This is a genomic window from Thermodesulfobacteriota bacterium (assembly GCA_026415035.1).
In the GTDB taxonomy this organism is placed as follows: Bacteria; Desulfobacterota; BSN033; order BSN033; family UBA1163; genus RBG-16-49-23.
This window is the reverse complement of the sequence record JAOAHX010000011.1, coordinates 1-56,942: the sequence shown is the minus strand read 5'-3', so window position 1 is coordinate 56,942 and position 56,942 is coordinate 1. Positions and strand designations below refer to the sequence as shown.

Annotated in this window: 57 protein-coding genes and 1 pseudogene (1 of these 58 running past the window's edge); 21 read left to right on the top strand and 37 right to left on the bottom strand. The window is 56.0% G+C overall.

The window, feature by feature from the left end; genetic code table 11:
- The 22 genes and pseudogenes from N3G78_08215 to N3G78_08110 form a co-directional block, all read right to left on the bottom strand.
- Positions 1-79, bottom strand: the start of a protein-coding gene (locus N3G78_08215; protein MCX8117897.1) for a rubredoxin. Its footprint begins 80 nt before the window's first position; only the first 79 of its 159 coding nucleotides appear in the window; it begins with the start codon at positions 77-79; its stop codon lies beyond the left edge, outside the window.
- Positions 80-344: 265 nt separating this feature from the next.
- Complete coding sequence (locus tag N3G78_08210; protein MCX8117896.1) at positions 345-791, bottom strand: ferritin family protein; 447 nt, start codon at positions 789-791, stop codon at positions 345-347.
- Between the two features lie 85 nt (positions 792-876).
- Positions 877-2,979 carry a cation-translocating P-type ATPase gene (locus N3G78_08205; protein ID MCX8117895.1) on the bottom strand — a complete coding sequence of 701 codons (2,103 nt, stop codon included), beginning with the start codon at positions 2,977-2,979 and terminating at the stop codon, positions 877-879.
- 76 nt (positions 2,980-3,055) lie between these two features.
- Entirely contained in the window at positions 3,056-3,814 is a 759-nt protein-coding gene (locus N3G78_08200) for a ferritin family protein (GenBank protein MCX8117894.1), read from the bottom strand.
- 32 nt (positions 3,815-3,846) lie between these two features.
- Entirely contained in the window at positions 3,847-4,368 is a 522-nt protein-coding gene (locus N3G78_08195; GenBank protein ID MCX8117893.1) for a type 1 glutamine amidotransferase, read from the bottom strand.
- Positions 4,369-4,622: 254 nt separating this feature from the next.
- Positions 4,623-4,808: a hypothetical protein gene (locus N3G78_08190; GenBank protein ID MCX8117892.1), complete on the bottom strand. Its 186-nt coding sequence runs from the start codon at positions 4,806-4,808 to the stop codon at positions 4,623-4,625.
- Between the two features lie 51 nt (positions 4,809-4,859).
- A complete protein-coding gene (locus N3G78_08185) occupies positions 4,860-5,342 on the bottom strand; it encodes a 2-oxoacid:acceptor oxidoreductase family protein (protein ID MCX8117891.1) in 483 nt (160 codons plus the stop codon).
- Positions 5,343-5,467: 125 nt separating this feature from the next.
- Entirely contained in the window at positions 5,468-6,517 is a 1,050-nt protein-coding gene (locus N3G78_08180) for a thiamine pyrophosphate-dependent enzyme (protein ID MCX8117890.1), read from the bottom strand.
- The gene (locus tag N3G78_08175) at positions 6,514-7,554 is read right to left on the bottom strand and encodes a 2-oxoacid:acceptor oxidoreductase subunit alpha (GenBank protein ID MCX8117889.1); all 1,041 of its coding nucleotides are present in this window, start codon (positions 7,552-7,554) and stop codon (positions 6,514-6,516) included. Before N3G78_08175 ends, N3G78_08180 begins: the two co-directional genes overlap by 4 nt.
- Positions 7,551-7,745, bottom strand: a complete 195-nt coding sequence (locus N3G78_08170) for a 4Fe-4S binding protein (protein MCX8117888.1) — start codon at positions 7,743-7,745, stop codon at positions 7,551-7,553. The genes N3G78_08175 and N3G78_08170 overlap by 4 nt, the downstream gene beginning before the upstream one ends.
- Positions 7,742-8,320 (bottom strand): flavodoxin family protein, encoded by a 579-nt coding sequence (locus N3G78_08165; protein ID MCX8117887.1) that lies wholly within the window; start codon positions 8,318-8,320, stop codon positions 7,742-7,744. The genes N3G78_08170 and N3G78_08165 overlap by 4 nt, the downstream gene beginning before the upstream one ends.
- Positions 8,317-9,519, bottom strand: a complete 1,203-nt coding sequence (locus tag N3G78_08160; protein ID MCX8117886.1) for an SAM-dependent methyltransferase — start codon at positions 9,517-9,519, stop codon at positions 8,317-8,319. Before N3G78_08160 ends, N3G78_08165 begins: the two co-directional genes overlap by 4 nt.
- Complete coding sequence (locus N3G78_08155; protein MCX8117885.1) at positions 9,516-9,770, bottom strand: hypothetical protein; 255 nt, start codon at positions 9,768-9,770, stop codon at positions 9,516-9,518. Before N3G78_08155 ends, N3G78_08160 begins: the two co-directional genes overlap by 4 nt.
- Before the next feature lie 137 nt (positions 9,771-9,907).
- Positions 9,908-10,117: a hypothetical protein gene (locus N3G78_08150; protein ID MCX8117884.1), complete on the bottom strand. Its 210-nt coding sequence runs from the start codon at positions 10,115-10,117 to the stop codon at positions 9,908-9,910.
- Between the two features lie 29 nt (positions 10,118-10,146).
- On the bottom strand, positions 10,147-11,094 hold the full coding sequence (locus N3G78_08145; protein ID MCX8117883.1) for a phosphatidylglycerol lysyltransferase domain-containing protein: 948 nt from the start codon (positions 11,092-11,094) through the stop codon (positions 10,147-10,149).
- A 15-nt stretch (positions 11,095-11,109) separates the two neighbouring features.
- Entirely contained in the window at positions 11,110-11,466 is a 357-nt protein-coding gene (locus tag N3G78_08140; GenBank protein ID MCX8117882.1) for a response regulator, read from the bottom strand.
- Positions 11,467-11,519: 53 nt separating this feature from the next.
- Positions 11,520-11,666 (bottom strand): hypothetical protein, encoded by a 147-nt coding sequence (locus N3G78_08135; GenBank protein MCX8117881.1) that lies wholly within the window; start codon positions 11,664-11,666, stop codon positions 11,520-11,522.
- A gap of 400 nt (positions 11,667-12,066) precedes the next feature.
- Positions 12,067-13,476, bottom strand: a complete 1,410-nt coding sequence (locus tag N3G78_08130) for a sigma-54 dependent transcriptional regulator (GenBank protein ID MCX8117880.1) — start codon at positions 13,474-13,476, stop codon at positions 12,067-12,069.
- Positions 13,477-13,651: 175 nt separating this feature from the next.
- Positions 13,652-14,047 (bottom strand): annotated as a pseudogene (locus tag N3G78_08125) (ATP-dependent DNA ligase).
- A complete protein-coding gene (locus N3G78_08120; GenBank protein ID MCX8117879.1) occupies positions 14,038-15,705 on the bottom strand; it encodes a PAS domain S-box protein in 1,668 nt (555 codons plus the stop codon). Before N3G78_08120 ends, N3G78_08125 begins: the two are co-directional and overlap by 10 nt.
- Positions 15,706-16,147: 442 nt before the next feature.
- The gene (locus N3G78_08115; protein ID MCX8117878.1) at positions 16,148-16,363 is read right to left on the bottom strand and encodes a hypothetical protein; all 216 of its coding nucleotides are present in this window, start codon (positions 16,361-16,363) and stop codon (positions 16,148-16,150) included.
- Positions 16,364-16,579: 216 nt separating this feature from the next.
- Positions 16,580-17,446 carry a DMT family transporter gene (locus N3G78_08110; GenBank protein ID MCX8117877.1) on the bottom strand — a complete coding sequence of 289 codons (867 nt, stop codon included), beginning with the start codon at positions 17,444-17,446 and terminating at the stop codon, positions 16,580-16,582.
- 431 nt (positions 17,447-17,877) lie between these two features.
- Here N3G78_08110 and N3G78_08105 point away from each other — a divergent pair, with 431 nt between their 5' ends.
- Entirely contained in the window at positions 17,878-18,543 is a 666-nt protein-coding gene (locus tag N3G78_08105; GenBank protein MCX8117876.1) for a phenylalanine--tRNA ligase beta subunit-related protein, read from the top strand.
- Positions 18,500-18,775 carry a 4-oxalocrotonate tautomerase family protein gene (locus N3G78_08100; protein ID MCX8117875.1) on the top strand — a complete coding sequence of 92 codons (276 nt, stop codon included), beginning with the start codon at positions 18,500-18,502 and terminating at the stop codon, positions 18,773-18,775. The genes N3G78_08105 and N3G78_08100 overlap by 44 nt, the downstream gene beginning before the upstream one ends.
- A 6-nt stretch (positions 18,776-18,781) precedes the next feature.
- Here N3G78_08100 and N3G78_08095 read toward each other — a convergent pair whose 3' ends face one another.
- On the bottom strand, positions 18,782-19,825 hold the full coding sequence (locus N3G78_08095; protein ID MCX8117874.1) for a methionine synthase: 1,044 nt from the start codon (positions 19,823-19,825) through the stop codon (positions 18,782-18,784).
- A gap of 158 nt (positions 19,826-19,983) precedes the next feature.
- Here N3G78_08095 and groES point away from each other — a divergent pair, with 158 nt between their 5' ends.
- The 3 genes from groES to N3G78_08080 all read left to right on the top strand — a co-directional run bounded on the left by groES (position 19,984) and on the right by N3G78_08080 (position 23,735).
- Positions 19,984-20,274: a co-chaperone GroES gene (groES, locus tag N3G78_08090; GenBank protein ID MCX8117873.1), complete on the top strand. Its 291-nt coding sequence runs from the start codon at positions 19,984-19,986 to the stop codon at positions 20,272-20,274.
- Between the two features lie 50 nt (positions 20,275-20,324).
- Positions 20,325-21,935, top strand: coding sequence for a chaperonin GroEL (gene groL, locus N3G78_08085; GenBank protein MCX8117872.1), 1,611 nt, complete (start codon positions 20,325-20,327; stop codon positions 21,933-21,935).
- 78 nt (positions 21,936-22,013) lie between these two features.
- A complete protein-coding gene (locus N3G78_08080) occupies positions 22,014-23,735 on the top strand; it encodes a DUF6178 family protein (protein ID MCX8117871.1) in 1,722 nt (573 codons plus the stop codon).
- 35 nt (positions 23,736-23,770) lie between these two features.
- Here N3G78_08080 and N3G78_08075 read toward each other — a convergent pair whose 3' ends face one another.
- The 3 genes from N3G78_08075 to N3G78_08065 form a co-directional block, all read right to left on the bottom strand.
- Entirely contained in the window at positions 23,771-24,259 is a 489-nt protein-coding gene (locus tag N3G78_08075) for a GNAT family N-acetyltransferase (protein MCX8117870.1), read from the bottom strand.
- A gap of 90 nt (positions 24,260-24,349) precedes the next feature.
- Entirely contained in the window at positions 24,350-26,323 is a 1,974-nt protein-coding gene (locus N3G78_08070; GenBank protein MCX8117869.1) for an ATP-binding cassette domain-containing protein, read from the bottom strand.
- Between the two features lie 69 nt (positions 26,324-26,392).
- Entirely contained in the window at positions 26,393-26,746 is a 354-nt protein-coding gene (locus N3G78_08065) for a zinc ribbon domain-containing protein (protein MCX8117868.1), read from the bottom strand.
- Positions 26,747-26,948: 202 nt separating this feature from the next.
- Between N3G78_08065 and N3G78_08060 the strand changes: the two genes are divergently transcribed.
- Positions 26,949-28,928, top strand: a complete 1,980-nt coding sequence (locus N3G78_08060; GenBank protein MCX8117867.1) for a cytochrome c3 family protein — start codon at positions 26,949-26,951, stop codon at positions 28,926-28,928.
- Between the two features lie 22 nt (positions 28,929-28,950).
- Here N3G78_08060 and N3G78_08055 read toward each other — a convergent pair whose 3' ends face one another.
- A complete protein-coding gene (locus N3G78_08055; GenBank protein ID MCX8117866.1) occupies positions 28,951-29,598 on the bottom strand; it encodes a DUF1684 domain-containing protein in 648 nt (215 codons plus the stop codon).
- Entirely contained in the window at positions 29,599-29,763 is a 165-nt protein-coding gene (locus tag N3G78_08050) for a hypothetical protein (GenBank protein ID MCX8117865.1), read from the bottom strand.
- Positions 29,764-29,953: 190 nt separating this feature from the next.
- Between N3G78_08050 and N3G78_08045 the strand changes: the two genes are divergently transcribed.
- From N3G78_08045 to N3G78_08035, 3 genes are all read left to right on the top strand, one after another.
- On the top strand, positions 29,954-32,158 hold the full coding sequence (locus tag N3G78_08045; GenBank protein ID MCX8117864.1) for a cytochrome c3 family protein: 2,205 nt from the start codon (positions 29,954-29,956) through the stop codon (positions 32,156-32,158).
- Positions 32,159-32,318: 160 nt separating this feature from the next.
- Positions 32,319-32,960: a redox-sensing transcriptional repressor Rex gene (locus tag N3G78_08040; GenBank protein MCX8117863.1), complete on the top strand. Its 642-nt coding sequence runs from the start codon at positions 32,319-32,321 to the stop codon at positions 32,958-32,960.
- A 160-nt stretch (positions 32,961-33,120) separates the two neighbouring features.
- Entirely contained in the window at positions 33,121-34,455 is a 1,335-nt protein-coding gene (locus tag N3G78_08035) for an acetyl ornithine aminotransferase family protein (protein MCX8117862.1), read from the top strand.
- A gap of 3 nt (positions 34,456-34,458) precedes the next feature.
- On the opposite strand, the gene N3G78_08030 is transcribed toward N3G78_08035, so the two are convergent.
- Positions 34,459-35,034: an isochorismatase family protein gene (locus N3G78_08030; GenBank protein MCX8117861.1), complete on the bottom strand. Its 576-nt coding sequence runs from the start codon at positions 35,032-35,034 to the stop codon at positions 34,459-34,461.
- Between the two features lie 74 nt (positions 35,035-35,108).
- Positions 35,109-36,308: a M20 family metallopeptidase gene (locus tag N3G78_08025; GenBank protein MCX8117860.1), complete on the bottom strand. Its 1,200-nt coding sequence runs from the start codon at positions 36,306-36,308 to the stop codon at positions 35,109-35,111.
- Positions 36,309-36,492: 184 nt separating this feature from the next.
- Here N3G78_08025 and N3G78_08020 point away from each other — a divergent pair, with 184 nt between their 5' ends.
- The 12 genes from N3G78_08020 (at position 36,493) to N3G78_07965 (ending at position 48,854) form a co-directional block, all read left to right on the top strand.
- Complete coding sequence (locus N3G78_08020; protein MCX8117859.1) at positions 36,493-37,803, top strand: ABC transporter substrate-binding protein; 1,311 nt, start codon at positions 36,493-36,495, stop codon at positions 37,801-37,803.
- Positions 37,804-37,878: 75 nt separating this feature from the next.
- The gene (locus tag N3G78_08015) at positions 37,879-38,736 is read left to right on the top strand and encodes a branched-chain amino acid ABC transporter permease (GenBank protein ID MCX8117858.1); all 858 of its coding nucleotides are present in this window, start codon (positions 37,879-37,881) and stop codon (positions 38,734-38,736) included.
- A gap of 1 nt (position 38,737) precedes the next feature.
- Positions 38,738-39,739: a branched-chain amino acid ABC transporter permease gene (locus N3G78_08010; protein MCX8117857.1), complete on the top strand. Its 1,002-nt coding sequence runs from the start codon at positions 38,738-38,740 to the stop codon at positions 39,737-39,739.
- A 7-nt stretch (positions 39,740-39,746) separates the two neighbouring features.
- Entirely contained in the window at positions 39,747-40,472 is a 726-nt protein-coding gene (locus tag N3G78_08005) for an ABC transporter ATP-binding protein (protein MCX8117856.1), read from the top strand.
- Entirely contained in the window at positions 40,456-41,160 is a 705-nt protein-coding gene (locus tag N3G78_08000) for an ABC transporter ATP-binding protein (GenBank protein ID MCX8117855.1), read from the top strand. The genes N3G78_08005 and N3G78_08000 overlap by 17 nt, the downstream gene beginning before the upstream one ends.
- A 199-nt stretch (positions 41,161-41,359) precedes the next feature.
- Positions 41,360-41,665, top strand: coding sequence for an antibiotic biosynthesis monooxygenase (locus N3G78_07995; GenBank protein ID MCX8117854.1), 306 nt, complete (start codon positions 41,360-41,362; stop codon positions 41,663-41,665).
- Positions 41,666-41,672: 7 nt separating this feature from the next.
- The gene (locus N3G78_07990; GenBank protein ID MCX8117853.1) at positions 41,673-42,476 is read left to right on the top strand and encodes a putative hydro-lyase; all 804 of its coding nucleotides are present in this window, start codon (positions 41,673-41,675) and stop codon (positions 42,474-42,476) included.
- 18 nt (positions 42,477-42,494) lie between these two features.
- Positions 42,495-43,790, top strand: coding sequence for an aspartate aminotransferase family protein (locus N3G78_07985; protein MCX8117852.1), 1,296 nt, complete (start codon positions 42,495-42,497; stop codon positions 43,788-43,790).
- A gap of 130 nt (positions 43,791-43,920) precedes the next feature.
- Entirely contained in the window at positions 43,921-45,447 is a 1,527-nt protein-coding gene (locus tag N3G78_07980) for an ABC transporter substrate-binding protein (protein ID MCX8117851.1), read from the top strand.
- Positions 45,448-45,539: 92 nt separating this feature from the next.
- The gene (locus N3G78_07975; GenBank protein ID MCX8117850.1) at positions 45,540-46,484 is read left to right on the top strand and encodes an ABC transporter permease; all 945 of its coding nucleotides are present in this window, start codon (positions 45,540-45,542) and stop codon (positions 46,482-46,484) included.
- A 15-nt stretch (positions 46,485-46,499) separates the two neighbouring features.
- Positions 46,500-47,348, top strand: a complete 849-nt coding sequence (locus tag N3G78_07970; protein MCX8117849.1) for an ABC transporter permease — start codon at positions 46,500-46,502, stop codon at positions 47,346-47,348.
- Positions 47,349-47,576: 228 nt separating this feature from the next.
- Positions 47,577-48,854 (top strand): M20 family metallopeptidase, encoded by a 1,278-nt coding sequence (locus N3G78_07965; GenBank protein MCX8117848.1) that lies wholly within the window; start codon positions 47,577-47,579, stop codon positions 48,852-48,854.
- A 506-nt stretch (positions 48,855-49,360) separates the two neighbouring features.
- Here the strand turns inward: N3G78_07965 and pgeF are convergent.
- The 7 genes from pgeF to N3G78_07930 form a co-directional block, all read right to left on the bottom strand.
- Positions 49,361-50,176 (bottom strand): peptidoglycan editing factor PgeF, encoded by an 816-nt coding sequence (pgeF, locus tag N3G78_07960; GenBank protein ID MCX8117847.1) that lies wholly within the window; start codon positions 50,174-50,176, stop codon positions 49,361-49,363.
- A 1-nt stretch (position 50,177) separates the two neighbouring features.
- Positions 50,178-51,194, bottom strand: a complete 1,017-nt coding sequence (locus tag N3G78_07955; protein ID MCX8117846.1) for an RluA family pseudouridine synthase — start codon at positions 51,192-51,194, stop codon at positions 50,178-50,180.
- Positions 51,195-51,208: 14 nt separating this feature from the next.
- The gene (gene selA / locus N3G78_07950; protein ID MCX8117845.1) at positions 51,209-52,642 is read right to left on the bottom strand and encodes an L-seryl-tRNA(Sec) selenium transferase; all 1,434 of its coding nucleotides are present in this window, start codon (positions 52,640-52,642) and stop codon (positions 51,209-51,211) included.
- A complete protein-coding gene (locus tag N3G78_07945; protein MCX8117844.1) occupies positions 52,608-54,374 on the bottom strand; it encodes a TIGR04190 family B12-binding domain/radical SAM domain protein in 1,767 nt (588 codons plus the stop codon). The genes selA and N3G78_07945 overlap by 35 nt, the downstream gene beginning before the upstream one ends.
- A 2-nt stretch (positions 54,375-54,376) precedes the next feature.
- Positions 54,377-55,489 (bottom strand): hypothetical protein, encoded by a 1,113-nt coding sequence (locus tag N3G78_07940; protein MCX8117843.1) that lies wholly within the window; start codon positions 55,487-55,489, stop codon positions 54,377-54,379.
- 54 nt (positions 55,490-55,543) lie between these two features.
- The gene (locus tag N3G78_07935; GenBank protein MCX8117842.1) at positions 55,544-55,693 is read right to left on the bottom strand and encodes a hypothetical protein; all 150 of its coding nucleotides are present in this window, start codon (positions 55,691-55,693) and stop codon (positions 55,544-55,546) included.
- A gap of 664 nt (positions 55,694-56,357) precedes the next feature.
- Positions 56,358-56,942, bottom strand: a 585-nt coding sequence (locus N3G78_07930; GenBank protein ID MCX8117841.1) for an OmpA family protein, incomplete at its 5' end; no start/stop codon positions are given.

The following is a 56,942-nucleotide window of genomic DNA, read 5'->3' as shown; positions in this document are numbered from 1 at the left end:
TGGGAGGAACGCCCCCGTCCTCATCGCCTTTGGCGGGATCGTAAACATAACCGCAGACCGAACACTTATATTTCTCCATGCCATCCTCCCATGCGTCGTTGGAATTTCAAATCCCAAATGCCAAGCTCCAACCCATCCCTCCTCCTCAAATCTCAATCTCTAAGACCAGGAGCACCGCGACGAAGCCATCTGGCCAAGACCCTCCGCTGAGTGACCGTGGGGTGATTTCGGGGGATTGCCCCGCCTCCCCCGCAAGGACGCTAACCCCCCTGATCTCGTTTGCCTTTGTCCTGGGGCATGAATGATCGGAATCTATTTGGGTAGAGGGGGGAAATGCTCGGGGATTACCTCAGGATCTCGTCATCGTAGATCTTCTCCAGCCTCAGTTTATGTTTGGCCTCCTCGCTTGCCAGAAACTCAAAGAGCTTCTTCAATGCCTCATCCGTGTGGGACTCCTTCATATCCGTATAGAGTTTGAGGGACTTCTCTTCCCGTTTCATGGCGATCCGAAGGATGTCCGCATAGGAGAGGTCCGGGGTCAGTGCCACCTCCACCATGTAATCGCTGATGTGAAGGTCTGGGACCTGCTCAATCCGTTTCTGGGCGATCTTCTCCATATTCAAATTTTCCAAGAGCTTTCGGTGCCCCTCCTCTTCCTTCGCCAGAGACATAAAAAGCTCCTTCCCGCCGGAGTATCTCGCCTGCTGGCTGGCCTGGGTGTAAAACTGGAAGGCCTCCACTTCCTTGTCGATCGCAAATTGCAGGATTTCCCTAAATCTCCCCTCTTCCATGGGAGGACCTCCTTTCCAGAGGGAAATTGCCCCCATTGTAATAGAAACGAGTCGCCCGGGTCAAATGCAAAAAAGGTTTCGCCCCTCATCGAGGTTTCCGGAGAAGCCTCATCGAATTCAGGATGACCACCAGGGAACTGGCCTGGTGAAAGAGCGCTCCAAGGATCATGCTCACCCATCCCTGGGCCGAGAGGAAGACCAGCAGGGTATTGAAGAGGAGGGCAAAGGCGATATTCTCCTTGATCACCCGGAGGGCCTTCCGGGAGAGGCGAACCGCGGTGGGGATCTTCTCCAGTTCGTCCGTCATGAGGGCGATGTCGGCCGTTTCAATGGCCACGTCCGTCCCCCCAGCCCCCATGGCGATGCCCACGTCCGCCGCCGCCAAAGCGGGCGCATCGTTCACCCCGTCACCGACCATGGCCACCCCTTTCCCCCTCTTCTTCCACGCCTTCACCTTCACGACCTTCTCCTCGGGCAGGAGGTTTGCTTCGAATCCGATCCCCAGCTCCTTCCCGATCCGTTCGGCTACCCGGGGGCTGTCCCCCGTGAGCATCCAGATCTCGGAGATCCCTTCCCTGCGAATCCACTCGATGGTTTCCTTAACGTTCTCCCTCAGGGTATCGGAGATGGCGATCAGGCCGATGAATCGGTGATCGAGCGATACCAGCAGGACCGTCGCCCCCTCCGATTCTCGTTGACCGATCATCTCGGCGGCTCGAGGAGGAAGGCTGACCTTCTCCTCTTGCAAGAACGGAGCACTGCCCACAAGGAGGCTCTTTTTACCGAAACTGGCCTTCACCCCCTTCCCCCTGAAATTTTCGAACGTATCGGGGTGGGGAATGGGGAGACCCATCTCCTGCGCTTTTCTTTCGATAGCCCGGGCCAGGGGATGTTCAGAACGTTTCTCCGCGACGGCAGCCCAGTAGAGGACCTCTCGCTCATCCAACCCCTCCCATCCGACGACCTCCACCACCCTCGGCTTCCCATAAGTGAGGGTGCCGGTCTTGTCCAGGAGGAGGGTCTTTATCCTGCCCATCTGCTCGAGGTAGGTCCCCCCCTTGATCAAGATGCCTTGTCTGGCCGCATGCCCGATGGCAGCCACCACAGCGGTCGGAGGGCCCAGGACTAAGGCACAGGGGCAGGCCACGATCAGAACCGTGATGGCCCGGACGATCTCCCCCGTCGCCAGAAACGTGACAAGGGCGATGCCCAGGATGGCTGGGATGAAGTATCGGGCAAACCGGTCCATCACCCTCTGGGTCGGGGACTTCTCCCTCTGGGCCTCGAGGATCAACCTTTTGATCTGGGCGAGCTTGGTATCTTCGGAGACCTGGCTCGCCTCGATCTCGCAAGAGCCCGCCTCGTTGATCGTCCCACAATAGACCCGATCGCCCACCCCTTTGTCAACAGGACTGGATTCTCCGGTGAGCATCGATTGGTTGACCGAGCCGCACCCTGAGATGATCGTGCCGTCTACGGGAATTCTCTCACCGGGCTTGACGATGACGATCTCCTTCGGTTTCACCTCCTCCACCGGCACCTGGACCTCCTCCCCTCCCCTCCTGACCCAGGCCGTCTTCGGTGTCAACTGGATCAGGGAGGTGATCGCCTTCCTCGTCCTTCCCACCGTGAGGTGCTCCAGGAATTCGCCGAGGAGCATGATGAAGAGGACCGTGGCCGCCTCCTGATAGGCCCCCACCGCGGTGGCGGCTATGGCGGCAATGGAGACGAGGGTATCGACGTTTAGGTCGGGGATCAGGAGGGCCTTGATGGCACTCTTCAAAATCGGATACCCACCCAGGATCGAGGCAGCGAGGGCGAGCAACGTGGGGAGATTGGCCGTTCCGAGATGGAGCCATCCGGAAAGATAGGAGGCCCCCAGCGTCGCGCCACAGGAGGCCATGAAGAAGAAAGGCCTCATCTCTTTCCAGAAGGCCTTCGTCCGCTGGGCGATCGAGTCCCTGACCACATAACCGGGCTTGGTGATCGCCCTTTTGATCTTCTCCTCCTCCACCCGGTGGGGATCGTAATAGATGGTGGCCGAGGAGAGGACATAACTCACCTCCGCGGAGAGAACCCCGGGCAGGTGTTCGATGGATCGTTCGATGTTGAGGGCGCAATCGGCGCAGTGAATGCCTTCGATGTCGATGGTAAGTTTCGTTGGACCTTCGATCTTCCTATCTTCCATCCCTGAAAAAGAAAGGCCCCTGGCTGTTTCCGCCGTTCCTTTCCCCTATGGGGGCGGGGGACCCTTGCGGGATCGGTCAGTCGCCCCAGCTCCAGATCCCCTTGTTGTGAAGGCTGTAGTATTGATCGTTGAGGACCTTCTCGTGCAGGGCCTCCTCTTCGGCCAGCCTTCGGTACATCTCTTTTCCCTTGGGGTCTCTCGTCAACTCCGCCAGGGTTCGATAATAGTGTTGCGCCTTTTTCTCCTCCTGGATGGCCATCTTCAGGGCATCCAATTCGGTGAGATCCTCTTTCTCTGGAAGGTCAGGTACCAAGGCGATCTTCCTGATCTTCAGGTGGGTTCCCTCATAAGGAATCCACTCCCCCTTCTCCTCCAGGGATTGGAGCAGGGCCTTCAGCTTCTGAAAGTGGTTCAGCTCGAACTCGGCCAGCTGCTGGAACATATCTCTCCCCTTGGGATCCCTCGTCCCCTTGGCCGCTTTGGCATAGGCCTGGTGGGCCTCCTTCTCCGCTTCCATGGCGACCTTGATCGCCTTCAAATCCTCCCGGTCGGTCCAGTGGACCTCCCTCCCGCAGGTCTGGCAGATGAGCCCCTTCTCCCTTTTGAGGACGTCCTCGACGCTGTCGAATCCTTCCAGCGTCATATCCGCTTCGGCCCCGCAATTCTGGCAGGCGAAGGTGCTTTCATCGTGAGGTTCGATCTCCACCTCCTTCCCGCAGGCCTTGCAGACCCCTCGTTTGGCCCTCCGGAGGACATCCTCCACCCGGTCAAACCCTTCGAGGGTGATGTCCGCCTCCGCACCACAGTGTTGACATGCATAACTCTCTTTCAACATCGCTCATGCCCCTTTCTTGCTTAAAAATGAACCTACCGAGACAGGGCCTCGATCATCTCCCGGCAGAAGGCGGGGAGATCGTCGGGCTTTCTCGAGGTGATGAGGTTTCCATCCCGGACGACCTCAGCATCCACATACTCTGCCCCTGCGTTGATGAGGTCATCCTTGATCGCAAAAAAACCCGTGGCCTTTTTCCCTTTTAAAATGCCGGCCGAGACGAGCATCCAGCCCGCATGGCAGATCGCCGCGACCACCTTTCCTTTCTCAAACGCCTCCCGGACGATCCGAACCATTTCGGGGTATCGCCTCATCAGATCCGGGGCATAGCCTCCCGGGACGACCACCCCGTCGATCTGCGAGACGTCGATCTCTCTTGCCTCCCGATCCACCTCCACCGGGTACCCATACTTGCTCGTGTAGGAGCGTGAACTACCGGAGCCCACGAGTATCACTTCGGCCCCCTCCTCTTTCAACCGATAATAGGGAACCCATAACTCAAGGTCCTGATAGAGATTTTCGGCCAGGATCACCACCTTTTTCCCTTTGAGCCTCATGGGGATCCTCCTCTCTAAAACGATCCTTTATCCCTTCGGCCCCCTCAAAAAGGAGGGCCTCTCTCGAGGTCGTTAGATTTCTCCTTGCGTGTCCTCTGGGGGCTGCCGTCAAGGGAAGAAAAGACTCCTTCCCAAAGGCCGGCTTCCCCTCTGCGGAAACCCATCGAGTAGCGTCTCAGGACAGACCCGTAGGGTTTGACCGCTTTTGCCGAAGCGCTCATCCTAAGGAAAAATCTCCCAAGGGAGCGGGAAGACTATTCCTTAACCGGTTTCTCCTGTTTGCCCATCAACCTGGGATCGATATTTCCAGGCCCCCCGCAGTCCGGAATATAACAGGTCACGTTGTTGAAGGTACAGGCCTGTTGACAGGATGGGCACCTTTCAGGCGTGGTCTCGGCTCCGAAGGTATAGCCGCAATTGGTACATTGCCATTGGGTCACGCGGATCACCTCCTTTCTTCCCCCTCACCCCTTTTTCTCCGGATGAGACAATCAATCTTCATACAGGTTGAGGTCATAACCCATTTGGATGGCCTTCAAGTTCTCCTTCACGTACGAACGAGGCAGAAGTTTCTCGAGTTCGATGTGGCTGATGTCGAGTTCGATCAACCGGAAGAGACGCCCCAGGGCGATCATGTTGCCGAAAATGGCCTGGCCGAATTTTTCGATCCCCATCATTCCGAAGGGGATTTCTTCATCCGAACAGAGTCCCGTGTCGCAGATCGTCTTCTGGGCGATGAGTTGGTCCCCCCTCTGGTGGAGGCGAATGAGGATGTCCGCCTCCTCGATCAACGGATTTTCGATCGGTTTCCGGTCATAGGTGAGGTAGGCCGAGATCCTCTGGTTCCGGATGGAGGAGTCGTAGTCGTAGAGGAGGGCCACCTCATAACCCAATTCCTTCAGGGCCATGGCCAAGACATGGGAGATGACCCTGACCGATTGACCGCCGATGCCTGCAAAAACGATCCGTTTCATTCCCGTCTTCCCTTCAACCTTCCTGAGACTTCGCTCTTCTTGTCTTCCAATACCCCAAAGATCACAACCTCCCGAGCCCCTCGTTATTGAAGAGGGAGAGCGGGGGGGTATTGTTTGGCCTCGACTTATCCCTCTTTCAGCCTCCCGACAACAGGAAATCTGAAAATCAGCTCCTCCCCATGGGGCGCAAGGTCGATCTCGTGGGTCAGGTCCTGACCCGCGAGGTGGCACCGCATCCTCTTCTCCCCCTGAAAAAGGGGACTCGATGAAAGATCGTAGACCTTTCCCTTATAACCGACATAGATGGGCCTTCCCTGGGTTCCATCGAACTCCCGGAGTTCCTCTAAGCTAAATCCCCTAAGGTCCTTTTCCGGAATCTCCTTTCTTTCCTCCACCTTTTCCTCGGGCTTTACCTCGGCCTCGACCTCCCTCGCCTTTTTGGCGATCCCGAGCTCGTCGTCTCCCAAGCGATCTCTCGCCCCTTCGACGATGTGGAACCGTTCTTCGAACCATTTAAACATCTGAAAGGCCGTTTTGAATCCCAGTCTCCTTCCGTTGAGTTCGATGCAGTCGCTGATGATGTCGACGAAGCTAAATCCCTCCCAGAGCAAGGCTTCCCGGATGCAGGTCTTGAAATGGTTGAGATGATAGACGGTGGTCCTGGCATAGAAATAGGGGGCCTGGCTTGTCAGGAGGCGATTCAGGCGGAGGGGGGAGAAGGGTTCTCCACGGGGGGAGGTGATGGTCTTCGTCCCTCTGGGGGTGGTGGGCCCGGCCTGGCCGCCCGTCAACCCATAGATCTCGTTGTCGTTGCAGAAGACGGTGATATTCGGATTTCTCCTTGACACATGGAGGAGATGATTTCCGCCGATGCTGGCAAGGTCACCATCTCCCGAAAGCACGATGACGTTCAGATCGGGCCGGACCCTTTTGATGGCCTCCGCAGCGATGAGGGCCCTTCCATGGGGCGTATGGACCGCATCGAGGTTCATATACCCGCCCATCCTCCCCGAACATCCGATCCCGGAGACCACCACCGTATTTCGATGGTCCCAGCCCAGCTCTTTCAAGCCCATCGCGACGTTCTTCAAAACCGCGCCGATCCCGCACCCCGGACACCAGGTATGGGGAAACCGTCTCAATTTCAGAAGCTCTTTATAAGACCGATCGATCATCTTCCCTTCAATCGCTCCTCGATCTGAGCGGTGATCCAACGAAGTCTGAACCCCCCTCCCAGGCACGCAACCCGCATCACCCTCCGACCGGTGGCCCATTCCACCCAGGAGGCATACTGTCCATCGTTGCCTTCGATGACGATGACGTGTCGGTAAGGTTCGGTCACCTCCCTCAATTCCTTTTCCAGGACGGGATAGATTCGAACCGGTCTGAAGAGGGAGAAGCGTTCTTTCAAGGGGGAGAGGATCCTCGAGGTGATCCCGAAGGCGATGAGCAAGGTATCCGAATCCTGACGGGGTAGGTATTCGAAGAGGGGATACTTTTCGGCGACCTTGAGATGTCTTGCCTTCAGATCACCCAGCCAATCCCGGTAGGCCTCTGGGTCGTTCGTCTTCACGTTTCCCATCCGGTCGTGAGCCGTTCCGGTAAAGAGCCTCTGGCCCCGGCCCAGGGGTTCTTTCCTACGGGAAGCCACTTCGATCTCGATGGCCTCCAGATCCACAACCTCATAAAGATGGGACAGGAAGGCATCGGAAAGAAGGACCACCGGAGAGAGGGACTCCTCTGCGGCATTGAAGGCGATGACCGTCAGTCTGAAGGCCTCTTCAACGGAATTGGGATAAAAGGCGATCGGGTAATAGTCTCCGGCGCTCCCCCCTTTGATCTGGAGCAGGTCGGACTGGGCCGGCTGGGTGGGCATTCCCGTCGACGGCCCCACCCTCATCGAATTGACAATGACGCAGGGCGCCTCCACTGCATGGCCCCATCCAATCGCCTCCTGCATGAGAGAAAATCCGGGTCCCGAGGTGGCCGTGAAGGACTTGGCGCCTGCAAGAGAGGCTGAGATGGTGGCAATGGCGGCGGCGATCTCGTCCTCTGCCTGAAAGAACTTAAATTCCGGATCCTCCTCGGCCCGAAGGGCCGCCTGTTGGAGGATCTCGGAGGTGGGCGTGATCGGGTAGCCCGCGAAGTAGGTCGCCCCTGCCCGGAGGGCTCCCCGGAAGATCCCGTCATTTCCTGAAAGGAGTTGTCTCATCTTGCCTCTTCCATCACCTCGATGGCGATGTCGGGACAATAGCGTTCGCACTGATAGCACCGGATACATCCCGGTTTCTCGACGATCTCATCCCGTTCCAGAGAGAGGACGCCGACAGGACAGACCTCCACGCAGAGGATACAGCGTTTGCAGTAATCTTCATTCCAAAGGACATTGAGACGAGGCTTCATCGATCTCGGACCAGACGCCTTCCGGCTTCAAAGGCCTGCTGAAGGGCTTCGGGGTATTTGAGGATCTCGCCTTTTCCGTCAACCCCTCGAAAGAGAAGCTCCCCTGCATACTCCGCATTGAAGGTATCGAAGAAATATTTAACTGTGAGGATGGCCCCCTCGAAAACCCTCTTCCCTTTGGTTGCACCCACGGAGATGAAAAACCCCTTCCTCCTCCTTCCCTCCTTCCCGAGGCCCGGATCTTGGGTGAGATACTTCCTCGCCCAGAGGGCCTGGGAGCGGTCGATCAGGGCCTTGACCCAGGCCGTCACCCCGTAAAAGAAGATGGGCGAAGCCAGGACGATGACATCCGAATCGATCAGTCTGGGATAGATCTTCTCCATGTCGTCCAGGATGACGCAATGGCCGGTTTCATCGCATCCGTGACACTCCGTACAGGGGGTGATGACATAGTCGACGATATAGAGACGATCCACCTCCGCCCCTTCTCCTTCCGCGGCCTTCAAGGTCTCCTCCAGCAGGAGCTCGGTATTCCCTCCCCTTCTCGGACTTCCGAAGATTCCCAGGACCTTCACGGGGAACCCCTTTCTGGCGTGATCGGCTTTGGGGAGCGAAGGGGGACATCTGGAGACAAATCCGGCCAGGGAATGGTCTCGAGGTCTCTCAATCCATCGAGGTGGGGTTGCCCCACCCCCTTCCCCTGGATCAACACCTGATAACTCTCCCCCATCCCTGCTTCAGGTTCGATCAAATGCATCAGGGAGAGCCTCATCTTCAATCCCTCCAGATTCGAGAGATCCTGTCCGAGGAAGTCGGCTTCCTGGAGTATGCCGAGGGCGATGAGAAACCGGTATTGCGGGACGAGGCCGAGGAAACGGAGGCCCACCTCCTCTCCCTTTCGGATGAGGTCGGTAAAATTGACATGGGAGGTGAGATCCTGTTCCCCCAGATGCTGGTAAGGATTGGACGAAGTTCGATGTCGAAAGTAACCGAGCAGCGTCCCGTGACAGCGATGGGGGGCATAGCGTTCTTCCGCCAAGTAACCATAATCGATCGTCAGGACGAAGCCCCTATCGAGAAACCGGCCGACGTTCTCCATCCAGCGGAGCGCCCTGAGATTGACCTCCGTCCGATACCCCTCCGGCAGACGAATCCCTAAGGAATCAAAGTAGGTCAGGAGGGCCGGGTCAGAGGGTTCGCCCAACACTTCCTTCAATTCGCCTCGATCTTGGGTGACGTAAATCTCTTTCAAGCGGCCCCCCTCCATCACCACTCGATGAACCGGAAAGGCGTCTATCAGTTCGTTGGAGAGCACGCAGCCGGTGAGGCGATGGACTCCCTTTTCGAAAGTTTCGGGATCGATCCAAGCGACCCGCCCCTCTTTTTCAAAAGAGGAGAGGCGATCCCGCTGCTCCTCTATGAGATGGGAATTCGTTTCAAGGAGAAGATAGCGAAGACGACGGAAGAACTCCGGAATCTTCTCCCGGGCCCACGTTAAGATATCCAGACAGAGAAACCCCCTGCCCCCTCCGATCTCGAGTACCTCAAAAGGTCCCTGGCCCATCCCATCGGCCATCTGGGAGAGCTGTCTTGCAACCATTCCTCCGAAAAGGGGATGGACACAGGGGGCTGTATAATAATCCCCCCCCTTCCCCGCTCTGACCTGGCCTGACCGGTAATATCCATATTGGGGGTGATATAGACACCATTCCATGAATTGAGCAAAAGGGACAGGCCCCTCCGCTTCGAGACGGGAGAGGATGAACGCCTTCAATCCGCCTTCGCGGGATTGCGGGGTTTCTTCCATATGCACAGGAGTTCTCGCCGGTGGTAACCGGATTGCACCAGCTCCCATCCCTCCTCGCCCCTCTTTTTGAATAGGGTCTCAAGCCATTGGATGCCGGACCGGAAGGTGTCGTGGACGAAACACAGACCGTCCTGGTCGCATTGGATGACCTGTTCTTGGCTAGCTTGAGGGGTTTCGGGGATTTGGTGGAGGGTGATCTCATATTCCCACCGGGTCATCGCCATTTCCTCCCTTGAAGCGTTTCCAGACGATCCATCGAACATCTCCCTTTTCGTCGAAACGGGGTTAGACGAAATTTTAACATGTTTTTAAAAAACTTTCTTTGCTTTTTTCGTCAGCCCATTGGGAGGGAGGATCAGGCTTCGTAGGTCAAGACCCGTATCAGCCCGATGGTGGCGCCGGTGTTGTCCGTGGTGGTCGTGTCACTGACGGAGATGACATTCTTGATCCGGTTCTTTTCGAGAAACCGGTTGACCTCCTCATCCAAGGCCTTTATCTCTTTGATCGTCTTGAATATCCTCAATTCCGTCGTAAAGGTTTTGACTTTGATCCGTTTCTTCTCCATGGAGATCTCCTTTCAATCCTTCTGCCTGTTTACCCTTTCAGCGACAGGGAATACTTATGAACCATATGATGAGGGAAATAGGATTCCTTGGCCCTTCTCAACCCCTCCTCCCCTAAATCCTGTTCCCGGTTGACGTAGGTGAAGGAGGTCCATTGGTGCTCTAAAAACGCCTGGTTGAGGGCGGGGTAGAGCCCGTCAAAGGCGGGGTTGGCCTTCTCGATGTGGATGACGACCGTGTCCGGGTTGAGGGGCTCGCCTAAGGTGAAGGCCTCGACCTTCCCGTCGATCAGGATCGCTCCGCCTTGGATCTCCAAGGCCTCAAAATGGGCCAAGGCCTCCTTGATCGCAAGGAATTCCTGGCTCAGACCCGGATCGGCCTCGCAATGTTTGAGGTCACACCAGCTTGCCTGAAGGTCCAGACATTGCGAGATCAGATCAGGGGTCAGAGGGACATATTGATGAGGGTACTGTTCTTTAAAGCGCTTGATATGGTTTCTTTTCCGGTGATACTTCCTCCCCCGCAGGTAGACCAGGTCCTCCACAGAGTAAACATAATCCGAGTTGTCTCGATCATATTCGAGGGCGAAACCCTCGGCCTCCCAATCGAAAAGGGAAAGCGTCTTCTCAGGGACGCGGGCGATTTGGGCCACCCTCCCTTGCCCCGCCATCGTCCGCAGCAGCATTCGGCAGCAATCGACCAGATCCCCCTCTCCGATGGGGGGGAAGAAAAAAGAGGAACCTCCTTTCTCGGCGAGGAGGCAGAGAAACCCTCTGTAGCGGGAGAGTTGAATCCGGTAGGCCTGCCGCCAGATGAAAAGGTTGGTGAAGGTAAATTCAGAGATGAGAGGGGGGTAGGTACGAAAGAGGTGGGTCAGGAGGGGTTTGTGCTCGAAACCAAGCGCCTGGGTCCCGGGGAATTCCGGCACCTCCCGCCACAACGCTTCCCAAGAGGAGGGACTTGCCTGTTCTCTTCCCATTGCAGAGGCAATCCTTTACTTGAGGAGGTGACTGACCATGGTGCAGATCTCCATCGGATCAAAGGGCTTATAGATAAAGCCATAAACCCCCAGATCGATGGCCTCTTTGAGAAACGGATCTCCCCTTTCTGAAACGATCAGAAGCGTTCTGACCTGCCTTAGTTTTTTCAGGTCGAGCAGGAGCGCCTTTTCACGCACACCAGGGGTATCTATGTTGAGAATGAAGACCTTGAGGGGCTCTTGTGTTAAAAGGGTCTTTACCTGGGAGCCGCTTTCCAAAACCAAAACTTCATAACCATCCCTTTCGAGACATTCCCTTAAAAACCCTCTATTGGCCAAATCATGATCGACGATGCAGACCTTCCCTTTCACCGTTTACCCCCACTTTAGAGCGATTTTTTTTGAAATATCCTCTAAAGAGGGAGCTAACGTTTCCTCTGCTCGCGGCGATTTTCGATGATAACGTTATCCACGATCTCGCCACAGAAGATGCATCTCCAACCGAAGAAGTCCTCGGAGATACCGAAGAACTTCTCGTAGACCATGACGCCACCGCAACGCATGCACTTCATGTTTGCCTCCTTCAAAAAAGAAAAATTAGCAATAAACATACCAAAAAGTTTAACAAATTTTTTCAGGTAAGGAGCGCTTATCCGAACAGAAACGATTTATCCGATCGGGCAGGAAAAAGGGTGGGTTCGGAATGACTTTTGACGTTTAGGTTAAATTTTTAATAAATTCAATAAATTAAAAAGCTAAATCCCTCCTCTTCTAAGGGGATCGAAATCCAGAGATGTTCCATTCATTGACCATCCAGAAACATATCGGGGAGGCCAAAACCTCAGGGTTTGGCTGTAAAAATATGGCCCTGTTTAATTTCGGACACAAAATCATGCCAAAGCCGTCTTAACATTAAATTAATTTTTAAAAATCAATTAGTTAAATTATTGTCTAATTTTAGACACCCCTGGTTCAGTTTCCATCTTTTAAAAGCCCATACTTTCTTATCTTGCCGTAGAGGGTGGATCGGGTAATATTCAATTTTTTCGCAGCTTTATGTTTATTCCAGCCCATCTCTTTCAACGTCTTCAGGATCAGGTTTTTTTCAAAATCCTCAAGGGTAACAGGCTCTCCGCTATCAATCGAGTGTTGCAGTAAATTCCTCGGGAGATCCTTCGGTGTGATGACCTCCTTTTTGGCGATGATGACCGCATGCTCGATGACATTCTCCAGCTCCCTTACGTTGCCTGGCCAGGAATGTGCCAAAAAGATCTCCATGACCTCGGGGGAAAAATCGACAATGGGTTTGGCCTTCTCCTGGGAAAACTTTTTCAGGAAGTGATGGGCGAGCAACGGGATATCGTCTTTCCGCTCGCGAAGAGGCGGGACGAAGATGGGGATTACATTGAGCCGATAATATAGGTCTTCCCGAAACGTTCCCTTCTTCAAGGCCTCGGTCAAATTTTTATTGGTGGCAGCGATGACCCTCACGTCCACCTCAAGGGTCTCCTCGCCGCCCACCCGCTCAAACCGGTGGTCTTGCAAAACGCGCAGGAGGAGGATTTGGGTCGGGGGTGAGATCTCGCCAATTTCGTCCAGGAAGATCGTTCCCCCATGGGCCAGCTCAAATCTCCCGATCTTTCGGCGAATGGCCCCGGTAAACGCCCCCTTCTCATGTCCAAAGAGTTCGCTTTCGAGAAGGTTCTGGGAGTAGGCCGAACAGTTGGCAATGACAAAAGGCTTGTCCTTTCTCAGGCTGTTAAAATGGATGGCCCTGGCGATGAGTTCCTTGCCCGTGCCGCTCTCCCCCTGGATCAAGACCGTGGAATCGGTGCCGGAAATATCGGAGATCAGCTCAAAGATCTCCTGCATCTTGCTGTTTTTGCCGATGATGTTCTCGTAACTGTATCGTTTCTCGAGGGCCTGGGTGAGGAGGATGTTCTTGTTCCGCTCCCTTCTCAGTTCGTCATGAAGGTCCTTGATGCGGAGCATGACCCGCACCTTGGCCAAGAGTTCCTCGTTGATGAAAGGCTTGGTCAGATAATCATCCGCGCCGAGGCTGAGTCCCTCGAGCTTATCTTGAAGGCTCGACCGAACGGTCAGGATGATCACGGGGATAAACCGCATCACCTCATCCTCTTTGATCCTCTGACAGAGTTGTCTTCCATCCACATCGCCCAACATGACATCGAGAAGGATCAGATCAACCGGCCCCTCGTCCAGGGACCTCTGCCGTTCCTTCTGGAGAAACCTCATGGCCTCTTCACCAGAAAAGGCCGAAAAGACCTGGTAGCCCTCCAGCCCCAGAAGAGTCGCGATCATCTCGACAGTGTCGGGCTCGTCATCGACGATGAGGATCCGCTTGGGTTTCGGCTTATCCATAGGGCTTATCTGAATAGTTTATATGACCGAGCCCGGCTCGTTGTCAAACGGATAAAGGTTCGGTCCCTTTAAGGATTGTAAAACCTTGGGGTCATGAGGTTTGGCAGGGTGGAATCTTTTCTCGCAGCTGTTTCTTTTTGCTGGGGGTGAGCGCCTCCTTTAACACCCAGTCTTTTTGAGCGGAGGCGTCGTTTGCTTTGATGAGAAGCCAGTCTTTCTCCGTCCCCCTCATCCGGACCAGGGAGAAACCGCCCGTTAACTTCTTTCCCTTTAAGGTGAACCGGAGCTTCCCCTGTTTCAGCCCCGCCTCGGGATCGCCCTCCGGCTCGAATGCTCCGGAATCCCAGATGACCACCGGGCCCGCGCCATAAAGGCCCTGGGGGATGATCCCTTCGAAGTCTCCATATTCGAGGAGATGGTCTTCGACCATGAGGGCCAGCCTCTTGTCCGATGGGTTCATCGATGGCCCTTTTGGGATCGCCCAGGATTTAAGAACCCCTCCGATTTCGAGGCGAAAGTCATAATGGAGGCGCTTCGCATGATGTTCGTGGACGACAAATTTCATGATCCCTTCTGGGGCGAGGAGGTCTCGGGAGAGGGAGGGGGGAAGGTTGCATCCTCCTCACCATTGAGTTCTGGATAAAGTTTTCGGAGGCACTCCGGACAGAGGCTATGGCTGAATTGAGCTTGGGAATGTTTCATGATATAGCTTTCGATCTGGTTCCAGTATCCCTTGTCGTCGCGAATCTTCTTGCAGGAGGCGCAGATCGGGAGCAATCCGCTTAAGGTCTTGACCTCCCCGAGGGCCTTCTGAAGCTCCTGGATCAGCTTCTCCCGCTGCTCTTCCGCCTGTTTCCTTTCCGTGATGTCCCGAACGATGCTCTGATAGAACCTCCTCCCCTCCACTTCGATTAGACGGAGGCTTGCCTCGACCGGAAAGGTGTCCCCATCTTTTCTTTGATGGACCGTCTGCACCATCAGTCCTTTCGTCTCGTTTAACTGTCTGATCTGGGCCTCCAGGGAGGTCCTCTCCTCCGGGGCCCTCAGTTGCCTAACGTCCATCCCCATCATCTCTTCCCTTGAGTATCCGTAGGATTCTAAGGCCTTCTCGTTCGCCTCAAGGATTTTGTAACCTTCATCCCACATGAGGATGATATCGTTTGCATATTTGGTCAGGTATTCGAAATGCTTGAGAAGGGCCTGGCGCTGGGTTTCGATCTCCACCTGTCTTCGATAAAACCTCGCGGCCTGATTCCGCCAGACGAGCCCGAGTAAGCCTCCAACGAAAAGGGTAAAGAGGACGACAAAGAGAGTGACCCAGAGGGCTTGTTCACGGATAGGGGCGTAGATTTCCTCCTGATCGACTTTCGCGATAAGATACCATGGAGAGCCTGGAATAGGACGCATAGCGGCAAGGACTTTCTCTCCCCGATAATCGACCTCCTCGATCACCCCCTCCATGCCTTGCACCGCTTTCCCAGCCACTGTCTGTCTTCCGACGATGGGAAGCCGAAGGGAAAGGGCGGTCTCTTTTTGGTGCCGGAGTTCGTTCAGAAAGAGGACATCTGTTCCCTCCCTACGGACGAGAAGGGTTTCGGCGGTAGAACTTGGGATGGGCCAGGACTGGATGTAGGTGTAGAGGAAGTGATAGGGATTGATCCGGAGCAATAGAACCCCTGAGGGGAGTCCATCGGGTTCTCTGGGGACAAGGGGGATCAGAATATCAAGATGAATGTGGCCGCTCTCTCTTTCACGGTAGAGGTCCACCCAGGTAACCTTTCTCGTATGAATGCTCTGATGGATAAAGGGAAGGACGTAGGAACCCACCTCGTCAAAGGCTTCGGAGCTATAAAGGCGAACCCTTCCTTTCTCATCGAGAAGAAAAACGCTGCTATAATCGTAACGACCCCTGAACGAGGACATCCAGGCGAGGATCTCTTCCATCAATCCCGAATTCTCTTGAGACGTTAGCCATCGCCGTAATTGTTGGAGGAACAGATAATTCTCGAAGAGAACTTCGGCATCGCTCAGGCGCGCCTGGCGCCAGCTCGCGACCTGCTTGACCTTTAGATCTGCAATCGCCAAGAGGTTATTCTGTATCTCTTTTTTGGTCTCGTTTCTCTGATTCTCGTAATAGAGGTATCCTCCCGTTCCGATACTGACGATGAGAAAGAGAAAGATCAGGATGAACAATCGGGGGGGAGAAGTAGGTGGGATGAGGTTTCCCATAACCCTCAGACTCCTTTAGGATAATCTATAAAATTCTGGGCCAAGAGTCAACCGCTTTTTCCCGTTTCCTCTCACCTTGATTCTATGGCGAAGGCAAACGAACTCATTGTTTTTACATTCATTTTGACCATCTTTTCTGTCATTTGGGGGGTTTTTCATCTATCATTGCGGGCGAGCCTTTTTCTTCTGTCATTGCGAGCAACCCTATTTCTTATGTCATTGCGAGCGTAGCGAAGCAATCCCCCGAAATCACCCTACGGCCACCCATGGGATTTTCATGTTGAGATTGCTTCGTCGCGATACTCCTCGCAATGACACTTCCTACGGCCCTCCTGGTTAGCCCGAAGGGCGTGCCAATCCCTTGAGATAGTATCGTCGCATCGTCCCCCGCGAGGACAACGCCATTATGTCGTTATTATTATGCGATCCTTCGGATCATCTGTTAAAGAGGCTTGACCATCTCTTCCTTCAATCTTTTGCGATGGATCTCTTTTCTCAGGGAAGGTATCTTCGTGAGAAGAATCAAGATGGCATTGAAGATTCGGGATTTATATTTCCGGTGGGGGAAATCGTAGAGGCGATGTTTTTTGTAAAATTGGTGATCTGCTTGAAAGGGAAACCGGAGCCTTCCCCAGATATCGTCCCGGAAAATTTCCATCCCTCCCACTCCGAGAAAGGGCCTTGGTTTGAGTTAATATATGGATCCCTAAGCATCTTCTTCCTCAGATGAAACCCACCTGTTTCCCGAGCAAAGACGGGGTGTGGGTATGGAAGAATCTTCTGTCGAAGAACATCTTTCATCGGGAGGAGAGATACCTGTCCTAGATGGAGATTGATGACCTTTTAGTCCTCGACAACCGCATCCCCAAATCGCTCAATCTTCTGGAGGGATCGCCTTGGGTTGCCTTAAAGCGGTCAGGATGCCCGTTAAGATCAGGAGGCCTCCAATGACCTTCAAGAATGTCAAGGTTTCTCCAAGGATGAAAAAAGCCAAAATCGTTGACCCCACAGGTTCCCCTAAAATCGCGATCGCCACCATCGAGGCCGGCAGATACTTCAAGGCCCAGTTGAAGGTGGTATGGCCGATCAGCTGGGGGACAACGGCAAGAAGGAAAAGGAAGAGATAGGTCACAGGTGGATAACCGAAAAACGGTTTCTGGAAAGCAAGGGAGATGAGGGTCAATAGGATCGCCCCTGTCGAATAGACCGGAAAGATATAGGAGAGAAGGTCTTGCCCCTTTCTCATCTTTCTCCCTACCAGTAGATATCCGGAAGCGGCGACGGCCCCGAGAAGGGCCAACCCATCCCCCATCAATGCCTCCTTCGAAAGGGCCACATCTCCGAAGCTGATCAGACCGCTTCCGGCGACCGAGAGGAGGATTCCTAAGATCAACGTCGGCCGAAGAGGCTCTTTAAAGAACATCGAGGCACCGAGGCCGACGAAAAGCGGATTGGTCGAGACCAAGACCACGGAGCTGGCGACCGAGGTGAATTTCAAAGAGGCGATCCAGAAGGCGAAGTGAAGGGCGAGAAAGACCCCGGAGAGGATCAACCACCTCCATTCAACTCCTGTCCAGTTCCGCCAGACCTTCCTATAGGCCGCCCAGGGGAGGAGAAGCAGCGAGGCGAGGGCCAACCGGTAGGCCGCGATGACCAGGGCTGGCGCTTCGCAGAGTTTGATAAAAATGGAGGCCGTAGAGATGGCCACGATCCCTACAGGAAGAAAGAGGTAGAGGCGCATCATGGGGATTAACTTATCTCAAAGAGGAAGGTACATCAAGAAGGCTTCATCAATTGACATGGAGGTCAAAAATGGGTAGGGTATACAGAGCTCCCCCAACTCTTCCCGTATCTTCAGACGACGAACCTCCCCCCGAACGGAAGAGGGGGGAAGGGGGAGACTGTTCGATGGCCCATAAAGTTGGGAGGCCCTGAACCTGACGGCGCCCGGACTGCTCATCGGGCTTAAAGCCTGAGCCCCATCTCAGGTCATCCCGGCCGGAGCGTGATTCAGACCCTTGACAAGCAAAGGAGGGATAATCCGGAGAGGGTGAGGCTCAAAACCGAAGGGATCCATGACCGGATGCTTCCAATCGTTGAGATGGCCAAAAGAGAAGGACTTATGTCCCGTAATAACCTAACCACAGCGTAAGGTCTGAAAGAGGGGTTAAGATGCCGCTCGAAGTTCTCTTCGAGATCATAGATGCCTATCGTCTTCGATTCCCCGACCTCCCTTTTGGAATCGGGACGATCCGGGATTGCGTCTATTTTGAGAGGAGCGAAGCCTTCAAACTCTACAAAAGGGAGGTCCTCAGAAAGATGAGAAGGCGGGTCCATCTCGCCGAAGTCGAAAAAAGGATCAACCTTTATGATCAATTTTTTAAAGAATGGGGATATCCCTGCCCCCTTCCGGGTCATCTGAAACGGACTTTAGAGATGGGGTTTCCCAGTCACAACCTGTACATCGACACGCATATCATGGCAGAGATGAACCATGGAATTCTGATGGCCATCCAGGACCTGGACCGGTTCGAAGGGTCATGGAGGCTCGATCTCGCAAAGGGAGGGGAAACCTTTCTGGCCCTTTCAGGGAAGACGCTCCCCTGCAAGGAAAGCGAGATCGTCCTTCGCGACGAGAGAGAGATCGTCTGCTCCCTCTTTCAAGGGCCTGATTTCAAAACCAGGATCGATCCCTCGAGTAAGAACCTCGTTGTCTATGTCTTCACCGCACCTGGAATGATGGAGAACCCTGTATCCCACGGTATTCAATTCGCCCTTGAGATCTTAGAAAGATTTGGCGGCGGAAAAGATCCATGGTGGAGAGTGTATAAACCGTAATCCTCGACCACCTCCCCCCAAGTGGAGAAAGGAGTCAACGATGCCACTTATCCAGATTAGCCTGATTCAGGGTAGAACGTCCGAGAAGAAGGAGTTATTAATCAAAAAGGTGACCGAGGCCACGGCGGAAGCCCTCGAGATTTCGAGAGACAAAGTCCATATCGTCCTCTACGAAATCCCCAAGGAGAACATCGCTCACGGAGGCGTCCCGCTCACAAAGGCGGATTTTTAAGAAACCTTAATGCCCCTCCTCTTCCCGAAGTCGCCTCGAGACTTCGGAGGTGAGGTGGCAGACCCGTTCGGCCAGGGGCACGGAGAGCGATCCCATCCCGCAGCTCGGCGTCAGGATCGCCTGGTTGAGGAGCCCCGGGTCGATCCCTTCTCGTGTTAGGCGTTTCACTCCCTTCCGAAGACGTTCGGCCAAGGTGTCGACGTCCTCCTTCAATATCTCCTCACCGGTGGGGATGAGACCCCAAGCCAAGATCCCTCCCCGTTCGAGGAAGGCCGCCAATTCCTTCGGATAGAGGGAAAGGTTGTCTAAATATCCATACGCATCGAAGCTCAGGATGTCGAGGGGGGCGGTAAGGAGCAGGGGCCAGTCCGTGTTGCCGCAGCAGTGAACTCCCTTCAACCCCTGAACCGCACGGAAACATTCGCTGAGGGATTGGATCACCTCTCCTTCATGAAGGCCCGAAAAAGCGGAGCCGATGGCCGACAGGGCCGGTTCATCGAAGAAAATGATGCTCGGGATCCCGGGAAAGAGTTCCCGGAGCCTTTTCTCAAGCCATCGAGCCTTGAAGGCGAGGTGATGGATGAGGACCTCCCTCAAGGTAGGGTCATAAAAGATGGGCCTCCTCTCCTGGTCCGTTAAAGAGAGGCCGAAGGTGATGGGGCCGGTGACCTGGGCCTTGACGTATTTGAATCCCTTTGAAACCTCCTGGTCGGAAAGGATCTCAAGGAGGCGGAGACCGGCAGCATACTCCCTGGAAATCCGGAGGGATTCCAGATCCATTTTTTCAATCGCCTGATAGAACCGCTCCACCTCGGTCTCGAAGCCCGAAGAGGTATCGACCCATAGCCTTCTTGCCTCAAGGTCCAGCCTCAGGCCTGGAAACCCCTCCGAGTACTGGGCCACCATCCCCTCAAGAAAAGACCGCCTTGGAAACTGGGCCAAAAAGGGGATGTGCGGGAAATCTTTTCGGATGAGGGGCAAGACCTCTGTCTCGTCAAGGTGTGGGAAGGAACCGATGCTCGTGGCCAGGAAAGGTTCTTTAAGGACCATAACTTCTCATAATCCTTTTTTTAAAAAAAATCAACAAAATTGAAGAGATAGATTCAATATCCGCCCTTTTCCCCCGCTCGCCCACCTCCGGGTTGACAAACAGGGGGGCGATGATTATCTATTTCGGCGAAAATTTAAGAGAAGGGAGGACTGTGTCTATGCACATCAGGCCGCTTCACGACCGCCTCATCGTCAAACGACTCGCTGAGGAGGAGAAGACAAAGGGAGGGATCATCATCCCTGATACTGCCAAGGAGAAACCCATCGAAGGCGAAGTGATCGCGGTGGGGGAAGGCAGGATCGATAAGGATGGGAAGAAGATCCCGATGGAGGTAAAGAAAGGAGATCGGATCCTCTTTGCCAAGTATGCGGGCACGGAGGTGAAGATCGATGGTGAAGAGTATCTGATGATGCGGGAAGATGAGGTCCTTGCCGTCATCGAAAAGTAAGGGTCCATCCAGTGGCGAACTTTGGCGTAAGATGAGAAAGGAGGAGTCTCATGGCAAAAGAACTGAAGTTTGATCAGGAAGCGAGGAATGCGATCTTGGAAGGGGTCAATATCTTAGCCAATGCGGTGAAGGTGACGCTTGGCCCGAAAGGGCGCAATGTCGTCCTGGAAAAGTCCTTCGGCTCTCCGGTGGTCACGAAAGACGGCGTGACCGTCGCCAAGGAGATCGAGCTCGACGACCATTTTCAAAATATGGGCGCCAAGATGGTGAAGGAGGTGGCGAGCAAAACCTCTGACACGGCGGGCGACGGAACCACCACGGCGACCTTGCTGGCCCAGGCGATCTATCGCGAAGGCTATAAAGTGGTCGCCGCGGGCGCCAACCCCATGGATGTGAAGCGAGGGATTGACTATGCCGTGGGCGAGGTGGTGAAGGAGCTCAAGAAACTTTCCAAACCCGTCAAGGATCAGAAAGAGATCGCCCAGGTGGGGACCATCTCCGCCAACAATGACAAGGCCATCGGGGATATCATCGCCGAGGCGATGAACAAGGTCGGAAAAGAGGGCGTCATCACGGTTGAAGAAGCCAAGGGAATGGAGACCACTCTCGAAATCGTGGAAGGGATGCAGTTCGACCGGGGCTACATCTCCCCCTACTTCGTCACCGACCCTGAGAAGATGGAGGCGGTGTTGGAAGACCCCTACATCCTCATCCACGAGAAGAAGATCTCTGGAATGAAGGATCTCCTCCCCATTCTGGAGCAGGTGGCCAAAAGCGGAAGGCCCCTCCTCATCATCGCCGAGGATGTGGAGGGTGAGGCGCTGGCCACCCTGGTCGTCAACAAATTGAGGGGGACCCTCAAATGTGCAGCGGTCAAGGCCCCTGGGTTTGGCGATCGGAGAAAGGCGATGCTGGAGGACATCGCCATCCTGACCGGTGGCCATGCCATCATGGAAGATGTCGGGATCAAGCTCGAGAAATTGAAGCTCGAGGATCTCGGCCGGGCCAAGAAGGTGGTCATCGATAAAGAGAACACGACCATCGTCGAGGGGGCCGGCTCTGCCGCCGCCATCGAGGGCCGAATCAAACAGATCCGCGTCCAGATCGAAGAGACCACCTCGGACTACGATCGTGAAAAACTCCAGGAGCGACTCGCCAAGTTGGCGGGAGGCGTCGCGGTGATCAAGGTGGGTGCGGCCACGGAGACGGAGATGAAGGAGAAGAAGGCCAGGGTGGAAGATGCCCTGAACGCTACCCGGGCGGCGGTCGAGGAAGGGATCGTGCCCGGTGGCGGGGTGGCCTACCTGAGGTGCCTCCCTACCCTCAAAAAGGTGAAACTGGAGGGAGATCGTCAGACCGGTGTGGATATCGTCGTGAGGGCCTTGGAGGAACCGATCCGCCAGATCGCCGAGAACGCCGGTCTGGAAGGATCGGTGGTGGCGGAGAAGGTGAAAGAGGAGAAGGGGAATTACGGCTTCGATGCGGATAAAGAGGAATACACCGACATGATCGAAGCCGGCATCATCGACCCCACCAAGGTGGTCCGCCTGGCCCTCCAGAACGCGGCCAGCGTGGCCTCCCTCTTGATTACCACCGAGGCCGTGGTGGCCGAAAAACCGAAGAAGGAGCAGGCAGGACCCCCCATGCCACCGGCGTATTAAACCGGTGATCCCGGGGAATATTGGAAGAAGGGCGGGTCTCAAAACCCGCTCTTCTTTTTGAGAAAAGAAGGGCTTTCAATGGACGAAACCACCGCTATAAGACTGCCAGAAGACCCCCAGGAGGCCCAAAAAGCCTTCCGCTCCCTCCCCTTCCGGGATCAACTGGAAATGGTCCTCCGCCAACGGGGAAAAGAACGGCTACAAACCCTCTTTCTCTCCGAACATCCCGAAGAATTGGTCACGGCCCTGCCTGAGCAGGAGGTCTTCTTTACGGTGAAGGAGGTCGGCGAGAGGGATTGTCTCGACCTGATCGCCCTGACCACGCCGGAGCAGTTCCAATACCTGCTCGATCTTGAATTTTGGAAAAGGGACCAACTCGACCCCGAGAAGGTCCTCCACTGGATCGAAATCCTTCTCGAGTCGGGCGAAAAGAAGGTGGCCCAATTCCTACGGACCACCGATCTCGAATTTATCGTCCTCCTCCTCAAGAAGTTTCTGAGGGTGGCCCTGTGGGAAGGGGAACTGACCGAACAGATGGACCGCCTTCCTCCGTTCACCTTAGATCAATTCTACTTCATCCAGTTTAAAGGGGTGGGGGCCCGGGAGGTCCTGGAACCCTTTTTAAGGGCCTTCCACCGAATCGATCCTGACGGCTACCGAAGGGCGATGGAGGCCCTCCTTTACGAGCTGGAATCGGAGCTCGAAGAAACGGGTTACCGCCTGAGAAATGGCCGGCTGAACGATTACGGATTCCCAGACTTCGAGGAGGCCTTGGAAATTTATCAATATGTCTCTCCTGAATCGATTGCCAAAGAGGTCAGGACCCCTTCCAAACCGATAGAGCCCTCTCGCAGAGAGGGTTCCTTTTATTATCTCACGTTCCAGGACGAAGGCCCCTTTTTCTCAAGGGTCCTTTCCCGAATCGACCACCCCGAGGAGCTGGATCGTCTGAAGCTGGAGTTGACCTCGCTCTGCAACAAGGCCATCGTGGCGGAGGCCATCGACCTGTCCAATCTCGCGGGAATGGAGCGGGCCGTGAAAAAGGCCTACCACTATCTGAACCTCGGCCTTCAATACCTCAGCCAGGAGGAGGAAGGGAAGGCGACCGAAGTCCTTCGATCTCTCCCCCTCTTGAAGATCTTCCAGTGCGGGGTCAGCCTGACCCTCCGGCTCAGAAGGAAAGCCCAGACCATCCTGAATGGCTCGTGGTTGGAGGGCGATCGGGAAAGCCTAATCCTACTCGATCCTCCCCACTTCGAGACGATGGAGGGGCTTCTGAGGAAGCGGCCAAGCTTCTACCGAAACGGGATTCATGACGACTTCAGGGATCTCCGGGATCTGTCGGCGATGGAACAATTTCTCGAATCGATCGAGGCCGTCCTCTCCTTCTTCAAGGGAACGCTACCGATCACGCCCCGCTCCTTGAAAACGATGGATCTGAGCGGCTGTCTCCCCGAACGTTGGGAGGAGATCACCCTCTCGACCATCCTCCTGACCGCATTGGCCAACCAAATCCTTCAAGCGCGTTTCCAATTCGAACCCGTGGAGAGAGGTCGCCTGGGAGAGCTGCTCGCCTATCTATTCGAACGGGACGCGGGGGGGGAGGGGATCCTCAAAGGGGAGGTCCGACATGGGTTGGTCCATTTCCTGCAGTCGGTCAACCCCAATCCGCAAGAAGGACCCCATCTGGCCGATTTCCTCGATTTCTCCCTCAACCTCCTCCAGGAGGGATTTGGAAAGATCCCTGCCGGCGAAGAGATCGATCCCCGCTTCGTGAAAGGTCTCCTGATCCGCCTTTGAGACTTCATCGAGAGAGGATGTCATCCGGGGAGAATTCAGAGGGAAAGCTCGAATCTCTGTTCGAGGACCTTTGTCCCCCATCGGGCCCCTTCGGCCTGATGGGTCAGTTTGAATCCGAACTTCTCATAGAGGTGGCGGGCGGGATGAAGCCCCTCGAAGGTGTTGAGGTAAATCCTCGGGTAGCCTTTCCGTTTGCAGAAGGAGACCGCCTCCTTTAGGAGCCTCTTTCCAAAACCCTTCCCTCTGACTTCAGAAGATAGGATAAACCATCGGAGGTGAGCTCCTGCCGTCTTGGCTTGAATCCCATCGATCGCAATGCCACCCTCCACCCGGCCTTTGTTACAGAGGACCCAAAAGCCATCTCTGGAGGGATCGAACCGGCTGAGAAATTCAGCCATTTCCGAGGCCACTTTGGCTTCAAAGAAGAGCCCGAATCCCCAGTTCTGGTGGTAGTAGGTCCCGTGGAGTTCCACCAGCCTCCCGATCGCTCCCGGAACATACCCGGTTAAGACGACTTCATCCATCCGGACCGCGACACCTCCCGAGGGCCATGCCCATGTTATCCTAAAAAGATGACTCTACCCCACCCAAAGGATCGAATCCAGCCCCCCTTCTCAAACACGAAGGGGTCTCATCTTCATCTCCTCCAGTTCCAGGGCAAGGGCCTCCCAAAGCTGGGTGAGCTGCTGAACCTCCTCCCGAACCTTCCGGTGGGCCTCGATCGTCTCGTGGGTCTCATTCGGGTCGAGATAGAGCTTAGGGTCGGAGAGCCTCTCGTTGAGAAGATCCAGCCTCCGGGTGGCTTCGTCAAGGGACCTCTCGGTCTCCTGAAATCTTTTTTCGAGGCCGGAGAGCTCTCTTCTGAATCGGTCCATCTCCTGTGCCCTCTTCCTCCGCTCTTCTTTAATCAGAGATTTCGACGTCTTTTTTTGTAAAGATTCTCCTCTCTTCTCAACCTCGACCTTAATCTCTTGGTCAGCCTCTCCCGACCGTTGCTTTTTATAGAGATAGTCATCGTAATTTCCCAGATAGACCTTCGGAACGCCCCGGTCGATCTCGATCACCTTGGTGGCGATCTGGTTGATGAGATGGCGGTCGTGGGTGATGAGGCAGATCGTCCCCTGAAACTGTTTCAGGGCCTTCTCCAGGACATCTCTCGAGGCGATATCGAGGTGGCTAGTCGGTTCATCCAGAAGGAGGAAGTTGGCCGGTTGGAGGAGCATCTTGGCCAGGACGAGACGGCTCTTCTCGCCACCGCTTAAAACGGAGACCTTCTTCTCGATATCCTCTCCGCTGAAAAGGAAGGTCCCGAGGAGGGTTCGAAGCCGGGTCTGGCTCTCCTCCGTGGCCATGGAGGAGAGCTCTTCGTAGACGGTATGTTCGGGATGAAGCAGATCGAACTGGTGTTGGGCAAAGTAGGCTCGGGTCACGTCCTTTCCGAGGAGGACCTCGCCTTCTTCATAATCGAGAACGCCCGCTAAGATTTTCAGCAGGGTGGATTTGCCTGCCCCGTTGGGCCCGACCAGGGCGACCTTGTCGCCCCGAAACAGGGTGAGATCGATCCCTGCATAGACCACGGTCTCTCCGTATCGTTTGTGGAGGTTTTTCACCTCGATGACTTTGTGGCCGGATCTCTTCGGGGCGGGAAATTCGAATCGAATCTCTCTTCGCTCTTTGGGCAGTTCGATCCGATCGATCTTTTCAAGCCACTTGATCCGGCTCTGAACCTGGCTCGCCTTGGTGTTCTTCGCCCGAAACCGTTCTATAAACCGTTGAGTCTGCTCGATCTTCCTCTGCTGGGCTTTGAAGGTCGCCTCGAGAACTTGTCTGCGACGCTCCTTCTCCTCAAGGTAACGGTCATAATTGCCAGGATAGAGGTGGATCTTCTGCCCTTCGATCTCCGCGATCCGGTCGACGAGATGATTGAGGAAGACGCGATCGTGCGAGACGATGACCATCGCTCCCGGAAAGTTGAGGAGGAAATCCTCCAGCCAGATCATCGATTGGAGGTCGAGGTAATTCGTGGGCTCGTCGAGCAGGAGAAGATCGGGGGCCTGGAGGAGGATCTTCGAAAGGGCCACCCGCATCAACCAGCCCCCGCTCAATTCATCGGTCGATCGCTGAAGATCCCTTTCTTGGAATCCCAATCCATGGAGGATCTCCTTTGCTTTGGCTTCGAGCCCATACCCTCCGAGTTGCATAAAATAGCCCTGAAGGCTCCCATAGGCTTCGGCCAATTTCTCTTGAACCACCGGATCTTGGGCCTTAGAAAGCTCCTCCTCGAGGAGGCTCAACTTGTCCTGGAGGGAGGCGATCTCCCGGGCTCCTTTGAGGACTTCTCCCAGGACCGTCTCCCCCCGGAACGGGATCACCTCCTGGGGGAGGTATCCCATCCTGACTCCCTTGGCGATGAGGATCTCGCCGCCGTCGATCGGCTCTTGACCGAGGATCATCCGGAAGAGGGTCGTCTTGCCTGACCCGTTGGGCCCGATCAGGCCGATTCGGTCTCTTACCCCTATCTGAAGCGAGCAATCTTTGAAGAGGTATCGGCCCCCGAATTGTTTCTCAATATGACTCAGGGTGATCATTCATCCAAGGGAGAGGGAATTCGGAGGTGGAAGCGCCAGGAGAGGAGGTCGAACCAGGCCCGGTTCCCTTTAATATTTCTCTGTATCGTACTTATCGAAATCATAGCCCGCCTTCTTATAATCCTCCAGGGCCCGAACTCTGAGATCCTCCCGCTTCGTCTTCTCGGCTTCTTTGTCGGCGAGTTCGGCGGCGTGGCTCCACATCCCCTGCTTTTCGTACTCCCGGATCTTCCGGTCGGCCTCGCTTAACGGGCTCCCCTTGATCACCACCGTGGGAGCGAAGAGGACCCTCGAAACGGGATGTTGACATCTGGGGCACTGGGTGATGGGCGGATCGGTCATCCTCTGAAGGATCTCGAAACCTTGATGACAATAGGCGCATCCTCGATCCGGGGCCGAAGACCGATAGGCATAGGTTGGCATCGCGGGCCACCTCCGACCAAATAGATAATATCTTTAAAGAATTTGTCAAGGGCCCCCACCGATGGGAACCCTCATGGTCGAATTGACTTCAAACGCCCGTTATGTTAAAAAAGTCACAATTTTCCTCTTGATGATTCCCGAAATAAATAGAAAACATAAAATGACAAATTCATGAAGACCACTTCTCATGGATGGGGGAAGCATGAAGACTCGTCTCCAAAGGCCAGCCACCCTTCTCATCATCGCCTTTTCGGTTGCCCTCTTTCTGGCCTTCAGCACAATGTGGGCAGCCCCTCCGGAAAAGAAGGTGGACTCCCGTAAACCGCCCGCCGTCGCCAAACCTGCCGAATCTCCCCAAAAGGGAGAAAAGCTCATCATTAGGGGCAGGGAATATTGTTATGAATGCATCGACAATTCGGAATGTCTCAGTTGCCACGGGAACAAGATCAACGAGAGGAAGTTCGCCCAGTCGGTCCACGGGGCCAATTCCTGCAACAGCTGCCATTGGGATATCACCGATATCAAAACCCACACGAAGCCCAAGGGGGCCCGAATTCACGCCGAACCGGTCACCTGCCACCGTTGCCATAAGAAGGAGGGAGCCGAACATTATGCGAGCGCCCATTTTATCAACGACATCCAGTGCAAGGACTGCCACAAGGATATCCACGAGATGACCCCCTGGAAGGGGGACAAGAAGAGGGTGATCGAAAAATGTACCACCTGCCATAGCGACGACGGCTACCTGGAAAGCGTCCACGGGAAGGCCGTCCTGGCCGGAAACGTCGATGCCCCGGATTGCAGCGATTGTCACGGATTGCATAAGGTTCCCATTTTGAAAGGCGATGAGCCGAAGGTGGTTCAGTTTCGAAAGGAGTTTCACACAGAGGTCTGTCTCAAATGCCACGACAATCGAGAGATGATGGAAAGGAACAAGGTCCTTCCCATCGCCACCCAGACCTATTTCGAAAGTTATCATGGGAAGGTCGAGAAGCTGGGATATCCGACCCTGGTGGCGGGATGTGCCGATTGTCACGGATTCCACAGCATCCTCCCTGCCGAGGACCCGAAATCGCTCATCTCGGACGAAAGGCTGACCGAAACCTGCGGGAAATGCCACCCTGGAACCACGAAGAACTTCACCCTCTGGGTGGCCCACGCCGCCCATGACGACCCCGAGCGATATCCCGTCTTCTACTGGACCTTTGTCCTCATGACCACCCTGCTGATCTCGGTCTTCACCATGTTCTGGATCCATACCTTCCTTTGGTGGCGGAGGGATTTCTGGGAGAAGAGGGAGATGAGGGCCAAGGGGATCTTCTTCCCCCTCCACCATGTGAAGTTGGAGGAGGCGGGCCTGATGTATCGTCGCTTCAGCACCTTCGATATCTCCCTCCACTTCACCATGATGATCACCTTCATCGCCCTCGTCCTCACAGGACTCCCCTTAAAATTTTCCCATGCTCCGTGGGCAAAAGGATTGATGGCCTTTTTGGGAGGGGCGGAGATGGCCGGTTTGATCCACCGGATCGCCGCCGCCATCACCTTCCTCTACTTCGGGGCTGCCCTCTGCTATATCGTCTACTTCCTCTTTTTCAAAAGATTGCCGGGAAATCCCAACCCCCTGCAGAAACTCTTCGGCCCGGATTCCCTTTTCCCGCGCTGGAAGGATGTCACGGATATCATCGGAATGATCCGCTGGTTCTTCAACAAAGGCCCCAAGCCAAAATTCGACCGGTGGACCTATTGGGAGAAGTTCGACTTTCTTGCGGTCTTCTGGGGGATGTTCGCCATCGGCCTTTCGGGCCTGATGCTCTGGTTCCCCGAATTCTTCTGCATCTTCCTGCCGGGCTGGGTGCTCAACATCGCCCAGATCGTCCACTCGGACGAGGCCCTTCTGGCCTCCGGCTTCATCTTCACGGTCCACTTCTTCAATACCCATTTCCGTCCCTCGAAGTTCCCCTTCGATCCGGTCATCTTCACCGGAAGGCTTCCGAAGTACGAACTGGTCGAAGAGCGGCCCGAACAGTATCAGCGATTGGTCGCCCAGAACCGGCTGGAGACCTACCGGACCAAATACCCCAGCGCCTGGGTGGACCTCTTCTCGAACGTCATGGGATTCGCCATGCTGGCCATCGGGCTTTTCTGTATCTTTTTGATCGGATGGGAGTTTCTGAGGTAATCAGGGGGAAAGGGAGAGGAACTTACTTAAAACGCTTCTCTCCTGCCCTGATCTCGATCGGAAGCCAGTTCTCTTCAGGGGCGAAAGGGCAGGTGTACTTCTCATTATAGGCGCAGAAGGGATTGTGGGCGCGATTGAAGTCGATGAGCACCCTTCCGTCGGGCATCGGTTCGATATAGAGATACCGACCTTCGGAATACGTCTCCTTTCCTGATGTCCTATCCTTAAAAGGAAGAAAGAGCTCCTCCCCGCCGAGGGGCCGATATATATGGAGGACCAGCTCCTTTCCTTCCCATTTGAATTTGAACGTGCCATATCTCACATACCGCTTCTCTCCCCCTTTATTGGTGGGCAAACGAATATAGAGGGGTTTTGAAGCGGTCGATCCCTTCTCGATCGGGCCGAGAAGGGCATATTTCAGATCGATCGGATAGTAAGGGAGGCCTTTAAACGTCTTTCGATCCTTCTCTAAAAGGGGGGAGTTCGGATCCTCCCTGAAGAAGCGGTCTCTCTTCTCACGAAAAACCCTCAATTTCTCCTCCCTCCGCTCCATGGGATCTTCTGCCGTAAGGGCAAGCGCCAGGCCAGCCCCGCTCGTGAACCCATAGACGAGGAGGAAGAGGACCGGAAAGAGCCACCGGCCGAGATCGGCCCGGAACCCCCGATCCATTCAGGGACTCCCTCTTCGGTCCGCTAACAAGTCGGGGGTTTTGGGTTTCTCTCTCCCGAAGAAGATGAGGGCGGCGCTTAGCACCACTATCCAGAAGAGAAGAAAGCAGAGGAGAAGGACGACGAGGATGAGCAATCCCATGATCACCTTGGACATCACCGCCATAAGGCCTCCTGGTTCGAGTTCATGACGAGTTGGATTCGCACCCCGCTGAGGGCAAAGGTCGTGTGACCCTTCTTATATAAAAAACCGATGGAAAAAGCAACAAGAAAGATAGTGGGGGCGACAAACCTCTACTTGATTATTTTTTAAAAAACGTGTAGGATTTTTTCCAGTTTGGTGTGGGAGGGATGGAATGAAAAAGATAAGCCTTGGGCCTCTCTACCGTGCCTTTTACCAAAAATTCAACGAATTTTTTAATCCCGAGAACCTAAGAGACCTATACCGCTTGATCAAAGGGTTCTGGATCAACCAGGTCTACTTAGGTTTCAAGCAAGGGACCCTCGAGCACAAAAGGGCGGTCAAGACCTCCCTCCTTCTTTGCACCCTCCTCTTCCTCATCCTCTCCCTTGCCCTGCTCAGGTTCTCGGAAAGTCCGACCTTCTGTGGCCTCTGCCATCAGATGGAGGTCTATATGGAATCCTGGAGGGCCTCCAGCCACCGCCATGTGGCCTGTACCGCCTGCCACTACGAACCTGGGTTCCTCAACCATCTCAAAGGGAAATGGGTCGATGGGCAGGTCTCCTTGGCCTATTTCCTTTCCGGCAAGCGGCCCGCCAAACCCCATGCCGAGATCAGCGACGCCAGCTGCCTCCAGAAAGGATGCCATAAAATCGAAGACCTCCAGAAGGATATGGTCTACAAGAATGTGGCCTTTTCTCACGGGAAACACCTCGGAGAGTTGAGGCGAGGGATGAAGCTTCGCTGCACCTCCTGCCATGCCCAGCTGGTCCAGGGGGCCCATCTCACGGTCCACGAGACCAACTGTTTCATCTGCCACTACTATCGAGCGGGCTCGAAGGGAGAGGAGGACTGCATCTCCTGCGCGGTCGGAAGCTGTGTCTCCTGCCATGTCGAACCCAAGGGAGACATCAATATCAAGGGCTGGACCTTCAACCACCGAAAATACATTGCCCGGGGAGTGGAGTGCGAACGGTGCCATGTCAACGTCGTCCAGGGCGATGGGCATGTCCCGGAGGGGAAGTGCGTCCAGTGCCACAGCGAACCCGAGATCCTCACGACCAAATACACCTCCCAGCTCCTCCATAAAAAGCATGTCACCGATCACAAGATCGAGTGCGCAGACTGCCACACCCCCATCCGGCATGAGATCGGGCCGATCTTGACGATGGTCCACTCCCCGACCGTCTGTGACAAGTGCCACAGCAAGGAGATGCATCTGGCCCCTCGGGACTTCTATCGCGGGACCGGCGGCATCGGGGTCCCCGACTCCCCCAGCTTAATGTATACCGCCAATGTCGATTGTGTCGCTTGCCACCGGAAGGAGGGAGAGAGGAGGGCCGCCCTCTACACGACGAAATATGTCGAAAGGGCCTTGGGAGAGGCGTGCGTGGCCTGCCATGGCGAGGGCTACGACGAAACCCTCAGGCAATGGCAGACCCTGCTTTCCAAGGCGAAGGCCGAGACCATCCAGCGGATCTCCAGCGTTCAGAGGCTCCTTCACGAGGTGGAGAAGGACCTCTCCCGGTCCTCGGATTATAAAAAGGCCCAGAACCTCCTCAACGAGGCCCTCCACAATTACAACTTCGTCCATCTCGGGAAAGGGGCTCACAACATCGAGTATGCCTTCAAGCTCCTCAACGTGGCCAACAACAAGAGCGAGCAGGCGATGGCGGTGCTCGACAAGGGGTATCGTCCCAAGGAGTCCAAGCTCGATCTGACCTGCACCTCCCTCTGCCACATCGGAATGGAGAAGCGGACGGTGCCCTTCAATGAGACCAAATTCTCTCACCAGACCCACGTCCAGAGAAGAGGGATGAAATGTGCCGATTGCCATTCCTCCCGGGAGGACCATGGCAAAACCTTCCTGAAAAATTGTAAAGACTGCCATCACGGAAAACCGAGCAGACAGGTCAAATGCGAGGACTGTCATGTCTCGGTCAAAAGACTTGTCCAGGGGAGAGGAGGCATCGGGCTGAAAGAGAGACCGGCGAGCAAGCATCACGAGATGGAGTGTACCGAATGCCATCAAGGTGTCCTCAAAAAGAAGAAAGATCGCCTGGAGGATATCCGAAAACGGTGTATCGAATGCCATGACCCAAGTTATGGAGACAAACTCGACCAGTGGCAAAAACAGTTGGATGGCCTTGTGAGGAAAGTAACTCCAAAGTTAGACAAGGTGAGGGAAGAGATTCGGAAGATCGAGATCCGCGGAGGCCACACCTTCGTCTTCCGAAAACCCTTTGGCGAGGCAGAGTTCAATTACAACCTGGTTAAGCAGGGAAACGGGATCCATCACCCCGAGTATGCGGGGGAGTTATTGGAAGTGGCCAGCAACCGCCTCGACGATGCGCTCAAGCAGCTGGCCAAGAGGAAATAGGCCCTCCATAGCAAATTCCTTTCTATTTTCAAGCAATTAAAAGGCTGGATCCCCCTTTCAAGACGATGGGCCAGCCTTTTTTATCGAACCGATGAAAAACTTGACAAAGGAGGAGGAATTGTTTAAATTTTTCAAAAAATTTGTGAAAGGACTCACATAATTGAAATATCAGAAGATCCCAGAAGCGACGATCCGGAGATTATCGAGGTATGCCCGTTGTCTTGAAGCCTTGGAGCAAGCTGGGGAACGGGTCGTTTCTTCAGCTCAATTGGCCAACCGGTGCATGGTCAATGCCGCCCAGGTGAGAAAAGACCTCGCCTATTTCGGCGAATTCGGCATAAGAGGGGTTGGCTATTATGTGAAAGATCTGCTCAAGGACATCAAAAAGATCCTCGGCTCGGACAAAGAGTGGAGAATGGCCGTTATCGGCATAGGAAATTTGGGTTCGGCCCTGCTCTCCTATAAGGACTTTCTCAAACAGAACTACAAGATCGTTGCCGCCTTTGACATCGATCCCCCCAAGGTCATTGGAAGGGTCGCCGAGAAGCTGGGAAAACCGGTTGAGATCATCCACATCAATCGCTTAAAAGATGTGGCCAAGGAAAGGAAGATCGAAATTGCCCTCATCACAACCCCGCCTTCCGAGGCCCAGGCCGTGGCCAACATGCTGGTGGAGGCAGGGGTGAGGGGGATCCTCAACTTCGCGCCGACCCAGATCGTCGTGCCGGAGGGATTTGTGGTGAAGGATGTCTTCTTCAGCACCATCCTCGACAACTTAGCCTACCTCCTTTCCAACAGCTGAGAAAGGCCTTAATAACAAAAAGGCTCCCCCCTTTTCATCGACTCCATCTCCTCTTCTTCTCATAAAAGGACTTTTCTATGGCCTTGAGATCGTTTATGATGAAAGGTGTCGTGGATTCGGTGTGCCCCACCCTCATCGTAACAAGAAGGAGGAAGAGATCATGGACAAGAAGGTCCCCCAAATCGTCACAGCCCTTCCTGGCGCCGAAGCGAAAAAGGTCCTCGAAAAAGACCAGAAGTACATCTCCCAGTCCTATACAAGGGTCTATCCGCTCGTGGTGAAACGGGCCTCGGGAGTGGTGGTGGAGGATGTCGATGGCAACCGGTTCCTCGATTTCACCTCGGGCATCGCCGTCTGCAACACGGGTCACTGCCATCCGAGGGTCGTGGAGGCCATCAAAAGGCAGGCCGATCAGTTCATCCACATGTCCGGGACGGACTTTTATTATGAGGCCCAATCCACACTGGCCCAGAAGCTGGCCGAGATCACCCCGGGACCGAAAGAGAAGAGGGTCTTCTTCGGGAACTCGGGAGCCGAGGCGATCGAGGCGGCCCTGAAGCTGGCCCGTTACCACACCAAACGGCCCAGGGTCCTGGCCTTCCTGGGCGCATTTCACGGACGGACGATGGGCGCCCTCTCCCTCACCGCGAGCAAGGTCATCCACGAACGGGGGTTCTCCCCCCTCGTCCCGGGAATCACCCATATCCCTTATGCCTACTGCTACCGCTGCCCTTACCATCTTCAGTATCCTGCCTGCGAGGTGGCCTGTGTGGAGTGGATCCGGGAAGATCTCTTTAAGCGGTCGATCCCTCCGGAAGAGGTGGCCGCCATCTTCGTCGAGCCGATCCAGGGCGAAGGAGGCTACATCGTCCCTCCGCCCGAATTCCATCAGAAACTCTATGCCCTGGCCAAGGAGTTCGAGATCCTCTTCGTCGTCGATGAGGTCCAGACCGGCATGGGAAGGACCGGAAAGATGATGGCGATCGAACATTGGAATGTGGTGCCCGATATCATCGCCCTGGCCAAAGGCATCGCCTCCGGCATGCCCCTCGGGGCCACGGTCTCCCAAGCCGAGGTGATGGATTGGGTCCCCGGCTCCCATGCGAGCACCTTCGGGGGAAATCCCATCAGCTGTCAGGCCGCCTTGACGACGATCTCCCTCTTGGAGGACGGCCTGGTGGCCAATGCGGAACGCCTCGGTTCCTATCTCCTAAGTCAGCTCCGAGGGCTTCAGGATCGTTTCGAAATCATAGGTGAGGTCAGGGGCAAGGGGTTGATGATCGGCGTGGAACTGGTCAAAGACAGGGCCACCAAGGCGAAGGCAATCGAGGAGCGAAACCAGGTCATCCAGACCTGTTTCGAGAAAGGCCTTCTCATCCTCGGATGTGGTGAGAACACGATCCGCCTCGCCCCTCCCCTCATCATCACCCAGGAGGAGGCAGACATCGCCCTCAGCATTCTGGAGGAGGTGTTGAGGGACATCCTCAGGAGATGAGGCTCAGGAGAGGGCCTTGATCAACTCCTCGCAGGTGAGGAGGTAGGCAAACCCAAACCCCAGGTTCTTCAGCGTGGCCAGATGGAGGTCCCCCTTCCGGGTGGCCGTGCCGTCGATCAAGATAAAGACGTGATAATCCCTCATGAAGGCATCTCGGGCCGTCGTCTCACAGCAGAGGTTCGTCATCACCCCGCTGATGATCACCTCCTTGATCCCTTTTGACCGAAGCCTCTGATCGAGGTCGGTCTCGAAGAAGGCGCTGTATCGTTTTTTGGGCAAGACCACGTCCTTCTCCCCGACGACGATCTCGGGGAGGAGCCTCCAGTCCTCTGTCCCGACCAGGATCAGGTCTCCCCACCACTCTCCCAGGACTCCCCCGTCGGAGGAGGGATCGGTGTGGCCGTGCTGCGTGTAAATGACCGGGACCTCCTTCTTCCGGCAGGCCTCGATCACCTTGAGCACATTCTTGAGGATGGGCCGGGCAATCCGTCTGAAGTAATTCTGAAGATCGATCACCAGCAGAGCGGCCTGCTCCGGATGGAGCACCGCCTCTCTTTTCCGGTACGGCTTCAATTCCATTAAGATCTTGGGGAGATCGGGGTCTCTTAGGTCTTCCATTTCCAAGCTTCCAAAAACAATCCTCTCCGGTCAGGTCATGTCTGGCCCCTCGCCAGACCTTTCGGATCTTCTTTAAAAAATTTCAGGATCATCCTGGCGTAGATTCGGGCCGCCTGGACCAGGGCCTCCACCCGGACGGATTCATCCGTGGTATGGGACTCCTCTGTCTCTCCGGGGCCGAAGATCAAGGTGGGGATGCGAAACCGGTTCACATAGAATCGGCCATCCGTGAACCCCGAAAAGCCCCTGACTCGCGGGATGGGGCCTAAGACCTCTCCCGCGGCCTCGAGGCCGATCCGGACGATCTCCTCCTCCTGGCCGATCTCCGAGGGTTCGGCAAAGTCCCTCTCATCGATGCGATAGCAGAACTGGGGATCGTCTTTTCGAAGGGGGGATAGGGCCGATCGAATCTCCCGAATTACCTCCTCCTTATCCTCCCCAGGAATCAACCTCCGATCCACCTCGATCTCGCACCGATCCGGGACCATGTTGACCTTCGTTCCGCCCCGAATCGTTCCGATGTTGATCGTCGGTCTTCCGAGGAGAGGGTGTTCTTTTTGAAGCGGGATCGACTTCAACCGCTCGACCAGTCCCATCATCTTCTCGATGGCGTTGACCCCGCGATCGGGTCTCGAACCGTGGGCCGACTCTCCGAAGGTGGTGATCTTGAGCCAGAGGGCTCCCTTCTGGGCGATGACGAGGTCGAGGCCGGTCGGCTCTCCCACGATGGCCGCATCGGCCTTGATCGCCAACTTCTTGGCGAGAAACGCCATGCCCTGATGGCCGTGCGATTCCTCGTCGGAGACGAGATGGAGCACGAGACATCCCTTCTTCAGGGGAAGATCGGATCGATGGAGCATGGCGATGGCATGAAGGAAGGAGGCGATCCCTCCCTTCATGTCCGAGGCCCCGCGGCCGAAAATCTTGCCATGGACGAGGTCACCTCCGAAGGGCCGATGTTTCCACAAGGAAGCATCCCCCGCCGGGACCACGTCGAGATGGCCGTTGAAAATGAGGACCCGACCTCCCTTTCCCCATCTCTTTCGGGCAATGAGATTGACTCTTCCCTTTGGGGAACGATAAATTTTGGTCTGGAACCCCAGTTGCGAAATGAGGGGGGCTAAGAACTCAAAGGCCTGCCCTTCGTTTCCGGGTGGGTTCTCGGTGGGGATTCGAATGAGCCGTCGGGTCAGTTCGATCAGGTCTTTCTGGCTCAGGAAGCGGTCGACTTTCATTGGATCGGTTTAATCATAAAGCGAAACTTCGAGGAAGGCAATAAAAAATTGGGATTGACATTTTAACCCCACATCAGTAATGATAATTCCGCTTTTGAAGAATTGGAGGATGGGAGAAGAGGGAACCATCGATCCTAACAAAGGTTAAAACGCAAAACCCACTCAAGAAAGGAGGGAAGAATTCATGAGCATCCAAAAGTTCGGAACAGTGGTGGTGGCGATCCTCTTATCGCTATTCCTTCTCACCCCTGACCTCTCGTTCGCCCAGAAGGAGGTCAAGATCGGGGTCATCCTTCCCCTCTCCGGACCCCTGGCCCCCATCGGCAAGAGTTTAAAAGATGGGGCGGAGCTGGCGGCGGACATCGTCAACAAGAAGTATCCTGGTATCGGCATCCCCATTGCGGAGTGGGAAGGCATCCCGGGTTTGGGCGGTGCCAAGATCAGGCTGATCTTCTCCGACTCTCGCGGTGATCCGGCCTGGGGCGCTGAGCAGGCCAAGCGATTGATCGAGGACGAGAAGGTCGTGGGTCTCATGGGTGCCTACAATAGTGCGGTGACCAAGACCGCTTCGGTGGAGGCGGAGCGTGCGGGCATCCCCTTCATCAACCCCGACTCCACCTCTCCGGATTTGAGCAAGCGCGGGTTCAAGTGGTTCTGGCGGGTCACCCCTCATGAAACCTGGTTTACGAGGGATCTCTTCGACTTCCTCGACGGCCTGGTCGCGGGGAAGGCCCCCGGTGTGAAGGCCGTTCCGAAGAGCGAGCTCGAGCCCCTGGCCGTGGCGGCGGAGAATACGGAGTGGGGAGCGGCCGCCCTGGCCGAGATCGAGAAGTTTGCCAAAGAAAGGGGCTGGAAGATCGCCGAGGCCTTCAAATACCCCCACAAGGCGACCGACCTGACCAGCGAGGCGAGGAAATTGACGGCCTCCAAGGCACCGACCTTCCTCTTTGCCTCCTATGTCTCGGATGCGATCCTTTTCATCAAGGCCCTCAAGGAGATGAAGGCGACCCCCAGGTTGATTTGGGGGCAGAATGCGGGATTCATCCAGCCCGATTTCTGGAAGACCCTCGGGGCTGATGTGAACGGCATCGTCAGCCGCGATGTCTTCTCCGCCGTAATCGGAAAGGTGAAGCCGGAAGCCGAGAAGATCAACCGGATCTACAAGGAGCGCAGTGGCTTTGATTTCGATGGAAGCTCGGCTCGCGACTTCATCGGGGTTCAGGTCTGGGCCCATGCCCTCAATGCGGCCAAGTCGACCGATCCCAAAGAGATACAAAAGGCCCTCAACGAGCTCTACATCCCGGCAAAGGACCTCATCATGCCCTGGCGAGGGGTGAAGTTCGGCTCTCCCTTCCCCGGGGATACGAATCAGAACGAACTGGGAAGCGGCATCATCATCCAGTACCAGGGCTACCCGGATGGAAAACCTGAGATCGTCTTTCCCTTCGAGGTGGCCACAAGCAAGCTGATCTATCCCTTCCCGGGGTGGAAGTAGACCTTATCTCCCCTCCCTCCCTCCCTTTCAAGGGGAGGGAGGAGGGGGTTTGTCCTCTCTTACCTTTAATCGATTATGGAACTGGTGGTTCAACTCATCGTCTATGGGATCTTGATGGGCATGATCTTCGCGCTGATCGCCCTGGGCCTCTCCCTCATCTTTGGCGTGATGAACATCGTCAACTTCGCCCACGGCGAATTCCTGATGATGGGCATGTACATCGCCTACCTCCTCTCGACCTTTCTCCCCCTCGACCCCCTGGCCTCCCTTCCGGTAGCGGCAGCGGCCGGATATGGATTGGGCCTCCTGAGCTACCATGTCCTCATCCACCGGATCTTGCGCGGTCCGATGGTGGCCCAGCTCTTCGGCACCTTTGGTCTGATGCTCTTCCTGCGGTACCTCGCCATGTACATCTTCACCCCTGATGTCCGGTCGTTAAAACAGGGGATCCTTGTGGGGAAGACGCTCTCTCTGGGATGGATCAGCATCGATGCCAGCAAGGTCGTCTCCGCCGGCCTCTGCCTGATCGCCTTCGCGGCTATCTACTGGATGATCTACCGGACCAAACTGGGAAGGGGGCTCAGGGCCACGGCCATCGACGCCGAGGCGGCCAGGTATATGGGGATCGATACCAAAGGGATGAATGCCCTCGCCTGGGGGATCGGGGGCGCGACGGTTGCCCTCGCCGGCGCCCTCTTGGCCCATTTCTACTATGTCACCCCTACGGTGGGCATGCTCTTTTCGCTGATCGCTTTCGCCACCGTCGCCCTGGGCGGATTCGGAAGCATCCTCGGCGCCTTTGTCGCGGGGATCATCATCGGCCTCATCATGGTCATAAGCGGCCAGCTCGTGAGCGAGCTAAAATTCTCCTTTATCTATGTCGTCTATTTCCTCGTGGTCGTCTTCAGACCCCGGGGCCTCTTCGGTTGGTGAGATGGGGAGCCTTCTGACCGACATCTTCTCCTTGAGCGACCGCCCCCGTTTCGAACGAGTGGGATTTCTCCTCTTCCTCCTGATCGTCCTCCTCTTTCCCTGGGTCGTCACCTCGGCCTATGGAAGGGCGGTCATGATCAAATTTCTCCTCTTCGCCCTCTTCGGCCTGGGATGGAACCTCATCGGCGGCTACGGAGGCCAGGTCGATCTCGGACAGGCCAAAAACGTCGGCTTCGGCGCCTATGCCACGGCCCTGATGATCGTCTGGTGGAAGGTCCCCTTCTGGATCACCATCATCCCTGGCATGGTGATTGCGGCCCTCGAGTCCTTCGCCATCGCTTATCCCATGTTTCGACTCAAGGGACACTACTTCGCCATCGCCACGCTCTGTGTCGCTCTCGTCTGGAAGGAACTGTTCATCTTCTGGGACTGGACCGGAGGGGCCCGGGGAGTGGAACTGCCGATCCGGCAAGGAGCGGATTTCGTCTATATGCAGTTCAACTCCCCCATCTATTACCACTACTTCATCCTCTTCCTCTTTCTCCTCCAATTTTACTTCATGAACTGGTTTCGGAAGTCGAAGCTCGGCTATCAGGTCCAGGCGGTCAGGGACAATGAGGATGCGGCCGCAAGCCTCGGGATCAATGTCTTCCGGACGAAGGTGATCAACTATACGATCACCGGAGGCCTTGGCGCCCTGGGGGGCAGTTTCATGGCGGTCTACTACCTTTACATCGATCCCGATGCGGTCATGCCTCTGGACCTTTCGATCTTGATCGCCATGACCGTCATGGTGGGAGGGGCGGGCTCGATCTGGGGGCCCATCATTGGCGCAGGCCTTCTCATCCCCCTCGACATGTACCTCGGGGCCTGGCTGGGAGCGCAGAAGCGTCTCGGGATCGATTTCATGATCTACGCCGTGATCATGATGATCATCGCAGCCAAAGAGCCGAAGGGCATCTGGGGGATCATCGAGCGCAAACTTCTGAGGAAACGAAGGTAAAGGCCCGATGCTCGTGGTCAAACACCTTGTCAAAACCTTTGGTGGACTGGTGGCCAACGACCAGATCTCCTTCGAACTTCGAAAGGGGGAGACCCTTGGCCTCATCGGACCCAATGGGGCAGGAAAATCGACCCTCTTCAACTGCATCGCGGGTTATTACAAACCGACCTCGGGACAGATCCTCTTCGAGGGAAAGGACATCGCGGGTTGGCCCCCCCATCAGGTCACCCGGGAGGGCATCGCCCGGACCTTCCAGGGCTTGAAGACCATGCCCAATCTGACCGTGGAAGAAAATGTGATGATCGGGGCCTTCTGTCGGACCGATGAGAGGGAGGTGGCCCGGAAGGAGGCCAGGGAGATCATGGAGCGGATGGGCCTTGCCGAGGTCGCAAGCGCCCTTCCCTCCGGGCTTCCCATCGCGCTCCAGAAGAGAATCGAACTGGCCCGGGCCATCGCCACGAAACCCAAACTCCTGATGCTCGACGAAGTGGCCGCGGGCCTCAACCCCCTTGAGACGAAAGAGATCATCCAGACCCTTCAGAGGATCAAAGAGGAGATGGGCTTGACCCTCTTCTTGACCGAGCACGTCATGGAATTTATCATGACGATCTCGGAACGGATCATCGTCATGGCCGCAGGCCGGAAGATCGCCGAAGGACGCCCGGAGGACGTCGCCAAACAGGAGATCGTCATCGAGGCCTACCTCGGGGAGAGATATGCTAAAGGTCGATAAGATTGCGGTCCATTACGAAGGGGTCCCAGCCCTCCACGAGGTGACCCTTGAGGTGAACCCCGGGGAACTGGTCGCCATGGTGGGCGCCAATGGCGCGGGCAAAAGCACCACCCTGAAGGCGATTATGGGCGTTGCCCCTCCGGTCTCCGGCCGGATCCTCTTCGACGGCAAAGAGATCACCCGCGAGGAGACCGCGAGGATCGTGAGGATGGGGTTGGTCTACGTTCCCGAGTCGAGGCGGATCTTCGGCCCCTTGACCGTCGAGGAGAATCTCCTTCTGGGGGCCTTCATCTCCTCTTCGGAAAAAGAGGTCCAGAACCATCTGGAGTACGTCTATCGATTATTCCCGAGACTGAAGGAGCGGAGGCGGCAGAGAGGGGAGACCTTGAGCGGTGGCGAACAGCAGATGCTCGCCATCGGTCGGGGCCTGATGATCCGGCCAAAGTTGCTGATGCTCGATGAACCCTCCTTGGGCCTGATGCCGAAGCTGGTGAGCGAACTCTTCGAGACCATCTCCCTCTTAAAAAAGGAGGGCCTGACCATCCTTCTCGTCGAGCAGAATGTCCGGGAGTCCCTGGAGATCGCTGACCGGGGCTACATCCTCCAGACCGGCCGGACCATCCATACCGGTAAAGGAACAGAGCTGTTGGAATCCGACGTCGTTCGAAAGGCCTTCCTCGGACTGTGAAAAACGCCCTTACGGAATCCTGTCCGTTTGAAAGGGAGGCCAGGTAACGGAAATGAAACCCAATCCTTCGCCCCCCTCACTTCTCTTCCATCCCGGTCAATAACTCCTCAAAACGGTGTCGAGAAACTCCAGGGGTTGCATTTCCACGAGGTTAAGGTAGAATGGATTTAAAGAGATGCTCCACCGAGGGAGGGAAAAGATGGTCTACGTGATCGCCACCATTCGGGTCAAACCCCAAAGACGGTTCGAATTTCTCGAAATCTTCAAGGCCAATGTCCCTCGCGTCAGGGCTGAGAAGGGATGCATCGAATATGTTCCGACCCTCGACCTCCCCGCCGGCCTTCCCCTTCAGAGCCTCGATGAAGACAGGGTCACCGTTATCGAAAAATGGGAAAGCCTGGAGGCCCTCCAAAATCACCTCACCGCCCCCCACATGCTGGCTTATAAAGAAAAGGTCAAGGACATCGTCGAAGGGGTCAGCCTTAAAGTGCTCCAGGAAGCCTGATCAATCCATGAGTAGCAGGATCGAAGATATCGAGCGGCTTTCGCCGAGAGAGACCCGTCTCCTCATCCGGCAAGGAAAATGGGACAAACCCACCGCGGGCCTGGCCCTGGGCTATGCCCAGGCCAACCTCGTCATCCTTCCAGAGAGGTATGCCTTCGACTTTCTCCTCTTCTGTCAGAGGAACCCGAAGCCCTGCCCCCTGCTCGAGGTCTTGGAGCCGGGAAAGTTTCGGACCGAATTCCTGTCGAAGGAGGCAGACATCCGGACCGATCTCCCCCGGTATAACATTTATCGAAAAGGGAGGCTCCAGGGCACGGTCAAAGAGATCCGGTCCCTCTGGAAGAGAGATTTCGTCAGCTTCCTATTAGGATGCAGCTTCTCCTTCGAAGAGGCGATGCTCCGGGCCAGGGTCCCTGTCCGACATCTGGAAGAGAAAAAGAATGTCCCGATGTTCATCTCGAACATCCCCTGCAGACCGGCGGGGGTCTTCCATGGCCCCATGGTCGTCACGATGAGACCCATTCCGATGGAGATGGTGAGCCGTGCCGTCCAGATCACCTCCCGATACCCTTCGGTCCACGGAGCCCCCGTGCACATCGGCGATCCATTAAAGATCGGCATCCGGGATCTGAGAAGACCTGATTTCGGCGATCCGGTGACGATCGGAAAGGATGAAATTCCGGTCTTCTGGGCCTGCGGGGTCACGCCTCAGGCCGTGGTGATGAAGGCCAAACCCGATCTCTGCATCACCCATGCCCCGGGACACATGTTCGTCTCCGACCTCCTCAATGAGGAGTTGGCAAGCCTTTGACCCTGGAAAGGAATCTCCATGGACAAGAAAGAGATCTACGAGAAGCAAAAGAAATACCTCGTCCCCTGGGTGACCCACTACTATGAGGAGCCTCTCTTCCTCGAGAGAGGCAGGGGGAAGTATCTTTACGACATCGAGGGCAGGGAATATCTCGACTTCTTCGGAGGGATCGTCACCATCAGCGTGGGCCACTGCGACGAGGAGATCACGGAGAAGACCTGCGAGCAGATGAGAAGGCTCCAGCACACCTCCACCCTCTACCCCACCCTTCCGGCCATCTCCCTTGCGGAGAAGCTGGCCCAGATCACCCCCGGAAGGCTGCAGAAGTCCTTCTTCACGAGCAGCGGCACCGAAGCCGTCGAGACCGCCATCCTCATGGCCCAGCTCTACACGAAAAGCAACGAGGTCATCTCGCTTCGCCACTCTTACAGCGGCCACTCCCTCCTCACCATGAACCTCACCGGCCATCAGCGATGGCGCCTCGGGGGAAGCTCGATCCCCGGGATCAAACATGCCCACAACGCCTACTGCTTTCGATGCGCCTTCGGAAAGACCTATCCTTCTTGCGATCTTCTGTGTGCCAAGGACTTGAGGGAGCTCATCGAGACCACCACCTCCGGCCATCCGGCCGCCTTCATCGCCGAACCGATCCAGGGCGTGGGCGGTTTCATCACCCCTCCCAAAGAATATTTCCAAGAGGTCGTCTCGATCCTCAGGCATTACGGCGGGCTCTTCATCTGCGACGAGGTCCAGACCGGTTGGGGAAGGACCGGCCGAAAGATGTTCGGCATCGAGCACTGGGGCGTGGAGCCCGATATCATGGTCATGGCCAAAGGGGCGGCCAACGGCTCGCCCATAGGGATCACGATCGCCACCCCCGAGGTGGCCGATGCCTTGAAGGGCCCCCATCTCTCCACGTTCGGAGGAAATCCGGTGACGGCCACCGCTGCCCTGGCCACGATCGAGGCCATCGAGAAGAGAGGCCTTCTCCAGAAGGCCGAAATCATGGGAACGTTCCTGAGGGATCGACTGGAGGGGTTGAAGGAGAAATTCGAAATCATCGGCGAGGTACGCGGCATGGGCTTGATCCAAGCCCTGGAGATCGTCAAGGAGGGAAAGGCCCCTGCTCCGGATCTGGTGGACCGGATCTTCGAGGAGACGAAGAAGGAGGGGCTTCTCATCGGCCGAGGAGGCCTCTACGGCAATGTGATCCGGATCACACCGCCTCTGACGATCGAAAAGGATGACATCCTTCAGGCCGTCCGGATCTTGGATCGGGCCTTCGAAAAGGTCGGATCAATCCCTTCGGGTTGACAATCCGGGAGGAAGTCGGATACTATTTCGTTCGTCCTTCCTCCTGGCCGGTAGCCTTTTAACAGGGCCAAATCGGCTCCTTTTCTGGAAGGGACAAAAGGAGAAAAAGCAGAGAAGAGGAGGATCGGAGATGAAAAGGTATTTGGCATTGGTCACCATCCTTGCTTTCATCCTTTGCCTCGCCGCGGCCAGCCATGCCCAGACCAAAGGGCCCTCCAAGGTCGAGCCCAAACCGGTCTATGGGGGATCGCTCACCATCGCCCAGGGCGTGGAACCGCCAGGGCTCGACCCCACCACTGCCACCTCCGCGGCCATCCCAAGGGTCGTCTATGGCAATGTGTTAGAAGGCCTGGTCAGGATCGACCGAAATGGCAAGGTCGTTCCCGCTTTGGCCCAGGAATATAAGATCTCCAAAGACGGAAAGGAGTATACCTTCCTCCTCAAGAAGGGCGTGAAGTTCCACGATGGAAAGGCCTTCGATGCGGAGGACGTGAAGTTCACCTTCGAACGACTCCTTGACCCCCAGATCACCATCCCCAACCGGAGATACTATCAGGAGATCGAGTCGATGGAAGTGGTCGATCCTCACACCTTCAAATTCAAGCTGAAGAATCCCAATGCGATGTTCCTCTTCAACCTGGCCCGACCCGACTCCATCATCCAGCACAAACAGGCCGTCGAAACCCTGAAGACGGCGCCCGTGGGGACCGGCCCCTTCAAATTCGTCGAGTGGGTCCGGGGCGATCGCATCGTGTTGGCGAAATTCGAGGGATACCACCGGAAGGGGCTTCCTTACCTCGACAAGGTCACCTTCAAATTCATCGGGGATCCGAGCGCCCAGATCGCCAGCCTGAAGGCGGGGGACGTCGACGTCATCGGTTACGATGTGAGCCCGGAGAACGCCCTCCTCCTTGAGAAGGATCCGAAGTTTAAGGTTCTCAATGGATACACGACGACCGAGGTCATCCTCTCGACCAACCATTCGAGAAAACCCTTCGACGATGTCCGGGTCCGCAAGGCCATGGCCCATGCCATCGACCGCAGTGCCTTGATCAAAGGGGCGATGTCCGGCTACGGGGTGCCCATCGGAAGCCACATGGACCCGGGCAACCCCTACTACATCGATCTGACGAAAACCTACCCCTACGATCCAAAGAAGGCCAAACAGCTCCTCGCCGAGGCGGGGCATCCGAACGGGTTCGAGGCGGTGCTCAGAATCCCTGAGCGGTTCGCCTATGCGAGGCGTTCGGGGGAGATCATAGCGGATATGCTCTCGCAGGTGGGCATCCGGCTCAAGATCGAGTTGATGGAGTGGGGGCAGTGGATCGACCGCGTCTTCAGGAATGCCGACTTCGACCTCACCGTCATCGGCCACGCCGAGCCCTTTGACATCGACATCTACGCCAATCCCAAATACTACTTCCGCTACGACAACCCGAAGTTCCAGGAGACGCTCAAGAAGGCGGAGATGGAGATCGATCCGAAACGGAGAAGAGAACTCTACGTCACGCTCCAGAAGATGATCGCCGAAGATGCGGTCAACGGGTTCCTCTTCGTCCTCCCCAGCCTTCCCACGATGAAGAAAGAGGTGATGAACTGGTGGAAGGACTATCCCATCACCGCCCAGGACGTGAGCGAGGTCTGGATCCAGAAATAGACCGATCCCGAGATTTGGATTTCGGCTCTCTTCTTGTCGAACGGGCCTGAGGTTTTCTCCTAAAAGATCTCTGGCCCTTTTTTTTCAAAAAGATGATAGCCTATCTTCTCAAACGGACCATCGTCCTGCTCTTGACCCTCCTGATCGTTTCGATGGTGATCTTTTCGGTCCTCATGGTCCTTCCAGGCGATCCGGCCCAGATCATCCTGGGCATCCAGGCCACTCCCGAGATGCTCCAGAAGTTGAGGCACCAGATGGGGCTGGATCGGCCGGCCCTCCTGCAGTACCTCCAATACATGAAAAATCTGGCCCTCGGAGATCTGGGCCGCTCGATCACCTATGAGGTCCCCGTCACCTCTCTCATCCTTTCGCGGCTCCAGGTGACCGTCCCCCTGGCGCTGCTTTCGATGCTCTTTTCGATCGGCCTCTCCATCCCCCTCGGGATCTACTCCTCCCTTCACCGGAACCGACCTGGAGATTACGGGATCATGATCTTTTCTCAGATCGGCCTGGCCGTGCCCGCCTTCTGGGCGGGGATCCTGCTCATCCTTCTCTTCGCGGTCACCCTCCAATGGCTCCCTGCCGGAGGATTCCATCCCTGGCAGACCGATCCTCTCAAAGCCCTACGCTCCCTCCTCCTGCCGGCCCTCTCACTGGGGCTGGTCAGGGCGGCCGTGCTCACCCGGATGACCCGCTCCTCCATGCTGGAGGTTTTGGGAGAGGACTACATCCGCACGGCGAGGAGCAAAGGGCTTTCGAGGCGGAGGGTTGTTTACAAGCACGCCTTTCGCAATGCGATCATCCCGGTCGTGACGGTCATCGGCCTCCAGGCCGGAGATCTTCTGGCCGGGGCCATCATCATCGAAAATGTCTTTCACCTTCCCGGCGTGGGGAGGCTCGTCTTCGAGGCCATCGGCCAAAGAGACCTCCCGGTGGTCCAGGGGGTCGTCCTCCTCATCGCCTTCATCATCGTGGTGATCAACTTTCTGATCGATATTGCCTACCGCTACCTCGATCCGAGGATCCGGTACGAGTGAGGAAAGAAGAAGGAGATGAGCTTCCGCCGTTCCCTTCGGAATATCAATTTTACCCTTGGGTTCGTCATCACCCTGCTCCTCTTTCTCACCGCCCTGATCAGCCTGTTCTACACCCCTTACGATCCGAACCGGATGAACCTCTCGGAGCGATTCCAGGCGCCCAACCGCGCTCACTGGCTTGGGACGGACCAATACGGGCGGGACATCCTGAGCCGGGTGATGAAGGGCGCCATCAACTCCATCATCGTGGGGCTCGTGGCGGTCTCCATCGGCATGGGCTTCGGCATCTTCCTCGGCTCCCTGGCGGCCTTCTACCGACGGTGGGTGGACGAGGTCATCATGAGGGCCGCCGACGTCCTCTACGGTTTCCCCGCGGTCCTGAGCGCCATCCTCATCACCTCGGTCCTCGGTCCCGGCACGATCAACAGCATGATCGCCATCGGGATCTTCAACATCCCCATCTTCGCGAGGTTGACCCGGGCCACCTCCCTCTCCATCTGGGAACGGGATTACGTGACCTCGGCACGGGCCATCGGCCGAAGCGAGGCCGGGATCGTCTGGAAGTACATCCTCCCCAACATCCTCTCTCCCCTGATCGTTCAGGGGACCGTCCAGTTCGCCATCGCGATCCTTGCCGAGGCGGGCCTGAGCTACCTGGGCCTGGGAACCCAGCCTCCTCATGCGAGTTGGGGCAGGATGCTCAACGAGGCCCAGACGTTCATGGGAACTTCCCCCTATCTGGCGATCTTCCCTGGATGTGCCATCGCCCTGTCGGTCTTGGGTTTCAACCTCCTCGGCGACGGCCTGAGGGATATGCTCGACCCGAAACTGGCGAGAATCCAAATAGGAGTCCGGAGCGCTTGAAAAAGACGATAAATGTACCATCAGCGTCATTGCGAGCCCGAAGGCCGCACCAATTCGATGAAGTCGTCCCGAGCGTAGCGTGGCCCTCCCTTAAGATTCTCCCCTCGCTACGGTCTTTGCCAGGAGGCGCCATAGGCGCCATGGATGTCGTGATAGAAGTCCCGAGGAAGAAAAGATAAGGATTTAAAACTCCGAAAACGCAAAACGGAGACGGAGGGGCCTTTGAAGATCGATCCCGTGCTCAAAGCCATCAGGAGAGAGGAGCTGATCCAACTGACCCAGGAGCTCATCCGGATCCCCAGCGTCAGGCAGGGGGATCGGGGAGGCGAAGAGAAAGTGGCCCTCTTCATCGCCCGCCATCTCGAGGAGATGGGGCTTGACGTGGTGGTCGAAGAGGTGGAGCCGGGCTCTCCCAACGTCATCGGATTGTTACAGGGGCAGGAGGAAGGGCCCTGCCTCATGTTCGAATGCCATACCGATGTGGTCACCGAAGGGGATCGTTCGGAATGGAGATACGACCCGTTCGAAGGGAGGGTCGTGGGAAACCGGATCTACGGAAGGGGGGCCTGCGATACGAAGGGAAATTTGGCGGCTGCGGTAAAGGCGGTCGAGGCCATTATCAAATCGGGGATCCCGTTTAAAGGAAAGATCCTCCTCGGCATCCTCGTCGACGAGGAAGGCCTGATGAAAGGGGTGAAGCATTTCATCCGAAACGGTTGGACCAACAGGGTCCATGCCGCGATCATCTGCGAACCTGTAGACAACCGCCTCTGCATCACCCAGAAAGGGGCTATGAGGGCAGAGCTTCTCACCACGGGAAAGATGAGCCACGGGGCCATGCCCCTCGCCGGATTGAACCCGATCCCTCCGATGGTCTCCATCCTCGAAAAGATCGGACAGCTCGAAGAGGAAGAGATCGAAAGGCTGGGCAAGGATCCCTTCCTCGGTTACCCGAGCCTCACCCCCACCGTGCTTCAGGCACCGGTGAAGGGCGAGCCTCAGCTCAACGTCGTCCCCTATCAGTGCAGGGCCCTTCTCGACATTCGGACGATTCCCGGCCAATCCCATGAGGCGTTGAAGAAACAGCTCGAGGATATCGTCACGGAGGAGGAGCGGGCGGTCAACGAGAGCCTTCAAGGGGGCCGGATGCGAGAATTGAGGGAAACCCTTGAAAAAGGCCTTTCCAAAGGCCTCTCCTTCGAGGCGAGGTTGAATGTCTTCGAAGACCGTCCCTGGACCAAGACCTCCAAGGAGGAGCCCATCGTTCAGGCCGTGGCCAGGGCCTTCCGGTCTGTGACCGGCGAGGAGCCCGTCTACGATGGCGTGCCCGGAGCCACGGACGGCACCTTTCTCACCGCCTGGGCCGGCATCCCGATCGTCACCCTGGGCGCGGGAAAGAAGACGATCCCCCACCAGAAGGACGAGTGGGTGGCCATCGAGGACCTCTGCCTCACCGCCAAACTCTACGCCGCCAGCGCCCTGGAGTTTTTAAAGGGGATCGATTGATCCTCAAGGTTGCGATAGAAAAACTTTAAGGGAAGTCTAAAGCCGTTTTATTTTTGCAATCGACTTTTTGGTTAGGGATAAACTTTACCTTCTCTTACCCTTTTGTAAATCGCAATGGAGACATCCAGGCCCACCATCTCCCGTCAGGTTATCAGGGCAACTACCTGGTGGGCATCGTTAATTCTTTTTTCGGCTGGTATACCTCTCTGATGGCTTCCGCCACCTTAAAGTGGAAACGGGCAAGCAGCCGAAATCTACAACGGGGGAATCGAGAATATTGGCATTGGGGCCATCTGCCGAGGATCCAAGCCGACCTTAAGAATCGACCCGATTCATGGGCGATCCGTTTCTTATAAATGGAACGACTTTTTCCCAGGCTTAATCCCCGGGACCACCCGAACCTTCGGCCTTCCACAGGGCATTCCTCCTCTCCGTTGGGACCGCCCTTTCAAAGATCTTCCCCAGAAGAACGCACCCCACTTCCTTTTGACCCAAAAGATTTGACCTCAACCAAGGGATTTTGATGAAGAGCCGCCTTTCATCCCGATAAAGGAGAGTTGTCTGCCGGTTACGCCCTCTCCGCGGTAGGAGAAGAAGAGATCGTTATGGCAGCGGGTGCAGAGATCGATCCTGGAAATCTGATGCTCCCCAACCCCTTCCTCCGTCATCTGGGCGATGTTGATCCCTGCGAGATCGACCATCCACCTGCCGGCCCTCTTCGAGATGGAAAAGGGTTCCCATTGTCGCGAAAAAACCGGATCGTCCACTTCGTAACAACAGGGGCCGATGGAAGGTCCCAGGACAACGAGGAGGTCTTCTTCGGCACACCGCCACTGCGCTTTCATCGTTCTCAAAACCTTTTGGGTGATTTTAAGTCCGCTTCCCTGCCTCCCGGCGTGGATGGCGGCGATCACCCTTCTCTTTGGATCGACGATGAAGATCGGAAGGCAATCCGCGGTAAGGATCCCGAGATAGAGATCGGGGAGATGGGTGATGACCGCATCGAACTTCATCGGGTTGGTGCTCAACAGGGCGGGGTCGTTCAGGACGAAGATGCCATCCTGGTGAATCTGCTGGCATAGCACAAGCCGGGCAGGGTCGAAACCGAAAGCATAGGCGATCCGATCTCTATTTCCTAAGACGGCTCTCTGGTCATCGCCGTTTTCGAGGCTCACGTTTAAAGAATGGTAGGGGGAAAGGCTCATGCCGCCCTGTCGTGTGAGAAAGGCGTGGTTGAGCCATTCGAATCTCTTCAACGTCGGATCGCTGAAGTAAGGAATCCCCTCCTGGGTGCGGATCGATGAGCGGTCCAGCCGGGTCATGTCACCCCTTTCCCCTGGGATCAAAAGAGAGGCCCTTGGTCAGGAGGCGCAGGCATTCGATCGTCTCTGTTAGGTCCCTCGGGATGGGGGCGATGAACTGAACCCGCTCTCCAGTCCTGGGATGGTCGAACCCTAACTGGTAGGCATGGAGGGCCTGGCGGTTCATCCCCTTCAGACATGAACCGATCTTTGGATCGTCGAGGACGGCCGACTTCCCCCGTCTCCCGTAAAGGGGGTCCTTGAGCAGGGGATGCCCCATCGAGGTGAGGTGGACGCGAATCTGATGGGTTCGGCCGGTCTGAGGACGGATTTCGAGTAAGGTGAAGGGACCGAACCTCTCCAAAACCTTCCATGCCGTCTGGGCCGGCCTTCCCCGATTAGTCCGGATCGTCATCTTCTTCCTCTGGTCTGGATGTCTTCCGATCGGGGCATCGATTTTCCCTTCGTCCTCTTTCACCCCCCCGTGGACGAGGGCCAGATAAACCTTCTCCACCTTCCGGTTCTTAAATTGTCTGGAGAGGTGTTGGAAGGCTTGGTCGGTTTTAGCGACGACCATCACGCCCGAGGTCTCCTTGTCGAGGCGATGAACAATGCCAGGCCTAAGGGATCCGTTGATCCCTGAGAGGCCCCTACAGTGATGGAGGAGGGCATGGACCAGCGTGCCAGAGAGATTTCCAGGGGCGGGATGGACCACCATCCCAGCAGGTTTATCGATGACCAAAATGGACTCGTCCTCATGGAGGACTGAGAGGGGAATGGGTTCGGGGAGCAGGGAGAGGGGTTGAGGCTCGGGCAGGATGCCCGAAACGATATCCCCGGATTTTAAGCGGGTGCTCGGTTTTGGAATTTTCTGGTTGAGAAGAATATGCCTTTTTTCTATGAGGTGTTTGGCTTGGGATCGGGAAGGGCAGAGCCCAGCTTCCGAGAGAAAGAGGTCGAGACGTCTCCCTTCGTCTTTGGGAGTCACCTGGAGGGTGAACGTCTTCTCTCCTGAGGGAAAGGAAGCTACATGGTCCATTCCTTCTTCAAGCTTCAACCCGATCCAGCCTGACCCAAGGCCTTTCCGATCGCTTCGGCTAGGAGGGGAATCTCCTCCTCGAAGACGGTCCTCATATCGAAGAGCAGCTCCCCCTTGCTGATCCGGGAGACGATCGCAGGATCTCCCTTTCTCAAACGTTCCTCGAGAAGGGTGATCGGAGGGGTCTCCGACCTCAAGGCGAGGACGATCGTTGGAAGTTCTTGAAGGGGCAAGGCCCCTCCCCCGACCTGAGAGACCTCCTCTTTCAACGTCACCTGAACGGTCGGCCCCACTTTCCCCTTGAGCCGGTTGAGGAGGCGTCTGCCCCTTCGTCTCAACTCCGAGGGGGTCAGCCCGAGCATCCGCAAGGTCGGGACTTCCTCCATCGCCCGCTTCTCATCGAGGTAGAGGAGAAGCGTCGATTCGAGGGCGGCAAGGGTCAGCTTATCGATACGAAGGGCTCGCATCAGAGGATTGACCTTGATCGTTTCAAGGACCGCTTTCTTTCCAAGGATGATGCCGGCCTGAGGCCCTCCGAGGAGTTTGTCGCCGCTGATGGTCACCACATCGACTCCAGTGCGAATCGCCTCCTGGACGGTGGGTTCCTTTTCGAGTCCGTACCGGCGAAGGTCGATGAGACAGCCACTTCCGAGATCCTCCATCACCGGGAGATGGTGGGCCCTGCCGAGTTGGACGAGCTCCTCGAGGGAGACCTCCGAAGTGAAGCCCATCACCCTGAAGTTGCTCGTATGAACCTTCAGCAGGAGGGCGGTCTCAGGCCCGATGGCCTTCTGGTAGTCCTTGAGATGGGTGCGGTTGGTGGTGCCCACCTCTTTGAGCAGGGCTCCGCTCCGTTTCATCACGTCAGGGATCCGGAAGGCACCCCCGATCTCGACGAGCTCACCCCGGGAGATGATCACCTCTCTTCCCTCTGCAATCGTGTTCAGGCAGAGCAGGACCGCGGCGGCATTGTTGTTGACGACCAAGGCGGATTCGGCCCCAGAAAGCTGGCAGAGGAGGGGTTCCACGTGGGAGTGCCGGTCCCCTCTCTCCCCGTACTCGAGATCGTATTCGAGGTTGGAGTAGGCCTGAGCCACCTCCACCATCTGAAGGAGGGCGCGAGGATGGAGGGGCGCCCTGCCCAAATTGGTGTGGATGACGATGCCCGTGGCATTGATGACCCGTCGTAGGCGGGGCTGGGTCTGGAGATCGATCTCTTCCTTCACAAGCCTGAAGAGGGAGGAGTCCGAGAGGAGATCGTCGACGGGCAAGGACGAGTCGCTTCTCCTCAGCAGCTCGTTCCTAAGCCGTCCCAGCCCTCTTCTGATCGCCTCCACCACGACGGCCCTGGGATGGACCTTGAGAAGGTTCGAGGCCTCCTCCTTTGAAAGCATCTCGTCCACGCTCGGGATCTTACGAAGGGCCTCCTGACGGGGGCGGGACGGCATGAGGCTTCCTCCTCGAAATCAGCGTTTTGATGATTTTGAACAGGTTCATCCGGATGAATCGGGTGGGCCACTCCAGTTCTCGCTTTTCGCAAACGGTGGACATGCTGTAGTGCCGAAGCGACTGAGGTCGGTTCAGCAGGGCCTGGAGCAGCGTTTCCCTTTGTCGAGCGTCTTCGATGGCGAGGATCCGGTCGATCTCCTCCATCAGGGCGAGGGCCCGTTCGATCCGCAACTCAACCGCCTCGGCGGTCTTCCGATCGACCAGACCATATTCGGCCTTCAGGCGGTTGAGCCTCCTCCCCGATTCATAGGTGCTGGCCACGATCTCGTGGCGGTCCATCCATTCGGTTTCGTAATTGAGAATGTACTTCCAGCTCGGGGCCGTCAGGGCCTGACGGTGTTCCTCCACCGTCCGGTAGAAGAGGCGATATCCATGCCTTTCCGGTTCCTCGAAGACGGTGCTTCCTGGATCGAGAAAGGGGGCCAAAGGGGAGATGAAGGGGATGAGTCGATGGTAAGGCCGGAAGCGTTCGAGCAGGGCCCTGCAGTAATCGACGGTTTCCATGACCGACTGGTAGGTCTGTTTGGGAAGGCCGATCATGAAGAAGAGATCGATCCGCTTGCAGCCGAGCTCGATGGCATCGGCGATCATCCTCTCCAGGGGTGGGTTGCCATAAGGCCTGCCGAAGGCCCTCCGCACCTCCTCGTCATGGGATTCGGGCGAGATCTCGATATTAAAATTCTTGACCGCCTCAGCGATTCGCTCCAATTGCCTCCGGGAGGGGGGGACGAAAAATTCGAAGGCGATGTGGTTGTCGATCGGTCTCCTCTTCATCTCCCGGAGAAAAGCCTCCCCATAATCCTCTCCAGGTTGGAAGATGTCGCCGATGATCATGATCGGGGCATTGAGGTGTTCCGAGATGTCGAAGATATCCTTGGCCAGGAGGATCGGGTCACGGTAGGCAGGCCTCGACCGATTGGCCATGGCCCGAAAGGTCCTGGCAGAGCCCCCGCAGGTTTTACAGTGATAGGTGCACCCCCTGCAGGTGAAGACCGCCGTGACGGGATAGGTATACCAGTCGACAAAGGGCTGGTAGCCCACGGGATCCATGAACCGAACGACCTTCTTCATGATGTGCCGGTAATCGATGGCGATCTCGTTGAGATCCTCCGGGACGCAGGTGATGGGATTGGCGTGGATGCCGTTTGCCCCGTCGCGGTAGGTGAGATTGGGGATATCCTTCACCCCCCTTTTCTCCTTGAGGGCCTTGAGCAACTGGGTCAGGGGTTTCTCCGTCGAATCTCCCCTCATCACAAAATCGACATAGGGATACTGGCGTAGGAGCTCTTCATGATAGTAGGTGGCCGAAAGGCCACCCAAGATCACGGGCGTCTCGGGATGATATTTTTTGATCAACTCGGCCAGGGCAAGGGCCCCATGGACGTGGGCCATCCAGTGGAGATCGATTCCAAAGGCAACGGGTCTGTTCTTTCGAATGAACTTCTCGACATCGAATCGTTCGGAGCGGAGCATCTTCATCGCTACATTGACGATTCGAACCTTGAGACCGTGACGTTCCAGATACTCCGAGAGGCTGGCAAAGCCGATGGGGTACATCTCGAAGATGGGCGTGGAGGGCACGACATCGCTGATGGGACCGTACAGGCCTGGCCGTTTCCTGAAGTCATAAAAAGTGGGAGGATGGAGGAGGATCAGGTCTGCCTTGGACATGTTCACTTCTGAGGGGTGGGGCCTTTCGGTCGGGGGGCCTCCTGACGAGGGACGGAGGCCTTTTCGGGCTCGGGGTACTTAGATCGAAACTGTTGGACCCATGTTGCGATCTCGGGATGATCCTTGATCTGCTGGCCCAGGGCGATGAGGTGGTGATGAAGCTCATTTCTGGCCTCTAATTGTTTGAGGGCCTGCTCGGCTTCTTCTTTGACCCTTCCCCGCAATCCCTTCTGCTTTTCGGAGTCTTGGGCTTTCAGGGCTGCGACGAGATCCCGGAGGTTCTGGGGGAGCTCCTCGGGGAAACGGATCTGAGAGAGACGGGCCATATTGAGGATACGAGCGTAAAGACCGAGGTTCGACTGGAGCCAGTATTCTATTTCGTTCACGTCTGCGGTGAGGACCCTCTCCTTGAGTTGATGGAGGCTGTTTTCCAGGGATCGCTTTTCAGAGCCATTGAAGAAGAGGAGCTCGTTGCTTCGAAGGAGGAGCTGGAGCCTCCCTCCGTATAATCCCTTCGAGGCCATCTGGAAGATCCAGCTCCTCTGAATGAAAGGGGGGTTGGGGAGATTGACGGCCGAATGGCCACCGATGATGAAGTGGATCCCGGGCACCGTCTGGGCAAGCTCCACGTCCTTGGGATAACCGAGATGGCTGAGGAGGATGATCAGGTCCGTCCTGGGTTGGAGCTCTTTCACCATGGCCTGGGCGGTCTCGGTGGGGGATCGAAACTGGAGCCCTTTTCTCCTCGGATCGTAGGGATTCTGGAAGGCTTCGGAAGAGAGGAGGCTGAAGAGGCCAATCCGGAGGCCCGCCAGCTCCTTGAGGAGATGGGTTTGGAAGAGGGGCTTGCCTGTGGCCTCATCGATCACGTTGGTTGAGAGGAAGGGGAATTTGGCCCTCTTCGCCATCTCCTGGAGGAACTCCTTTCCCAGGGAAAGATCGTCATCTCCGATGGCCAGGGCGTCATAGCCCATCAGGTTGAAACTGTCGAGAATCAACTGGGCCCTCTCCGTGGCCATCTGCACTTCGTTCTGGGGGATGGGACCGGAATACCTCTTGAAAAGCAAATCACCCGCATCGAGGAGGAACAGGTCTTTTCCCCCTGGTTCGCGCATCTCCCGGATCCACGTCGCCCTCCTGGCCAGACCGCCAAGCCGCGTCCTGGGGTCTCAGGTCGGGCAAGGTTCGATCTCGCCGTTGATATTGTTGGTGTAAAGGATCGTCAGACTCCTGGGTTGCTTCTGGGCGTGAAGGGAACCGTTCGCCCAGAACAAGAAGAACATCCCCAAGAGGGCAACTAAGGCCCATCTCTTTCGCATCCGATCCCTCGCAGTCTATTCTTAACGATATTTATACCCTATCTCCTTCCGGTAAACAAGGGGACGCAAATGGATGAGAGGTCCATGGCGATAATACTAAGGGAATCCCATCTCACTCCCATCGCCCCTGAGTCCCATAGGGCTGTAGAATTACCCTTTCTGAAGTAGAAAATTGTCTCCTGAAGCCAATCCCCCGATGGCGAAAACCACAGCTCCTCAAGGGATCATAGAGTCAAAACTTTTCCATGTATTGGAGGTTTCTCAGGACATCCACTTTAGCCTCCCCGCTTTGGGTGAGGATGGCCTTTTGAATGTCTGGCAAGGTCTGGCGCACGGCACGATGGGGGAGCCCGGGCGGAATCCTTTGCGGAGGATCAGGGCCTTGATCCTGGCGCCCAACCAAATCAAAGCAAGCAGGGTGCCGAGTACCCGGGCAGTTCGTGGTGATTTCTATGATGCGACCATTCGTTGCGATGCGAAATGTATGTCAATAATCAAATCAGCCCTCCAGCTTTAAATGTCCAAATTTCAAGGACGTCCCTAATCGTCTAATCCTACTTAAAGCGCCTCAAGATCATGACGCTTCCATACACCCATCAACCCCGAAGGAGAGATGAAAAGACTCATCCCCTTCTTCGATTAAGTGGCAAAATTCCCTAAGATTTTACTGTTCCACCAATTCCACACGGCGATTCTTGGCGCGACCCTCCTCCGTCTTGTTGGAAGCAACTGGAGAAAGAGAGCCGACGCCAAAGGCTTTGAGCCTTTCTGGGGAGATCTTATGTTTTGTTACCAGCTCTTTTGTCACGGCATCTGCCCGGGCTTTTGAAAGCTTCATGTTGTAGTCAAAATTCCCAACGTTATCGGTATGCCCTACCACATAGAGCTTAAGATCTTTGTTCTCCTGAAGGAGTTTTGCAATCTCATTAATCGCCGGTTCAGACTCTGCTTTAATATCCGCCTTATCGAAATCGAAATAGATTCCATAAACGGAGGCGCTCCCTTTTGATTGAATATCCCTTATCAGGCTTTTGGCATCCGCCACCACCTCCTGTACCATCGCCTCTTTTTCTACGACGGTGAGATAATATGTCTCTCCGTGGGGCGCCCTTACATAAGCGTAGAAAGTTTTGCCCTCCTTGTCGAGTCTTAACCAAAGATCGGTAGTACCACTTTGAAATACTTTAACTCCCCCAATCTGCTTAATGGCGTTTTCAAAGTTTCTCAGAATCTGCAAGCTACTTGGGGG

Coding starts and splice junctions, on each gene's coding strand:
- N3G78_08210 (MCX8117896.1), bottom strand. CDS start 791: ATGGAAGAGGGGAGATTTAGGGAAATCCTGCAATTTGCGATCGACAAG.
- N3G78_08205 (MCX8117895.1), bottom strand. CDS start 2,979: ATGGAAGATAGGAAGATCGAAGGTCCAACGAAACTTACCATCGACATC.
- N3G78_08200 (MCX8117894.1), bottom strand. CDS start 3,814: ATGTTGAAAGAGAGTTATGCATGTCAACACTGTGGTGCGGAGGCGGAC.
- N3G78_08195 (MCX8117893.1), bottom strand. CDS start 4,368: ATGAGGCTCAAAGGGAAAAAGGTGGTGATCCTGGCCGAAAATCTCTAT.
- N3G78_08185 (MCX8117891.1), bottom strand. CDS start 5,342: ATGAAACGGATCGTTTTTGCAGGCATCGGCGGTCAATCGGTCAGGGTC.
- N3G78_08180 (MCX8117890.1), bottom strand. CDS start 6,517: ATGATCGATCGGTCTTATAAAGAGCTTCTGAAATTGAGACGGTTTCCC.
- N3G78_08175 (MCX8117889.1), bottom strand. CDS start 7,554: ATGAGACAACTCCTTTCAGGAAATGACGGGATCTTCCGGGGAGCCCTC.
- N3G78_08170 (MCX8117888.1), bottom strand. CDS start 7,745: ATGAAGCCTCGTCTCAATGTCCTTTGGAATGAAGATTACTGCAAACGC.
- N3G78_08155 (MCX8117885.1), bottom strand. CDS start 9,770: ATGACCCGGTGGGAATATGAGATCACCCTCCACCAAATCCCCGAAACC.
- N3G78_08150 (MCX8117884.1), bottom strand. CDS start 10,117: ATGGAGAAGAAACGGATCAAAGTCAAAACCTTTACGACGGAATTGAGG.
- N3G78_08145 (MCX8117883.1), bottom strand. CDS start 11,094: ATGGGAAGAGAACAGGCAAGTCCCTCCTCTTGGGAAGCGTTGTGGCGG.
- N3G78_08135 (MCX8117881.1), bottom strand. CDS start 11,666: ATGAAGTGCATGCGTTGCGGTGGCGTCATGGTCTACGAGAAGTTCTTC.
- N3G78_08130 (MCX8117880.1), bottom strand. CDS start 13,476: ATGGATAAGCCGAAACCCAAGCGGATCCTCATCGTCGATGACGAGCCC.
- N3G78_08120 (MCX8117879.1), bottom strand. CDS start 15,705: ATGGGAAACCTCATCCCACCTACTTCTCCCCCCCGATTGTTCATCCTG.
- N3G78_08115 (MCX8117878.1), bottom strand. CDS start 16,363: ATGGAAATTTTCCGGGACGATATCTGGGGAAGGCTCCGGTTTCCCTTT.
- N3G78_08110 (MCX8117877.1), bottom strand. CDS start 17,446: ATGCGCCTCTACCTCTTTCTTCCTGTAGGGATCGTGGCCATCTCTACG.
- N3G78_08105 (MCX8117876.1), top strand. CDS start 17,878: ATGCCGCTCGAAGTTCTCTTCGAGATCATAGATGCCTATCGTCTTCGA.
- N3G78_08095 (MCX8117874.1), bottom strand. CDS start 19,825: ATGGTCCTTAAAGAACCTTTCCTGGCCACGAGCATCGGTTCCTTCCCA.
- groES (MCX8117873.1), top strand. CDS start 19,984: ATGCACATCAGGCCGCTTCACGACCGCCTCATCGTCAAACGACTCGCT.
- groL (MCX8117872.1), top strand. CDS start 20,325: ATGGCAAAAGAACTGAAGTTTGATCAGGAAGCGAGGAATGCGATCTTG.
- N3G78_08080 (MCX8117871.1), top strand. CDS start 22,014: ATGGACGAAACCACCGCTATAAGACTGCCAGAAGACCCCCAGGAGGCC.
- N3G78_08075 (MCX8117870.1), bottom strand. CDS start 24,259: ATGGATGAAGTCGTCTTAACCGGGTATGTTCCGGGAGCGATCGGGAGG.
- N3G78_08070 (MCX8117869.1), bottom strand. CDS start 26,323: ATGATCACCCTGAGTCATATTGAGAAACAATTCGGGGGCCGATACCTC.
- N3G78_08065 (MCX8117868.1), bottom strand. CDS start 26,746: ATGCCAACCTATGCCTATCGGTCTTCGGCCCCGGATCGAGGATGCGCC.
- N3G78_08060 (MCX8117867.1), top strand. CDS start 26,949: ATGAAGACTCGTCTCCAAAGGCCAGCCACCCTTCTCATCATCGCCTTT.
- N3G78_08055 (MCX8117866.1), bottom strand. CDS start 29,598: ATGGATCGGGGGTTCCGGGCCGATCTCGGCCGGTGGCTCTTTCCGGTC.
- N3G78_08050 (MCX8117865.1), bottom strand. CDS start 29,763: ATGGCGGTGATGTCCAAGGTGATCATGGGATTGCTCATCCTCGTCGTC.
- N3G78_08045 (MCX8117864.1), top strand. CDS start 29,954: ATGAAAAAGATAAGCCTTGGGCCTCTCTACCGTGCCTTTTACCAAAAA.
- N3G78_08035 (MCX8117862.1), top strand. CDS start 33,121: ATGGACAAGAAGGTCCCCCAAATCGTCACAGCCCTTCCTGGCGCCGAA.
- N3G78_08030 (MCX8117861.1), bottom strand. CDS start 35,034: ATGGAATTGAAGCCGTACCGGAAAAGAGAGGCGGTGCTCCATCCGGAG.
- N3G78_08025 (MCX8117860.1), bottom strand. CDS start 36,308: ATGAAAGTCGACCGCTTCCTGAGCCAGAAAGACCTGATCGAACTGACC.
- N3G78_08020 (MCX8117859.1), top strand. CDS start 36,493: ATGAGCATCCAAAAGTTCGGAACAGTGGTGGTGGCGATCCTCTTATCG.
- N3G78_08015 (MCX8117858.1), top strand. CDS start 37,879: ATGGAACTGGTGGTTCAACTCATCGTCTATGGGATCTTGATGGGCATG.
- N3G78_08010 (MCX8117857.1), top strand. CDS start 38,738: ATGGGGAGCCTTCTGACCGACATCTTCTCCTTGAGCGACCGCCCCCGT.
- N3G78_08005 (MCX8117856.1), top strand. CDS start 39,747: ATGCTCGTGGTCAAACACCTTGTCAAAACCTTTGGTGGACTGGTGGCC.
- N3G78_08000 (MCX8117855.1), top strand. CDS start 40,456: ATGCTAAAGGTCGATAAGATTGCGGTCCATTACGAAGGGGTCCCAGCC.
- N3G78_07995 (MCX8117854.1), top strand. CDS start 41,360: ATGGTCTACGTGATCGCCACCATTCGGGTCAAACCCCAAAGACGGTTC.
- N3G78_07990 (MCX8117853.1), top strand. CDS start 41,673: ATGAGTAGCAGGATCGAAGATATCGAGCGGCTTTCGCCGAGAGAGACC.
- N3G78_07985 (MCX8117852.1), top strand. CDS start 42,495: ATGGACAAGAAAGAGATCTACGAGAAGCAAAAGAAATACCTCGTCCCC.
- N3G78_07980 (MCX8117851.1), top strand. CDS start 43,921: ATGAAAAGGTATTTGGCATTGGTCACCATCCTTGCTTTCATCCTTTGC.
- N3G78_07975 (MCX8117850.1), top strand. CDS start 45,540: ATGATAGCCTATCTTCTCAAACGGACCATCGTCCTGCTCTTGACCCTC.
- N3G78_07970 (MCX8117849.1), top strand. CDS start 46,500: ATGAGCTTCCGCCGTTCCCTTCGGAATATCAATTTTACCCTTGGGTTC.
- pgeF (MCX8117847.1), bottom strand. CDS start 50,176: ATGACCCGGCTGGACCGCTCATCGATCCGCACCCAGGAGGGGATTCCT.
- N3G78_07955 (MCX8117846.1), bottom strand. CDS start 51,194: ATGGACCATGTAGCTTCCTTTCCCTCAGGAGAGAAGACGTTCACCCTC.
- selA (MCX8117845.1), bottom strand. CDS start 52,642: ATGCCGTCCCGCCCCCGTCAGGAGGCCCTTCGTAAGATCCCGAGCGTG.
- N3G78_07945 (MCX8117844.1), bottom strand. CDS start 54,374: ATGTCCAAGGCAGACCTGATCCTCCTCCATCCTCCCACTTTTTATGAC.
- N3G78_07940 (MCX8117843.1), bottom strand. CDS start 55,489: ATGCGCGAACCAGGGGGAAAAGACCTGTTCCTCCTCGATGCGGGTGAT.
- N3G78_07935 (MCX8117842.1), bottom strand. CDS start 55,693: ATGCGAAAGAGATGGGCCTTAGTTGCCCTCTTGGGGATGTTCTTCTTG.